52 protein-coding genes, 1 tRNA gene and 1 other RNA gene (1 of these 54 running past the window's edge) are annotated in these 57,671 nt (G+C 42.0%); 28 read left to right on the top strand and 26 right to left on the bottom strand.

The annotated features are described in order from the left end of the window. The 3 genes from RH40_RS18655 to RH40_RS18645 all read left to right on the top strand — a co-directional run. On the top strand, positions 1-417 hold the 3' portion of the coding sequence (locus RH40_RS18655; protein ID WP_009603254.1) for a helix-turn-helix domain-containing protein. It extends 72 nt beyond the left edge of the window; 417 of the gene's 489 nt are visible here — the last part of the coding sequence; its start codon lies beyond the left edge, outside the window; it ends in the stop codon at positions 415-417. Next, positions 407-1,504: a tyrosine-type recombinase/integrase gene (locus RH40_RS18650; RefSeq protein ID WP_009603253.1), complete on the top strand. Its 1,098-nt coding sequence runs from the start codon at positions 407-409 to the stop codon at positions 1,502-1,504. Before RH40_RS18655 ends, RH40_RS18650 begins: the two co-directional genes overlap by 11 nt. 99 nt (positions 1,505-1,603) lie before the next feature. Continuing rightward, the gene (locus tag RH40_RS18645; protein WP_009603252.1) at positions 1,604-1,927 is read left to right on the top strand and encodes a hypothetical protein; all 324 of its coding nucleotides are present in this window, start codon (positions 1,604-1,606) and stop codon (positions 1,925-1,927) included. Positions 1,928-2,006: 79 nt separating this feature from the next. Here RH40_RS18645 and RH40_RS18640 read toward each other — a convergent pair whose 3' ends face one another. Beyond that, positions 2,007-2,393 carry a hypothetical protein gene (locus RH40_RS18640; RefSeq protein WP_009603251.1) on the bottom strand — a complete coding sequence of 129 codons (387 nt, stop codon included), beginning with the start codon at positions 2,391-2,393 and terminating at the stop codon, positions 2,007-2,009. A 62-nt stretch (positions 2,394-2,455) separates the two neighbouring features. Between RH40_RS18640 and RH40_RS18635 the strand changes: the two genes are divergently transcribed. From RH40_RS18635 to RH40_RS18620, 4 genes are all read left to right on the top strand, one after another. Beyond that, positions 2,456-3,418 (top strand): hypothetical protein, encoded by a 963-nt coding sequence (locus tag RH40_RS18635; RefSeq protein WP_009603250.1) that lies wholly within the window; start codon positions 2,456-2,458, stop codon positions 3,416-3,418. A gap of 1 nt (position 3,419) precedes the next feature. Beyond that, the gene (locus RH40_RS18630; protein ID WP_039955003.1) at positions 3,420-3,833 is read left to right on the top strand and encodes a DUF1240 domain-containing protein; all 414 of its coding nucleotides are present in this window, start codon (positions 3,420-3,422) and stop codon (positions 3,831-3,833) included. 802 nt (positions 3,834-4,635) lie between these two features. Then, positions 4,636-5,622, top strand: coding sequence for a retron St85 family effector protein (locus RH40_RS18625; RefSeq protein ID WP_009603248.1), 987 nt, complete (start codon positions 4,636-4,638; stop codon positions 5,620-5,622). Further along, entirely contained in the window at positions 5,622-6,533 is a 912-nt protein-coding gene (locus tag RH40_RS18620; RefSeq protein ID WP_009603247.1) for a retron St85 family RNA-directed DNA polymerase, read from the top strand. Before RH40_RS18625 ends, RH40_RS18620 begins: the two co-directional genes overlap by 1 nt. Positions 6,534-6,942: 409 nt before the next feature. Here RH40_RS18620 and RH40_RS18615 read toward each other — a convergent pair whose 3' ends face one another. From RH40_RS18615 to smpB, 3 genes are all read right to left on the bottom strand, one after another. After that, on the bottom strand, positions 6,943-8,184 hold the full coding sequence (locus RH40_RS18615; RefSeq protein ID WP_009603246.1) for an integrase domain-containing protein: 1,242 nt from the start codon (positions 8,182-8,184) through the stop codon (positions 6,943-6,945). Between the two features lie 165 nt (positions 8,185-8,349). Beyond that, positions 8,350-8,716, bottom strand: a transfer-messenger RNA (tmRNA) gene (gene ssrA / locus RH40_RS20480). Positions 8,717-8,783: 67 nt separating this feature from the next. Continuing rightward, a complete protein-coding gene (smpB, locus tag RH40_RS18610) occupies positions 8,784-9,269 on the bottom strand; it encodes an SsrA-binding protein SmpB (protein ID WP_009603245.1) in 486 nt (161 codons plus the stop codon). A gap of 120 nt (positions 9,270-9,389) precedes the next feature. Between smpB and RH40_RS18605 the strand changes: the two genes are divergently transcribed. Together RH40_RS18605 and RH40_RS18600 are read left to right on the top strand one after the other, a co-directional pair. Beyond that, positions 9,390-9,833 (top strand): SRPBCC family protein, encoded by a 444-nt coding sequence (locus tag RH40_RS18605; RefSeq protein WP_009603244.1) that lies wholly within the window; start codon positions 9,390-9,392, stop codon positions 9,831-9,833. Beyond that, positions 9,823-10,173 carry an RnfH family protein gene (locus RH40_RS18600; protein WP_009603243.1) on the top strand — a complete coding sequence of 117 codons (351 nt, stop codon included), beginning with the start codon at positions 9,823-9,825 and terminating at the stop codon, positions 10,171-10,173. The genes RH40_RS18605 and RH40_RS18600 overlap by 11 nt, the downstream gene beginning before the upstream one ends. A gap of 84 nt (positions 10,174-10,257) precedes the next feature. On the opposite strand, the gene bamE is transcribed toward RH40_RS18600, so the two are convergent. Further along, a complete protein-coding gene (gene bamE, locus RH40_RS18595) occupies positions 10,258-10,617 on the bottom strand; it encodes an outer membrane protein assembly factor BamE (RefSeq protein ID WP_009603241.1) in 360 nt (119 codons plus the stop codon). A gap of 169 nt (positions 10,618-10,786) precedes the next feature. Further along, a complete protein-coding gene (gene recN, locus RH40_RS18585; RefSeq protein WP_009603240.1) occupies positions 10,787-12,451 on the bottom strand; it encodes a DNA repair protein RecN in 1,665 nt (554 codons plus the stop codon). A 293-nt stretch (positions 12,452-12,744) separates the two neighbouring features. On the opposite strand from recN, the gene sodC reads away from it, so the two are divergent. Beyond that, positions 12,745-13,257, top strand: coding sequence for a superoxide dismutase family protein (sodC, locus tag RH40_RS18580; protein ID WP_009603239.1), 513 nt, complete (start codon positions 12,745-12,747; stop codon positions 13,255-13,257). 493 nt (positions 13,258-13,750) lie between these two features. Beyond that, entirely contained in the window at positions 13,751-14,284 is a 534-nt protein-coding gene (locus tag RH40_RS18575; protein ID WP_009603238.1) for a superoxide dismutase family protein, read from the top strand. Positions 14,285-14,344: 60 nt separating this feature from the next. Here the strand turns inward: RH40_RS18575 and nadK are convergent, their stop codons facing one another. Next, complete coding sequence (gene nadK, locus RH40_RS18570) at positions 14,345-15,229, bottom strand: NAD(+) kinase (RefSeq protein WP_009603237.1); 885 nt, start codon at positions 15,227-15,229, stop codon at positions 14,345-14,347. Between the two features lie 142 nt (positions 15,230-15,371). Here nadK and grpE point away from each other — a divergent pair, with 142 nt between their 5' ends. The 4 genes from grpE (at position 15,372) to dnaJ (ending at position 21,063) form a co-directional block, all read left to right on the top strand. Beyond that, on the top strand, positions 15,372-15,968 hold the full coding sequence (grpE, locus tag RH40_RS18565; RefSeq protein WP_009603236.1) for a nucleotide exchange factor GrpE: 597 nt from the start codon (positions 15,372-15,374) through the stop codon (positions 15,966-15,968). A 256-nt stretch (positions 15,969-16,224) separates the two neighbouring features. After that, complete coding sequence (locus tag RH40_RS18560) at positions 16,225-17,496, top strand: dicarboxylate/amino acid:cation symporter (RefSeq protein WP_009603235.1); 1,272 nt, start codon at positions 16,225-16,227, stop codon at positions 17,494-17,496. Positions 17,497-17,821: 325 nt separating this feature from the next. Further along, entirely contained in the window at positions 17,822-19,732 is a 1,911-nt protein-coding gene (dnaK, locus tag RH40_RS18555; RefSeq protein ID WP_009603234.1) for a molecular chaperone DnaK, read from the top strand. 188 nt (positions 19,733-19,920) lie between these two features. Then, positions 19,921-21,063, top strand: coding sequence for a molecular chaperone DnaJ (gene dnaJ, locus RH40_RS18550; RefSeq protein ID WP_009603233.1), 1,143 nt, complete (start codon positions 19,921-19,923; stop codon positions 21,061-21,063). Between the two features lie 35 nt (positions 21,064-21,098). Here the strand turns inward: dnaJ and RH40_RS18545 are convergent, their stop codons facing one another. Beyond that, a complete protein-coding gene (locus RH40_RS18545) occupies positions 21,099-21,530 on the bottom strand; it encodes a type IV pilin protein (RefSeq protein ID WP_009603232.1) in 432 nt (143 codons plus the stop codon). Positions 21,531-21,633: 103 nt separating this feature from the next. On the opposite strand from RH40_RS18545, the gene RH40_RS18540 reads away from it, so the two are divergent. Genes RH40_RS18540 through tadA form a run of 5 tightly spaced genes read left to right on the top strand, consistent with a single transcriptional unit; the run spans position 21,634 to position 25,014 of the window. Beyond that, entirely contained in the window at positions 21,634-22,143 is a 510-nt protein-coding gene (locus tag RH40_RS18540; RefSeq protein ID WP_009603231.1) for a pilus assembly FimT family protein, read from the top strand. Then, on the top strand, positions 22,121-22,801 hold the full coding sequence (locus RH40_RS20160; protein WP_009603230.1) for a hypothetical protein: 681 nt from the start codon (positions 22,121-22,123) through the stop codon (positions 22,799-22,801). Before RH40_RS18540 ends, RH40_RS20160 begins: the two co-directional genes overlap by 23 nt. After that, complete coding sequence (locus tag RH40_RS18530; protein WP_009603229.1) at positions 22,798-24,048, top strand: hypothetical protein; 1,251 nt, start codon at positions 22,798-22,800, stop codon at positions 24,046-24,048. Before RH40_RS20160 ends, RH40_RS18530 begins: the two co-directional genes overlap by 4 nt. Next, complete coding sequence (locus RH40_RS18525; protein ID WP_009603228.1) at positions 24,038-24,460, top strand: type IV pilus modification PilV family protein; 423 nt, start codon at positions 24,038-24,040, stop codon at positions 24,458-24,460. The genes RH40_RS18530 and RH40_RS18525 overlap by 11 nt, the downstream gene beginning before the upstream one ends. A 44-nt stretch (positions 24,461-24,504) precedes the next feature. After that, the gene (tadA, locus tag RH40_RS18520; RefSeq protein WP_039954999.1) at positions 24,505-25,014 is read left to right on the top strand and encodes a tRNA adenosine(34) deaminase TadA; all 510 of its coding nucleotides are present in this window, start codon (positions 24,505-24,507) and stop codon (positions 25,012-25,014) included. A gap of 77 nt (positions 25,015-25,091) precedes the next feature. On the opposite strand, the gene RH40_RS21195 is transcribed toward tadA, so the two are convergent. Next, positions 25,092-25,223 carry a hypothetical protein gene (locus RH40_RS21195; RefSeq protein ID WP_009603226.1) on the bottom strand — a complete coding sequence of 44 codons (132 nt, stop codon included), beginning with the start codon at positions 25,221-25,223 and terminating at the stop codon, positions 25,092-25,094. Positions 25,224-25,400: 177 nt separating this feature from the next. Further along, a complete protein-coding gene (gene mltF / locus RH40_RS18515; RefSeq protein WP_009603225.1) occupies positions 25,401-26,939 on the bottom strand; it encodes a membrane-bound lytic murein transglycosylase MltF in 1,539 nt (512 codons plus the stop codon). A gap of 284 nt (positions 26,940-27,223) precedes the next feature. On the opposite strand from mltF, the gene purL reads away from it, so the two are divergent. Together purL and RH40_RS18505 are read left to right on the top strand one after the other, a co-directional pair. Continuing rightward, the gene (purL, locus tag RH40_RS18510; RefSeq protein ID WP_009603224.1) at positions 27,224-31,132 is read left to right on the top strand and encodes a phosphoribosylformylglycinamidine synthase; all 3,909 of its coding nucleotides are present in this window, start codon (positions 27,224-27,226) and stop codon (positions 31,130-31,132) included. A gap of 126 nt (positions 31,133-31,258) precedes the next feature. Continuing rightward, positions 31,259-31,447 carry a DUF4250 domain-containing protein gene (locus tag RH40_RS18505; RefSeq protein ID WP_009603223.1) on the top strand — a complete coding sequence of 63 codons (189 nt, stop codon included), beginning with the start codon at positions 31,259-31,261 and terminating at the stop codon, positions 31,445-31,447. 39 nt (positions 31,448-31,486) lie between these two features. Here RH40_RS18505 and RH40_RS18500 read toward each other — a convergent pair whose 3' ends face one another. The 5 genes from RH40_RS18500 to purM all read right to left on the bottom strand — a co-directional run bounded on the left by RH40_RS18500 (position 31,487) and on the right by purM (position 36,321). Beyond that, on the bottom strand, positions 31,487-32,128 hold the full coding sequence (locus RH40_RS18500) for a tellurite resistance TerB family protein (RefSeq protein WP_009603222.1): 642 nt from the start codon (positions 32,126-32,128) through the stop codon (positions 31,487-31,489). A 225-nt stretch (positions 32,129-32,353) separates the two neighbouring features. Next, positions 32,354-33,085, bottom strand: coding sequence for a substrate-binding periplasmic protein (locus RH40_RS18495; protein ID WP_009603221.1), 732 nt, complete (start codon positions 33,083-33,085; stop codon positions 32,354-32,356). A 185-nt stretch (positions 33,086-33,270) separates the two neighbouring features. Next, entirely contained in the window at positions 33,271-34,290 is a 1,020-nt protein-coding gene (locus tag RH40_RS18490) for a PTS sugar transporter subunit IIC (RefSeq protein WP_009603220.1), read from the bottom strand. 345 nt (positions 34,291-34,635) lie between these two features. Next, positions 34,636-35,277: a phosphoribosylglycinamide formyltransferase gene (gene purN / locus RH40_RS18485; RefSeq protein WP_009603219.1), complete on the bottom strand. Its 642-nt coding sequence runs from the start codon at positions 35,275-35,277 to the stop codon at positions 34,636-34,638. A gap of 3 nt (positions 35,278-35,280) precedes the next feature. After that, positions 35,281-36,321 (bottom strand): phosphoribosylformylglycinamidine cyclo-ligase, encoded by a 1,041-nt coding sequence (purM, locus tag RH40_RS18480; RefSeq protein ID WP_009603218.1) that lies wholly within the window; start codon positions 36,319-36,321, stop codon positions 35,281-35,283. 175 nt (positions 36,322-36,496) lie between these two features. On the opposite strand from purM, the gene upp reads away from it, so the two are divergent. Further along, on the top strand, positions 36,497-37,123 hold the full coding sequence (upp, locus tag RH40_RS18475; RefSeq protein WP_009603217.1) for a uracil phosphoribosyltransferase: 627 nt from the start codon (positions 36,497-36,499) through the stop codon (positions 37,121-37,123). Positions 37,124-37,144: 21 nt separating this feature from the next. On the opposite strand, the gene rluF is transcribed toward upp, so the two are convergent. The 3 genes from rluF to RH40_RS20475 all read right to left on the bottom strand — a co-directional run bounded on the left by rluF (position 37,145) and on the right by RH40_RS20475 (position 39,128). Then, on the bottom strand, positions 37,145-38,173 hold the full coding sequence (gene rluF / locus RH40_RS18470) for a 23S rRNA pseudouridine(2604) synthase RluF (protein WP_009603216.1): 1,029 nt from the start codon (positions 38,171-38,173) through the stop codon (positions 37,145-37,147). Positions 38,174-38,257: 84 nt separating this feature from the next. Next, positions 38,258-38,839 carry a DNA endonuclease SmrA gene (smrA, locus tag RH40_RS18465; RefSeq protein WP_009603215.1) on the bottom strand — a complete coding sequence of 194 codons (582 nt, stop codon included), beginning with the start codon at positions 38,837-38,839 and terminating at the stop codon, positions 38,258-38,260. 148 nt (positions 38,840-38,987) lie between these two features. Beyond that, a complete protein-coding gene (locus RH40_RS20475; RefSeq protein ID WP_039954996.1) occupies positions 38,988-39,128 on the bottom strand; it encodes a DUF3149 domain-containing protein in 141 nt (46 codons plus the stop codon). Positions 39,129-39,384: 256 nt separating this feature from the next. On the opposite strand from RH40_RS20475, the gene RH40_RS18455 reads away from it, so the two are divergent. Then, positions 39,385-39,461, top strand: a tRNA-Pro gene (locus tag RH40_RS18455). A gap of 296 nt (positions 39,462-39,757) precedes the next feature. Here the strand turns inward: RH40_RS18455 and RH40_RS18450 are convergent. The 4 genes from RH40_RS18450 to asnB all read right to left on the bottom strand — a co-directional run bounded on the left by RH40_RS18450 (position 39,758) and on the right by asnB (position 47,209). Further along, a complete protein-coding gene (locus RH40_RS18450) occupies positions 39,758-40,621 on the bottom strand; it encodes a TraB/GumN family protein (RefSeq protein ID WP_009603213.1) in 864 nt (287 codons plus the stop codon). 280 nt (positions 40,622-40,901) lie between these two features. Further along, positions 40,902-43,442 carry a dermonecrotic toxin domain-containing protein gene (locus tag RH40_RS18445; protein ID WP_009603212.1) on the bottom strand — a complete coding sequence of 847 codons (2,541 nt, stop codon included), beginning with the start codon at positions 43,440-43,442 and terminating at the stop codon, positions 40,902-40,904. Positions 43,443-43,777: 335 nt separating this feature from the next. After that, positions 43,778-45,262 (bottom strand): dipeptide/tripeptide permease DtpA, encoded by a 1,485-nt coding sequence (gene dtpA, locus RH40_RS18440; RefSeq protein ID WP_009603211.1) that lies wholly within the window; start codon positions 45,260-45,262, stop codon positions 43,778-43,780. 282 nt (positions 45,263-45,544) lie between these two features. Then, a complete protein-coding gene (asnB, locus tag RH40_RS18435) occupies positions 45,545-47,209 on the bottom strand; it encodes an asparagine synthase B (protein ID WP_009603210.1) in 1,665 nt (554 codons plus the stop codon). A gap of 264 nt (positions 47,210-47,473) precedes the next feature. Between asnB and RH40_RS20470 the strand changes: the two genes are divergently transcribed. Continuing rightward, positions 47,474-47,746: a hypothetical protein gene (locus RH40_RS20470; protein ID WP_081455035.1), complete on the top strand. Its 273-nt coding sequence runs from the start codon at positions 47,474-47,476 to the stop codon at positions 47,744-47,746. Between the two features lie 9 nt (positions 47,747-47,755). Here RH40_RS20470 and RH40_RS18430 read toward each other — a convergent pair whose 3' ends face one another. The 3 genes from RH40_RS18430 to nagA all read right to left on the bottom strand — a co-directional run bounded on the left by RH40_RS18430 (position 47,756) and on the right by nagA (position 51,774). Then, positions 47,756-49,339: a cation:proton antiporter domain-containing protein gene (locus RH40_RS18430; RefSeq protein WP_009603209.1), complete on the bottom strand. Its 1,584-nt coding sequence runs from the start codon at positions 49,337-49,339 to the stop codon at positions 47,756-47,758. Positions 49,340-49,420: 81 nt separating this feature from the next. After that, complete coding sequence (nagC, locus tag RH40_RS18425; RefSeq protein ID WP_009603208.1) at positions 49,421-50,635, bottom strand: DNA-binding transcriptional regulator NagC; 1,215 nt, start codon at positions 50,633-50,635, stop codon at positions 49,421-49,423. A gap of 2 nt (positions 50,636-50,637) precedes the next feature. Then, complete coding sequence (gene nagA / locus RH40_RS18420) at positions 50,638-51,774, bottom strand: N-acetylglucosamine-6-phosphate deacetylase (protein WP_009603207.1); 1,137 nt, start codon at positions 51,772-51,774, stop codon at positions 50,638-50,640. A 468-nt stretch (positions 51,775-52,242) separates the two neighbouring features. Here nagA and nagE point away from each other — a divergent pair, with 468 nt between their 5' ends. Further along, the gene (gene nagE, locus RH40_RS18415) at positions 52,243-53,817 is read left to right on the top strand and encodes an N-acetylglucosamine-specific PTS transporter subunit IIBC (RefSeq protein WP_009603206.1); all 1,575 of its coding nucleotides are present in this window, start codon (positions 52,243-52,245) and stop codon (positions 53,815-53,817) included. Positions 53,818-54,050: 233 nt separating this feature from the next. Continuing rightward, positions 54,051-55,715 carry a glutamine--tRNA ligase gene (gene glnS, locus RH40_RS18410; protein WP_009603205.1) on the top strand — a complete coding sequence of 555 codons (1,665 nt, stop codon included), beginning with the start codon at positions 54,051-54,053 and terminating at the stop codon, positions 55,713-55,715. A 17-nt stretch (positions 55,716-55,732) separates the two neighbouring features. Here glnS and RH40_RS18405 read toward each other — a convergent pair whose 3' ends face one another. Next, on the bottom strand, positions 55,733-56,380 hold the full coding sequence (locus RH40_RS18405; RefSeq protein WP_009603204.1) for a hypothetical protein: 648 nt from the start codon (positions 56,378-56,380) through the stop codon (positions 55,733-55,735). A gap of 131 nt (positions 56,381-56,511) precedes the next feature. Between RH40_RS18405 and RH40_RS18400 the strand changes: the two genes are divergently transcribed. Next, positions 56,512-57,671, top strand: a 1,160-nt coding sequence (locus tag RH40_RS18400) for a quinone-dependent dihydroorotate dehydrogenase (RefSeq protein ID WP_009603203.1), incomplete at its 3' end; no start/stop codon positions are given.

Here is a 57,671-nt window from a genome sequence, read left to right as displayed (position 1 = left end):
CTCGGCGTTCACCCTAAAACCGTGCGTAATTGGCTTCGTGTTGGTTTACCAGTCGTGGATGATAAACGGCCACTTCTGATAAATGGTGCAGACTTGAAGGTTTACCTCAAACAAAAACGCAAAGCAGTGATGTTTGAATGTAAAGAGCACGAGATGTGCTGTTTTCGGTGTAAACAAGCAGTGAAACCAAATGTTGAATCAGTGAATTTTATCGCTAAAGCCGCAGGGATGGCCCACATGACGGGCTTGTGTGATGAGTGTGGATGTCGAATGAATAAGTATGTTTCTTGGCGCAAAGTGAATGATATTTGGCTTGAACTCGAGGGTAAATTACCGATAGCGGAAAAACACTTAATCCTAAGAGGGCAAAACCTCTTAAATTGTCCTTTCAATGGAGTTTTTAGTGATGAAAAGTAACAGTACCAATAATGCACGAATTATCTATGAGTTTACCAAGTATCTAAAGGAGGCCAAGCGCTTAGATGACTTAACTATTGATGGTACTTTGAAGTCAGTTAATCGCTTTGAGGAATATACGGGTTATATAGATTTTAAGAAGTTTAGGGCGAAACATGCAATTGGGTTCAAAAAACACCTTCTCAGCAAAAAGTCTATTGTAACAGGTGAAGTATTAAGCAAGGCAACTGTGTTGACAGCCATTCGCCACTTAAAAATGTTCTTCCAATATTTGGTTACGCAAAAAGGATACAGAGCAAAAATTAACTACAGTGATATTGAATATTTTAACTTATCAGAAAAAGACACGCGTATCGCCAACGCAAAGCGCAGGAGAAACGTAGCCACGATAGAACAGATCAACCGAACCTTGGAACTCATGCCTTACTCGACGCCTATTGAAATGCGTGATAGAGCTTTAATGGCATTCGTTATCTTAACAGGAGCAAGAGACGGGGCGGTCGCCTCGGCAAAGATAAAGCACATTGACCTTGTTGAACAGAGCTTTTATCAGGACGCAAGAGATGTTAATACAAAGTTCAGTAAAACATTCACAACATACTTTTTTCCTGTCGGAGAATTGCCATTAAAGATTTTTAGCGAATGGATTGATTATTTGGTTCAAGAGCTTGGTTTTACGCAAAGCTCACCATTGTTTCCCAAGACTAAGTTGGCACACAACCGCAATCAGCAGTTTGAGGCTATTGGTTTACTTGAAGAGCACTGGAGCAATGCGAGCCCAATCCGCAAATCTTTTGCAAAGGCTTTTGAAGCTGCGGGTTTGCCTTACTTTAACCCTCATAGTTTCCGAAATACGTTGGTGCGATTAGGTGAAAGGCTTTGCCAAACGCCTGAAGAGTTCAAAGCATGGAGCCAAAATTTAGGGCATGAGAGTATGCAGACTAGTTTTTACAGCTATGGTTATGTGCCTGATTACAAGCAAGCTGAGATACTCAAAAAATTAGCAGAGCCAGCCCCAGCAATTAGTGAGGATGATGCAGCTCTTTTTCAAAGAATGTTAGCTGATGCTAGGAAAAAAGGCATTTAACTGACCGTTATTAAATGAGCTGGTGTAGGTTTCTTTCGCTTATGCCGGCTTTTCTTTGTAGAGGGTCGCACCTGTGGTTAATACTGATTGAGTTTCATAATGATTAGTGCAACATGGGTTGAAGGTAAGTACGGAAAAATTCCGTCGATAAAGTTGTTATGCTTTTTATTGGAGTGGGTTATGTATAAAGAAAAACTAGGTATACCTCAAGAGCACGAACTCGTGAGAACGAGTAGTAAAAGTGAACAGCGTAAAGGGCGCGATACTGATATTTATAGCTACGATGAAAAAAATTCATGTGGAGAATTGATTGCGAAATATGTTGTACGTGACAGTATGAGTATTTACCCTCCCCAGTCAACTACGGTTTCATATGTAAAGTATGACGTTAGTGGTAAAGAGATTGGTTCGGGAAATTTATAAAAGAGGTAAAGGTATAGATTTCTAAAAATAAGGATTAAACTCCACAAAGCTAGTTTCTAATCCTTACCTTACCGTGGTTTTACATTCTAGTGACACATTCTAATGCTTTTTGAACATTGGTTCTTAGCTCTGTCATATCAATAGGGGTGCTAACAGTTTTTACACCATCAGCGTGGTGATATGCACCCGTATATTCATTTAAATCTTCGATGTCCTCGAAAGTCTCATCGTCAATATAAAAGATATCATCTTGATTATCTTTTCTACTTCTCACTTTTCCGATAAGCGTTCCCAAATACTCATTAGGTGAGAATGTGTTCGGATCTGACATGTAGATTTTCGCTTCAAGTATGGTTCTGATTCTTCTTATAGCATCAGGCTTTATTTCTGAATCGTCTGATGTTACTTCGAGCGTTTGAGTAGTCAAATTAACTATTTGCCCATTTAAAGCTTCAAAGTACTTCATAATATATGATAACTAACTGAAAATGTTGGTATAATATCTTATTTTGTATTGAGCGGAATTTCATGCGTTACGAATCACTGCCCGTAGTCCCGGGTGCAAGGCAAGAAACCACAAAAGAGAGAGCGGCCCGCCACCAAAAAGAGCGCAGGGCAGAATTGACTTACAATGCGTCTGACGAAAAACGCTGGGCTGAAAATAGAAAGCGCGTTCTGGCTCAACGTAAAATCGAGCAAGCTCATGTCTCGGATAAAGGAAAATTAGCAATAGATCAAAGAGCTTATGATCTTACTTATGGCCTAACAGAGAAAGAGTCGAATGAAGAATTAAGTAGATTAGCTAAGCAATACCAATGGGATACGTCTCAACAAGAGAATATAAGTATCGCAATATTGACTATTGAAGAAGCAAATGAATATTTAGATCTGCTTATTAAAGATACACATGGAGAGCTGTCTTCAGGCAAAGATTACACCGGCATTGGTATGGGTCTAAAAGGCGCTTATGAAGTCGCCAAAGATCTTGGAGGATGGGGAGTGACTGCTAAGGCAGTGAATATCAATGGTGTAATGAATATCGAGATTAAGAACTACAAGCCTCGATATTTAGATTTAGGTATACGTTGGCAAGAAGCTACACCTCAAATGCTTAAAATTGGTCACGCCCTGAATACAGTTAAAGGCAATGTTAGCTTCTTGAAAGGGAACATTTATATAGAGATTGTGTTTAGTGGTGCGGTTAACGCGGTCGACTACATGCTGCATGATGAAAAAACGCTAGGTGAAGTGGTAGGGCAGCTTTCCTCTGATGTGACTAAAGGTGTTGTTGCGGGTGTTGCCGCTCAAGGATTGCTTCTGGCATCCCGAGCAGCAGTAGTGTTACTCTTTGGTTTCTCCTTGCCTGCCGCTGTTGGTTTGGGCTTGTTTGCTTATTCTGCATTTAAGATTGGTGGGTATATTTCCGACTTAGATAATAAATATGAGTTTACCGAACCAATGAAAAAAGTGGTGGAAGATTTAATTGATTAATATGAAAGATCTACTCAAGAAAATTTTGGCTTTGTTATTTTTTATTGCCATAACGCTCTGGTGTGCTTTTGGTGTTTATGATTTCAGCAACTTAGTAAAAAGCGTAGGTATTGAGCCCATAATTAAGGTATCGGGATATTTTAATAATACATCTTCATTTGTGTTGCTTGGTTTCTTTCTACCTTGCATACCTATGGCTCTGCTCAATATATTTTTAAATGTGCAACTACCAAAGCTAACACTCAGGTTAATGTTACTTGGAGCATTGATCTTTGCTGCAATAGGACACTACTTTGACTCTTCACTTAGAGAAGAAATAAGAGATAATGACTATATAGAATGCTCGGTAGACAGGGAAGTGGCTTTGAAATACTCAAGTAGGACCTATGTTCGCTCTCCCGAGACGTGTGATTAATTAACGGTTTAGGTTGTTACTTTTTTCGCTTCAAGCTAGCGTTAGTTTTTGAATGCGCTAGCTCGAAGAATTTGAGATTTGTGACACCTAAAGTTATTGATAAATTTTTAATTTATAGATGTGGCTATAACGCTTTTGGCCAGAGGTGTACTAAGGCGGTGTGTGATACCGAAATGCTCCATTATTGTTCAGCGCAAAAACTCTAATCCTATATTTATACCCTAATTGTTCTTTTGGTGTGTCCTGAATCATTTCTCATAAATGCGTTGGTATACAAGACTAGACAAGTTACAGAGCTAGAAGACTTAGCTAGTTCAACAACAAATATGAACTTATCAGATAATTTAAGATCTCTATTGAAGTAATTTTGAGGATACGGTTCTAAATTTTATATGTTGCTCTAAATGTGCAACTAAAGATGAACTGAATGATCAAATGCCTAGATCCTGTAACTAATGTAAGCTTTTTGTGATGAATGGCAAGAGGTTATTTGCTTTGCAGAATAGCAATGATGTTGACAAAGCTCATAAGGTTGATAATATGCATCCAAGCCCTTAGTTATGAAAGTAAACTCTTACTTTCAAGAAAGGCGTACTGCCTTTCTGTAGCACTCCTGAGGTATTTTGAACTTCGAAAAGTTCAAATTTTCTCAGTGATCTCCTCACTTCGAAAATTTGAATTTTTCGAAGTCAGTTCAAATTCTAAAATATGCTCAGTTGCTTCGCAACTTCACATATTTTAGCCTTCAAACTGGTTGAGTAAGGGCTAATTTCTTTTGCTTATTCAAATGTTGGCGTTAACTATGTCGCTAAAAATCCGTCAGTCTACTTGGTTTGACCATCCAAAATTCCATTCTGCAAAAAAAGTACTCATCGAGCGATTCAAATCACACCAAGGTAGATACCCAAGTGACTATAAACGCTCACTCTTCGGAGGAGCAAAGCTGCCAAGAATCCTATTCATTTGTGGTGGTGACCCAAAGTATTGTGATAATCGAGGAATCATAGAGTCCTATCTAGACAAACATGCACCAGATCTAATGACCTTTCGAGCTGAAAACGCATGGGAAATTATTTCATCCAACCAATCTCAAAACAAAGATGGTTCTATAAATGCTCTAAGACTCGAGGAATGGTTAGCTGACTTTTCTGACGCCGTTATCATACTGGTTGAGTCATATGGAACTGTAGCAGAGCTTGGAGCTTTCTCTATAAGTAGCCGATTACGTTCAAAACTTTTACCTATTCTCGATAAAAATTTTGAAGATGATCTGTCTTTTATAAATACTGGTCCCATTAGCTGGATAAACAATGACTCTCTCTATAAGCCCACAATATATGCTGACTTTGATACCATTTTAACCACTATGCCTTTAATGATGAGTAACCTAAGTAATGGGTTTAAGTCACTAAAGAAGGATAATGATGATAAATTTGGCGATAAAAACTTCTCTCGAAAAGAACTTCTATTTGTTGTAATAATAATCATTACAAGCATCGGTCCAATTGATGAAAAAAACATATATGACATATGCAGGCAATCATTCAAAATCAAAGGAAATGAATCTGAAGTAAAGTTCATTATATCTCTTTGTGTCGCACTAAAAATAATAGAGTCTTTTGATTTCAGAAAAACGAAATTATACACCTGTATTAATTATGAGCGACTGTACAGAAATGAAACAACTACAAACTTGTTAAGTGTCAGCCGACGTCTAAGACTTACCTGTTTATCTAAGCTTTTATATATTGATGAGTTTAAAGAAGCAATTAGTAAGGTAACTAGCTAATGTTATTAGAACTAATTAGTAAGAACACTCTTATTGAAAAAGATCAAGTTTTGGATATAGCTAACAAAGCTAGTACCTTATATGCTAGGTTCACCATACCCAAAAAAGATGGAAGCGAGAGGCTAATATACCAACCTTCGATGGCAATACGTGCTCTACAAAAGGTAGTATATGATGGAGTTTTAGATAAATTACCAGTTCATGATGCATGTTATGCATATCGAAAAGGTAGAGGATTAAAAGAACATGCTAATATTCACAGAAACAGTAAATATCTATTAAGAATTGATCTAAAAGACTTTTTCGAATCTATTACGCGTTCTGATATTGAAAAGTACTGTAATGAATATGTGTCTAAAGTATTCCCTATTTTTAATGAGGGCGACTTCAATCTAATGATTGATATTATTTGTCGAAAAAATACCATTACTATTGGATCTGTAACTTCACCTTCACTCTCTAATTCAATTTGTTATAATCTTGATGAGAAAATAAGCAGGTTATCAGATTCTTATGGTGTTAAGTATACAAGATATGCTGATGATATGTTTTTTTCAACTACTAATAAGAATATCCTTAAAATAATTCAGAAAGAAGTTTCCAGTATAATAAAAAAATTAGATTACCCTAAGTTAACGATTAATAATAAAAAAACCAGGCATTCATCTAAAAAAAATAGAATGAGCGTTACAGGTGTTGTAATAACTGTTGATAAAAAATTATCTATCGGTAGAGATAAAAAAAGATTCATTAGAGGTCAAGTTTACAACTGGAAGAATTTAAGTATAGAGGAAAAGTCATACTTATCTGGTTACTTATCATTCGTGAAGTCGGTAGAGCCATCTTACATAAATAGGTTGTGTGATAAATATAGTTCTCATGTTATTCAAGAAATATTAAGGTTTTCGTAGAATTTAAGAGGCTAAGATTCTACAAGAACTTCATCTAAGTAACTATTCTATCCGGTTAATAACCTTGTGACTAAGAGACTGACTAAAATTTCAGAGTCAAAAGATAAGCGAGTATTCGTCTTTTTATACTCTAAGCCACATGGTCAAGGGCCTAATTGTATTAACTTTGGCGTAGACAGCTTAGATTACCTTGAAATTAGATATTTAGACTTATTTGATGAGCTGAAAAAGTCAATTTAATGAACTCCCATATGACGATGGTTCTTTGAGCAAAGTAATCCGAAAATACCTAAATTAGTAGGCAAACTGATATGAAAATACTCCAAATCTCTTTGAGATTAGACACAGAAAAATGAGACACAAAAAAGAGTAAAGCACCGCCACCAACATCGCTGGTGGCTTATTTCTACTAAAGCACAGCCTTTAACCCTAGTGTACCTGAAATAGAGAGGTTTCCTTTACTTGCTTCTTCAATATGCTCACTCCACCAGCTCATCATGGAAATGCGTCTTTTTAAATAATCAGTACGGTTATAGGCGCTGCGAACCTGGTTATCATCAACGTGAGCAAGCGCAGCCTCAATTAAATCAGCTTCAAAACCTTGCTCATTGAGCGTTGTACTCGCTAGAGAGCGCATGCCATGACTAACAAGCCTTCCTGCAAACCCCATGCGCTTGAGTGCCATATTTGCAGTTTGGCTATTACACGGCTTTTTTGGATCGCGATCTGAAGGAAATATAAATTCGCGATGGCCGCTTATCGGCTCCATTACAGCTAACAGCTCCAGCGTTTGCTCTGTAAGCGGAATTCGGTGTTCTCTGCGTTTTTTCATTCGCTCTGCTGGGATGGTCCATATCTTTTCATCCCAATCAATTTCTTCCCACTTCGCACCAGAGGCCTCACTTGGACGTGTCATTGTGTGAAGCTGAAACTCTAGAAGGCACCTCGTTGTGCGCTTAATGTTTGCATTAGCAATGGCTCTCATAAGTTCGGGTAATTCAGCTGGCTTAAGCGCGGCCATATTTTCTTTCTTAGGCTTTTTGAACGCGGCTCGTATACCAGTCAGAGGGTTTGCCTGAATAAACCCGCAGTTGGTTGCAAAGTTCATGATCTCATTAAGCCTCTGAGATAATCGCTTAACTGTTTCTAGGCTGCCTTTCGCTTCGATAGGCCTCAGAAGTTCAATCACTTGTGGAGCGGTAATGTCTTTAACTGGTATTTTGGATAGGCTAGGGAAGATATGCCGTTCAAGCGAGCGCCAAATATCAACGGCATAATCGGGTGTAACGTCATCTTTTTTTATGTCGAACCACTCTTTAGCCACGTTGATAAAAGTATGCTGGTGGACAGCTTGATGTTCTTTCTGCTGGCGCTTACGTTCTTCTTGTGGGTCAATACCCTGTGCAAGTAACTCCTTGGCCTCTAATGCAGCTTTTCGTGCATTGGATAGAGATAAATCTGGGTATTTACCAAGACTCAGGTTGGCTCGTTTGCGAGAAACGGGGCGACAGTAATTCATTATCCATAGTTTAGAGCCGTTAGGCTTCACTCTGAGACGCAGCCCGTCACCATCGAAAAGGTTGTATTCTTTGTCGCTTGGCTTTGCAGATTTGATCTCTTTGTCGGATAAACGAGTGGTTGTTTTTGCCATAATAGGTACACCATATTGAGCTCTTTAGAGCAGTGTACCCATTAGTGTACCTTTAATGCAAAGATGCACTAGAATGCTATTAGACGTTAAAACACACTAAGTTATTGATTTTTCGTTGTTGATGGCATAAAAAAAGACGCCCTAGGACGTCTTAATTCATTGATTTGGTGGAGCTGGCGGGAGTTGAACCCGCGTCCAAAAATCATTCATCATTGGTACTACATGCTTAGTCGATCTTTAAATTCACCAAGTACCTGCGAACCGACACGCCAGTAAGTGACTATCCTGAATTAAACTTCGCCGTTCATCTCTCAGGCGGGAGAATCCGGGCTAGCGCGTTTGGGTTTGATCTCTCGTTATTCCCCGTCTTACGTGCGGAAGCTAGGGCGAGAGAGCTCTTAGCAGGTTATTAAGCTGCTAGTGCGTAAGTTTCGTCGTTTGCGACTATTTTTTTGCGGCTTTTTACGTGGCCAACCGCCCCACGGCATGCACCTCAGACTGCAAAATTCCTGTCGAATCCTAAATCAGCCCCAAAGTGTTCTTCGCATATTACCAGAAAAGTGAACCCTGTCTAGCGTTGTGCGTTTAAGTGGTTATTATTAACGCAGTGAGCTCTTCATCACACGCGCTTTTTCTCGTGCCCAATCTTTTTCTTTAAGATCAGTACGTTTGTCGTGCAGCTTCTTACCCTTAGCAACACCGATTTTCATTTTGACCCATGAACGTGACCAATACAGAGATAGAGCAGCGAGCGTCATCCCTTCACGATTAATGCGTCCGAGTAAGTTGTCTAACTCGCGGCGACTCAAAAGCAGTTTGCGCACGCGTGTTGGGTTAGCAACAACATGAGTAGATGCTTGATTTAAAGGAGTGATCGTCATTCCACTGACAAAAGCTTCACCGTCACGCATAAAGACATAACTTTCTGCGATATTCGCTTTCCCCTGACGAAGTGACTTTACTTCCCAGCCTTGTAGCTCCATTCCAGCTTCAATTTCATCATCGATAAAATATTCGTGGCGAGCCTTTTTGTTGAGAGCGATGGTATTGCTACCCGCTTTTTGTTTTGATTTTTTCTTAGCCATAATGGCGTATTATACGGTGACAAACTCGGTTAGCAACTCTCTTTATTTGCACTTATGAAAAATAAAAGTAAAATAGGGGGCATACCCGCTAAACATGGGTATTGGTAAAGAGGTATCAGTATGAAGCAAGTGAGTCGTTCTGCTCTCGTGTCATTCAGTGCAGAGCAGATGTTCAATCTGGTTAATGATGTGGCTAGCTACCCCGAGTTCTTGCCGGGCTGTTCCGGTTCGCGCGTGATTGAATCAAGCACTGGTGCAATGGTTGCATCGGTTGATGTTGCCAAGGCTGGTATCAGCAAAACCTTTACTACGTCCAACGAGTTAAAAGATGGTGAGTCCATCATCATGAATCTCGTCGACGGTCCCTTCAAATCGCTTAAAGGCGCGTGGTCTTTTACTCCCCTTGATGACAAAGCATGTAAAGTTGAACTTAAGCTGGAATTTGAATTCTCCAGTAAGATGATTGAGCTTGCCTTTGGTAAAGTGTTTAACGAGTTGACCAGTAATATGGTGAACGCGTTCAGTAGTCGTGCAAAGCAAGTCTATCCAGCTTATGAGTTCTGAGCCTGAAATGATTCACGTGGAAGTGGTTTATGCGCTTCCACAAGAACAAAGAGTGTTTAACTTGGTCGTCAGCAGTGAAATGACGGTGGAGGAGATCATTCAGCAATCCGGTATCTTAACCCTGTATCCAGAGATTGATTTAAGTCGCAACAAGGTCGGTGTGTTTAGCCGCAACGTAAAGTTAGACGCAACCGTTGAAAACCGCGACCGCATCGAAATCTATCGCCCACTTCTAGCGGATCCAAAAGACATCCGGCGCAAGCGTGCAGAGCAAGCCAAAGCAGAAGGCTCCGCTGATCCGGTTACGGGTGGAAAAATGAGTCCTGTGCGTAAGTCATGAGAGTGAATGGGTGAATCAAGAATTTTCAAATTGGGTTGGCTTAGGGTCAACCCAATTTTTTAATAAATTATCGATTTTTATGGACTAGTTGATGCTTTTGAAAAAGTCTTTACTCGGTGGGAAATCCCCTGTGATATCGACCAATTGTCCTTTGTCGTTAAAGTTGGCGATAAGATTTTTCTGTATTGGGTCATCATGCCCATCCGTGTGATGGTAGATGTAATACCAAACATCAGGATAGCCATTTTCAACCAGCATTGGCGAGCCCATAACATAACGGACTTGCTCTTTCGTCATACCAAATTTTAACTTATCGACTTCACCTTGTTCAATGTAGTTACCTTGATTGATATCAATACGATAAACCAATTTTTCTAATGTTGAGCAGCCTGTAAGCATGCCAAGAGCGAGTGGTACAGCGATAAGCCACTTTTTTAATTGCATAGTAAAGTTCTTGTAACAGATAACGTTAAACCTCGCGCGATAATAAACAAGCTTGGCACTAAAGTAAAAAACTCAGAGCATTTTGAGTTAATTCAGACCATGAATTTTGAGTTTAGTTGCAAACTTGTGGCAAAAGAGCAGCAAAAAGTGCTCATTGATGGTCTTTCGTTTAGGCTGCAACCAACAACTCTTTAGCGTTCGCCAAAGTGGATGCCGTGATTTCACTGCCACCAAGAAGCCTTGCCAGCTCTCCAACTCGCTGTTCATTATCTAAGCGGTGCATTTGGGTTTCTGTTTTCCCACCTTTGGTCTGTTTCGCCACAAAGAGTTGCTGGTGACCACAGCCTGCGACTTGAGGTAAATGAGTAACGCACATTACTTGAGTGGACTCGCCAAGTTTGCGCAGCATCTTACCTACAACGGCGGCAGTTGGGCCACTGATCCCAACATCCACTTCATCGAAGATCAGGCTTGGGGTATCGACTTTTTGCGCGGTAATCACTTGAATCGCGAGTGAGATACGAGAGAGCTCTCCTCCAGAGGCGACCTTAGCAATGGGCTGCATTGGTTGACCTGGGTTGGTTGAGACGACAAAACAAACCGTATCAATACCCAGCGGAGAAGGGTGAGAAGAGGCTTTATCGACCTCGATGCAGAACTGAGCTTTTTCCATGCTTAACTCATGCATACTCTCAGTGATTAGCTTGTTGAGTTCTTTGGCATAGCGACAGCGTGATTTATGCAGTTTTTCAGCAGAGGTCAGGAAACCTTGATAGTGCTCCTCAACCTGTTGCTTAAGTTCTTCGAGCTTTTCATCCGAACAATCTAAGGCAGTAATTTGCTCGAGTAACTCTTGATGATGCTGGTAGAGCTCACAGGGCAGTACATGATGTTTGCGAGCCATGGACATCACTTTCGAAAAACGTTCTTCAACAAACATCATACGCTCAGGGTCGACATCAATATTATCGAGATAGCCGCGCAATTCACTGTTGGCTTCTTCTAATTGGATCATTGCCTCAGCAAGCATATTCGGTAGCTCGACAAGTTTACTGTCCATTTCAGCCAGTTGTGTTAGGGACTGACTGGCCGATTGGAGAATACCAAGCGCATTAACTTCTTCACCTTCGTAAATAAGTTCGATGGCTTGTTGGCAAGAGGAGGCAAGTTCTCCGCTGTTGGACAATCGTTTGTGTTCTTGTTCGAGTTGCTCATATTCTTCCTCACCAAGAGAGAGTTCATTCAGCTCTTTTATCTGGTATTCAAGAAGTTGCTTTTGCGCAAGATTGGCAGCGCTGTTTTCTTGAAGTTGCTTTAAATGGTTGTCCGCCTGGCGCCAGTTTTGGTAAGTGTTTCTGGTGCGCTTAAGCAGATTATGGTGGCCTGCGTATTGATCGAGCATGGCCATTTGGTGATCGCTCCTCATTAACTGGTGGTGAGCGTGTTGGCCATGAATGTTGATCAATAGTTGACCAAGTGCTTTCAGTTGTGAAAGAGGAACAGGACTACCATTGATAAAGGCACGGGAGCGGCCCTCTTTACTGATAATTCGGCGCAAAATACAGTCAGTACCTTCAAGCAAGTCATTGTCTTCAAGCCAGCGTGTTGCATTGATATTGTTATCCAGAGAAAAAGCGGCACTGACTTCGGTTTTCTCTTCGCCTTGCCGAACCATACTTGCTTCAGCTCGGCCACCTAAACACAACCCGAGCGCATCGATAGCAATAGACTTACCAGCACCAGTTTCTCCGGTAATGGTGGTCATTCCTTTGGAAAGGTCGAGTTGCAAGGACTTTACAATCGCAAAATTATTAACGCTTAGATGAGCCAGCATTTTAACACCTGTTTAAATTAACAATACTGTATATGAAGACAGTATATACTGTTTCTTTATACAGTAAAGTGGTGCTTAACAAAAAAATGATTTTTTTTGTTAACTCAGTGAACGACTTTTATTAACAGTATTCTCTTTGATAGGGAACATCTTTCTGATTAATTGAAAATTATGATAAGGGTTGTGGTTGGATTTAGGGTATAGTCTTCTAGACTAAGGAATAGCATTGTCAATAATTGGCAGTGGGGTAGGGACACAGTTACATATCGTTAACTATAAGTGGATACCATCCTATGATAAAAACACAGATTCTCACACTGGCCGCTCTTTTTTCTGTCGGCGCATTTGCAAAACCAGTGACCGTTGAAATGGTTGATTTGGGCTCAAACCAAGTGGTTGGTGATGTTACCATTACGCAAAGCGAATATGGCACGGTCTTCACGCCGAATCTAAAAGGTTTACCTGCAGGGGTTCATGGCTTTCACATTCATGAAAATGCATCTTGTGACAGCGCGGTAAAAAACGGTAAGACCGTTCTCGGCGGTGCAGCTGGTGGCCACTACGACCCACAAGGTACAGGTCAACACGGAACGCCATGGTCTGATGATAACCACCTAGGTGATTTACCTGCGTTGTATGTTGATGCCAGTGGTGTTGCGCAGCAGCCAGTTTTAGCGCCTAGAGTTAAACTTTCTGACGTAGCGAACCGAGCACTAATGATTCACGCTGGTGGTGATAACCACTCTGATCACCCAGCGAAACTCGGTGGTGGCGGCGCAAGAATTGTTTGTGGCGTGATCAAATAATCATCTCAAACTTTTGAGTTTTGGATAGTAAGGTCTGATGGGTAACCATCAGGCCTTTTTTTAAACACACGGTGATTTGGTGTTTGATTTAGACTTCCAGACCAAAATTATGTTGTTTTGCATACAGGCAAGCCATTTTCTTTGAATCTTACACCTCAGGGTGATTCGGGTAACGAACAGCAGGACTTACCACCCAAAACGCGACGTTATCGGTTTAAAATGTCGATGGGTTGGCTAAAAAATAAGCACTTGGTTTTCTTTACATGGTGACGTTATTTGTAGCGAAAAGCAGTTTTTCAGACGTGACAACAACGAGTTATAAAAAACAGTGTTCTTCTTGAAAAAAAGATAACAAACAAAAATGAAAAATAGTGTTAGGGGTTTTTCATAGATTTGAGTTACAGTGCCAGCCAATACAGGATGATAACGTCAATAATTGGCAAAGAGGTAGGGACACAGTTACCTATAGATAACGAAAGGTGAATATCATCCTATGATAAAAAAACAGATTCTCACACTAGCGATTCTTTTTTCTGTTGGAGCGTTTGCAAAACCAGTAACCGTTGAAATGGTGGATTTGGGATCTAACCAAGTTGTTGGTACTGTTACCATTACGAAAAGTGAGTACGGAGCAGTCTTCACACCTGATTTAAAAGGTCTACCCGCAGGGGTTCATGGCTTTCATCTTCACGAGAATGCATCTTGTGACAGTGTTGTAAAAAATGCTAAGACCATCCTTGGTGGTGCGGCCGGCGGTCACTATGATCCAAAAGGCACAGATCAACATGGAACGCCATGGTCTGACGACAATCACCTAGGAGACTTGCCTGCATTGTATGTTGATGCCAGTGGTACTGCGACTCAGCCAGTCTTAGCACCAAGGGTTGAGCTTTCTAAGCCAAGGACAAAAAGTTCAGATGTGACCAACCGAGCGCTGATGATTCACGCTGGTGGTGATAACCACTCTGATCACCCGGCGAGACTCGGTGGTGGCGGCGCAAGAATTGTTTGTGGCGTGATAAAATAATCATCTCAAACTTTTGAGTTTTGGATAGTAAGGTCTGATGGGTAACCATCAGGCCTTTTTTTAAAACAGACGACTAGACCAGCCAAGTTTATTACGCAGAACGTGGTAGTAGTTGTAATCTTTAGGGTGGATAAGGTGGAGCGTATTTGGGCTTTGATAAATATGAACCTCATCTCCCGGAGAGACAGGTAAAGAGACTTGACCATCGCAGCTGACCTCTTGAGTTCCACGATTGTCTGGAGAAACGACTAGCTTAATGCGTCTTTTGCTGTCGACAACCAGAGGTCGGCTCGACAATGTATGTGGAAACATGGGGACTAACGAAATCGCATTCAGGCTTGGTGATAAGATTGGACCGCCTCCCGAGAGTGAATAAGCCGTGGAGCCTGTTGGTGTCGAAACAATTAAACCATCAGCTCGTAACGAAAAGGCAAAGCTCTCATCAATATAGACCTCAAATTCGATCATATGAGCAACTTGTCCAGGGTGGAGCACCGTCTCGTTTAGGGCGGCATTTTGGCTTTTAACTTGTCCATGTCGATGAACTTCGGCTTCAAGTAGAAAACGTTCTTCTTCGATGTATTCACCTTTAAGCACAGACATTAGCGGTTGTTTAAAGTTTTCCGGATCCAAGTCGGTTAAAAAGCCTAAATTTCCTCGATTCACCCCGATAACGGATATTTTAAAACGTGATAATACCCGAGCAGCACCGAGCATATTCCCATCTCCTCCAACCACAATGGCTAGATCGGCAATTTTGCCAAGCTCAATGAGGCTAGCAAAGGCGTCTTGCGGAATATCGTCGCAAATGTCTGCCAAACGGTCGTCAAGATAAACATCATAACCTTCACTTTTTAGCCAATGATATAGCTCTTTATGGGTTGTTATGGCTTTCTGATCTCGTGGTTTTCCAACGATGGCGATCACTTCAAAAGGTTTTTTCATAGTTTTTCCATACCCGTTAGGCTTGAATCGACAATCTTCATCCCCATAATAATGGCAAGTTAACTAATTTTGCGAATTTTTGTGTATCCTAATGCCATAAACGTGAGGTATTGAGGAAGGATGGAGAGACTCTGGAGATATCATGAGCACTGAAGAAAACAAAATCAAAGAAGAAGAACTACAGCAGCAGGCTGAACAAGAGGCAGAAGTTGTAGGTACTGATGCTGATATCGAATGGAACGAAGAAACCGAACTCGATGAGCAAGAGGGTAAAGTTGCCCAGTTAGAAGCGGCGTTATTGACTAGTGAAGCAAAGGTACAAGAGCAACAGGACTCAGTACTGCGTGCTAAGGCAGAAGTTGAAAATATGCGTCGTCGTACAGAAGGCGAGATCGATAAGGCGCGTAAATACGCGTTGAATAAGTTTGCAGAAGAGCTGCTACCTGTTATTGATAACCTAGAACGCGCGATTCAAGCTGCAGATACTGATAATGAAGCCACTAAACCTTTGTTGGAAGGTGTGGAATTAACGCATAAAACTTTTGTCGATACCGTATCTAAGTTTGGCCTTAAAGAAATCAACCCTGAGGGTGAAACATTTAACCCTGAGATGCACCAAGCAATGTCGATTCAGGAAAGTCCTGATCACGAACCCAACACGGTAATGTTTGTGATGCAAAAAGGATACGAGCTCAATGGCCGTGTTATCCGCCCTGCAATGGTTATGGTTGCAAAATAACCCACCGATTAAGTTAGCAAAGAGAGGCTTCGGCCTCTCTTTTTTTATCAACAGAAATCCATTATTGCTTCAGTGAATTATTTTTTGTTTGTTTTATGAGCTAAAAGATATCTCTATTGATACCCTATTAACAATATCGTAAACAAACTCTTTATTTCGCAACCTTTGTGTGTATTATGTGCGACCTGCGCCGAAAAAATGAGCGCAATTGACTATATAAACATAAATTAAAAACACAACATTCTGGAGATGAATGATGGATAAATCGCTTTCAAGCAAGATATTTGTAGGCTTGTTTGCTGGTCTACTGATTGGGACCGCGATCCAGTACTTATTTAGTGACATAGCCCTATTTGATACTTACCTTCTCGGTGCCGCCGAGGGTGCCGGAGGCATGTTTGTATCTTTAATCAAACTTCTCGTTGTACCTTTGGTATACGTGTCTATCGTCTGTGGTATCGTCGACTTAAAGGACATAGGTTCCTTTGGACGCCTTGGTGGTAAAACTTTTGCTCTTTACATCTTTAATACCATTATTGCTATTTCTGCCGCTCTGACCGTTGGTGTTATTTTCCAACCTGGCTCAGATGCGCATCTAGCAGGCACGGTATCTGAAACCATTAAACTGACGACAACTGAAACGCCTGACATATTCTCTTTGGTAGTGAATATCGTTCCAAGTAACCCAGTACAAGCTTTTGCAAGTGGTGATATGCTACAGATCATCTTCATGGCAATTCTGACGGGGTTAGCAATCCAAGCATTGGATTCGCGCGGTGGTCCAGCGATTCGCACCTTCAAGATGGCCAATGAAATCATGATGAAGCTTGTTGGCTTGGTTATGAGTTTGGCACCTTATGGTGTATTTGCTCTTATGATTCAATTGGGTGCAACTCTTGATGCCAACACGCTTATGTCGGTTGCTGGTTATGTTGCTTTGGTTGTCTCAATGTTGGTCTTCTGGATATTTGTTTTCTATCCAACGGCAGTCGGTATTGCAACGGGCACATCACCAAAAGTGTTCTTGAGAGCAATCCGTGAGCAAATTCTCTTCTCACTGTCGACAGCAAGCTCTAATGCGACAATTCCAGTGACGATGCGTACTCTGACAGAGAAACTTCACGTTTCTAAGTCAGTTGCCGGTTTCGGTGTTCCATTAGGTGCGACGATGAACATGTCTGGAGTATCGATATACATCGCGCTTGCCACTATTTTCGTTGCTAATGCTTTCGGCCAGCCAATTAATACAGCAGATATCTTTACGCTTGGTTTGACTATCTTGCTTCTTTCTATCGGTGCTGGTGGTGTTCCAGGTGGCGGTGTGGTTATGGTTGGTGTTCTTCTTCACCAATTGGGCTTGCCACCAGAAGGCTTGGCGATTATCGCTGCTGTAGACCGTATCAATGATATGTTCTGTACGTCTTCTAACGTTGTTGGCGATACGGCTGTGAATACTATCGTTGCAAAAAGTGAAGGTGAAATCGGCAAAGAAGCGGATTCGCCGAATGCTGAGACAGCGAAAGCTTAATGCATCATTAATTCAATAAAACGAGGCGATTTGCCTCGTTTTTTATTTTAACGAGAGAAATATTTTATTGTAGTAATCTGATATTAGGAGACTTTCTTAATTTCCCTTGCAACGACCGCCATAAATTCCTACCGATAAAAATACTGAAAAAATTATCATTTTTTTTATGTTAGCCCTTGAAAACCTATTTCCAGCCCTTATCTATGGTGCATAGACAAACAAACATCATTATTTTTGTTTGTGAGCTAGGGTTGAAACCCTATTCTCCACCCCCATATAGGGGTTATAGCAAAACGAAAATAGAAATTTATTCGGAGATAGCCTGATGGGTAAAATCATTGGTATTGACTTAGGTACTACTAACTCATGTGTTGCTGTATTAGACGGCGATAAGCCACGCGTTATTGAAAACGCCGAGGGCGAGCGTACTACAGCATCAGTAATTGCATATACAGATGGTGAGACATTAGTTGGTCAACCAGCGAAACGTCAAGCGGTTACAAACCCAACCAACACCCTATTTGCAATCAAACGTCTGATTGGCCGTCGTTTTGAAGACGAAGAAGTACAGCGTGATATTGAAATCATGCCTTACAAAATTGTAAAAGCAGACAATGGCGATGCTTGGGTTGAAGCGCAAGGCCAGCAAATGGCAGCTCCTCAGGTTTCTGCTGAAATCTTGAAAAAGATGAAGAAAACGGCAGAAGACTTCCTAGGTGAGGAAGTAACTGGCGCAGTAATCACGGTTCCTGCTTACTTCAACGATGCTCAGCGTCAAGCAACAAAAGATGCGGGTCGTATCGCAGGTCTTGAAGTAAAACGTATCATCAACGAACCAACAGCAGCAGCTCTGGCTTATGGTTTAGATAAGAAAGGCGGCGACCGCACTATCGCAGTTTACGACCTTGGTGGTGGTACATTCGATATCTCAATCATTGAGATTGATGAAGTCGAAGGCGAGAAGACCTTTGAAGTTCTAGCGACTAACGGTGATACTCACCTTGGTGGTGAAGACTTTGATACTCGTTTGATCAACTACTTGGTTGATGAATTTAAGAAAGAGCAAGGCATCGATCTTAAGAACGATCCTCTAGCAATGCAACGTGTTAAAGAAGCTGCAGAAAAAGCGAAGATTGAGCTTTCTTCTACTTCTCAAACAGACGTTAACCTACCTTATGTGACAGCGGATGCAACAGGTCCTAAGCACATGAATGTTAAGGTTACTCGTGCGAAACTAGAATCTTTGGTTGAAGATCTTGTTCAACGCTCTCTAGAGCCGTTAAAAGTTGCTCTTGCGGATGCTGACTTGTCAGTTGGTGACATCACTGATGTTATTCTTGTTGGTGGTCAGACTCGTATGCCAATGGTTCAGTCTAAAGTTGCTGAGTTCTTCGGTAAAGAAGCTCGTAAAGATGTGAACCCAGATGAAGCTGTTGCAATGGGTGCTGCTGTTCAAGGTGGTGTTCTTGCTGGTGACGTGAAGGATGTTCTTCTTCTTGACGTAACCCCTCTATCTCTCGGTATCGAGACAATGGGCGGCGTTATGACTAAGTTGGTTGAGAAAAATACGACGATTCCAACTAAAGCGAATCAAGTATTCTCTACTGCTGAAGACAACCAGAATGCGGTAACTATCCATGTGTTGCAAGGTGAGCGTAAGCAAGCGATGCATAACAAATCTCTTGGTCAATTCAACCTTGAGGGCATTCAAGCTGCACCTCGTGGTATGCCTCAAATCGAAGTCACGTTTGACCTTGACGCGGATGGTATCTTGCACGTATCTGCAAAAGATAAGCAGACTGGTAAAGAGCAGAAGATTACAATCCAAGCTTCAGGCGGTCTAAGCGACGATGAAATCGAGAAAATGGTTCAAGAAGCTGAAGCAAACAAAGAAGCGGACAAAAAGTTCGAAGAGCTTGCAGCAGCACGTAACCAAGCTGACCAAATGATTCACGGTACTCGTAAGCAAGTTGAAGAAGCAGGTGATGCACTTCCAGCAGACGAAAAAGAGAAAATCGAAGCAGCGATTACTGAACTAGAAGAAGCGCGTAAGGGCGAAGATAAAGAAGCCATTGATGCGAAAGTTCAAGCTCTAATGGCAGCGTCTCAAAAGCTAATGGAAATCGCTCAGCAACAAGCTCAAGCTCAGCAGGGCGCTGAAGGTGGCGAGCAAGCTAAACAGCAAGATGATGTTGTTGATGCAGAGTTTGAAGAAGTTCAAGACGAGAAAAAATAAGTCTCGATACTGATTAAACAACCGATTATGCGGGCGTTTGAGGAGACTCACACGCCCGTATGTTTGTCATTTAGACTGTCAGTCTAGATAAATATTCTCAAGACTTGAGTGTTTATCTAGGATGATATAAACCATAAATGACGCCCAAGTTGGCGGTCATTTGCAGTACTACATTGGTGACGAAAAACATGTCTAAACGTGATTTTTATGAAGTACTTGGCGTAAGCCGAGATGCATCAGAGCGCGATATTAAAAAGGCGTATAAACGCCTAGCAATGAAATACCACCCAGATAGAAATCAGGGTGATGACAGCGCTGCAGAGCAATTTAAAGAAGTAAAAGAAGCGTACGAAATTCTACTCGACCCTCAAAAGAAGGCAGCTTATGACCAATATGGCCACGCAGCATTTGAGCAAGGTGGCATGGGCGGCGGCGGCTTTGGTGGCGGCGGTGCTGATTTCGGTGACATTTTTGGTGATGTATTCGGTGATATTTTTGGTGGTGGCCGACGTGGTGGTGGCGGCCAACGTGTTCAACGAGGTGCCGACCTTCGTTACAACATGGAACTGACGCTAGAAGAAGCCGTTCGCGGCGTATCGAAAGAAATCGAAGTTCCAACTTTGGTTCATTGTGATACATGTGATGGGAGCGGTGCGAAAAAAGGCACCAGTGCGGAGACGTGTGGAACGTGTCATGGTCACGGCCAAGTTCAAATGCGCCAAGGTTTCTTTGCGGTTCAGCAAACCTGTCCAACCTGTCACGGTCAAGGCAAGATAATCAAAGATCCATGTAATGTATGTCATGGACAAGGACGCAAGCAGAAGACTAAAACCTTGAGCGTAAAAATCCCAGCAGGAGTTGATACGGGTGACCGTATTCGCCTATCTGGTGAGGGTGAAGCTGGAGAAATGGGCGCGCCAGCAGGTGACCTATATGTTCAGGTACATGTGAAAGAGCATCATATCTTCGAGCGTGATGGTAATAACCTATACTGTGAGGTTCCTGTTAGCTTTGCGATGGCAGCATTGGGTGGCGAAGTAGAAGTTCCAACACTTGATGGACGTGTCAATTTGAAAGTGCCTACAGAAACCCAAACTGGTCGTATGTTCCGCATGCGTGGCAAAGGGGTTAAAGGCGTACGCGGTGGTGGCGTTGGTGATCTTATTGTCAAACTTGTTGTGGAAACCCCAGTTAAGCTAAGTGCTCGTCAAAAAGAGTTACTAAAAGAGTTTGAGGAATCTTGCGGTGGTGATGCGGCAACAAAGCATAAACCGAAGTCTGAAGGCTTTTTTAATGGTGTCAAAAAATTCTTTGATGATCTGACTAGCTAATTCATTTCTAAAGCCTGCAATTTGCAGGCTTTTTTCTACCAGCAATGCTCTGGAAAAGTCTCTCCCCGATGATTAAGGCTTAAATACTGATAAGACTCTCCCGAGCAGTGGTCGTTGAGTTGTTCGCCTTTTGCCTGAGCAACAATGGAATAGCCGTATTCCTTTACCAAAATCGATAGCGCAAATCTCTCCGGTTCAGTTTTACATAGATGGCAAATGCCATCAGCTCCGATAAGAGTGTTTGATATCGCTAGATAGCTATTTTGATGATGCTGCTCTAGCTCCAATTGCAGTTGAGTCAAATCACTCATCACCGACATTCGATGTGCTTTAAGAATATAACTTTGATAATTTGGGTACATAAGAGCGGCGAGAATGATGAGGATTAAAACAGTGCAGACTACTTCGATCAGGGTCACTTTATTAATTTGTTTTAATGTTGCTCGATAGTATTTTTCCATAAACATATCTAACCCCTCCTAGATTTCCAGTTCACTATTTTCATTAGCTGATATCTTGTATGCAAGCTATTAAAAACATTGCATTTAAGTTTTCAAAAGGAAGTGGGAAATGGCTCGCGGTCTGTCTCTATTAGAGTTGGTTATCATTATCGCTATTGTTAGTCTAATTATTTCCTTGTCTTTACCCAACTTACAGTTTTTGTATACCAGTACTAAGATGAGGGCGTTAGCGAGCGAATTAACAAGTTTTCTGTTATTTGCGCGTTCGGAAGCCATTTGGCGCAATCGAATTTTATGGATTCATCTTACTCATATTTCCCCACCTTCGTTAAAAAGTAAGTCTGCTCTTGTATTGACCGAATCTGAGAAGCGGGGACAAGGCGAGACTTTACGTGAGTTTGATATGGAGCGATTTACTGGGCTGACTTTTGAGTGGAATTATACTGCGGACAAACTCTATTTTACTGGCTACCGTGGCCGAGTAAAATCCGGCAGCTTTTATTTCTATCCTGTTCAGCATCCCAATAATAAGCTGCGTCTAACCACCTCTTTTGGCGGCAATAGAGTCATGATATGTGGTTTGGGAGCGTCGTTTTATGGCTATCCAAAGTGTCGTTAATCCCTCTCAAAAAGGTGCCGTGTTATTAGAGTTACTGATCAGTTCTTTGCTTTCTGTGGGGGTGATTGGAAGCTTGACATTATTATTGGTTTCGAGCCTAAAAGTGGGAACCAATCGTGCACATAACCTAGTGTTAGTGGAGAGCGTTTCTAGTGTGGTGCAACAGATTAAACAGGATGTGCAAAGGGCGGGTTATGGATCTGGCAGAGAAGGGAGAGCGACGCTTGCCGGGATAGCAGATACGGTTTATGTCGACAAGCACCTTTTGGCCTACCGTTATTGGGTTAAAGAAGAGCAAGCGTATCGCCATGTTGTTTTTAAATGGCAACAAACTGAAGGTCGACAACGAATTAATAATGAGCAAAGCATTAACAGTGGGGAAAGAACAAATAATGGACAGTTACTGATTTGTGAAAAAATGTCCCAGTCTGCTCTAACACTTGACCAAGCGAAACGCTCAGGAAGAATGGGAAATTGTTTTAACCTCTTTGATCCGAACCAAGTTGGAATTTATGAGTTTGAGCTTGCCGCTATTCCTTATACCGAGAGTTCGGTGTCTCAACAGCTTGTTTCAATGTCAATTTCCAGCTATCTCGTGTCCAATCCTAAGATTAAATATGACGTCAACACGCTTGTTTTTATCAGGAATAGCGAATGATGAGGCGGTACTTTCATGTCCAAGGTATGGCGACTTTAATGATGACCATGATGGTTACTTTTGTCATGGTAATGGTGAGTTTTGCTACTTTTAAAGCATCGCTTTACCAGATGAAACGCGCTCAGAATTTCATTAAATTGCGTCAGTCACATTGGCGCGCGGAGGGTGCGATAGAATGTCTGTACGCTTATTTACAGCAGCATACTTTTTCTGCATTTGAACAACATACAAGGTTTGACAAGATCATCTCAGATAGCCAATGCCTAACCAGCCTAGTGTCGACTCAACTTGACGTGAGTCAGGAGCCGGATGGCAGAGGGTTGATTCATGCGAAAGATAATGCTTACAACATCAGCAGACGTTTTCATTATGGGCCTAAAGTCGGAGAGGGAGTCATAGTGTTGAATGCCAAGGCGCACTTTATTGGGCAGGTAGAATTTATGCCAGACACCTTGAGGTACCCCCGACAATCGGGTTTATTTCCGTGTGTAAGTGTTCGTTTTCTGGACGAGGTGAAGTATTCACAAGGAGGAAGGCCCTCTGCTCAGTTGTTAACTCAGCAACCTGCTGTTAATGGTCCATATCCGCAGTTTGAAGGGGAATGTACGTCCAGCCACAGGACGACATTGCGCCAACATGATTCTACTCAAAACCCTCAGCACGGATTTGCAAAAGATTTTGTCCAAGATCTCACCATAAGTCCTTTTTCGTCGTATTTTTTACAAGCAAAAAGTCCCTCAAGTATTCGTCAATTGAAGCGTCAGTTTCGGCTGGTAAATATTACCAACCTTGAGCAGGCGCACCAGTGTGCGTCGATAATCAATCGCCTGATATCATTGGGTTACTCTCGTGTATGGGTGAATGGACATTGCCTTATTGATAGCCCGATATCTTCCTATAAGCCGATTTCACTGGTTGTGGAAGGAGGCATATTCGCCGCGATAGGTGAACATGAATTTATTGGTTCTATGTTTTATTTAATCGACACCACGATAGCCCAAAATAGAACGCTTAATGAAGTCTGGAAAAGCGTGCGTTTTTACCCACAAATCAAGGCCGACCTCTCAGACAAGACCGTTTATTTTTCAGAGGGGCATTTCGCTCCAAAAGGTGGCATATATATCGATGCGTTAGGAGTTGAGGCGGTATTTAAGGACATTGGGGTGTTTGAGTATCGGGCGAGTGCCCATCCTTTTGAGCGGTCAAAAGTGCTCGAGTGGCAACCAGGGGGCTGGTTTGCGTTTTAGGTATGAGGGCTTTACTCTCATTGAAGTACAAGTGTCTATTGTTGTAATGAGTATTGCTATTTTTGCTCTGATAAACATGCAGACCTTTATTGAACAAAGAGGAGAACTTGCCATACAAGAAGTTGAGGCTTTTCACTTGATTGAGGATAAGCTTGAAATATGGCGAGCTAGTCGGATAGCTTCCTCAACACATTTTGATGCGTTGGGGATAACAACGGGTGAGGATACTTCTTTTCCTCCTTTTCATTTGGTTTGGCAGATCAATGAGCCGTTCTTATCAGTAAAAGAGATCATCATATCAGCGCAATGGCTTGATCGAAAAGGTCAAACTCACACTGTCAGCGCACGCACAATGCTATCAGTGTATGCTGATCACGAAGCGGATTTAACTAGCGACTTTGGCTATCACTAGGTACACTTCGCTATTATATCGATACAACATATTTTGGTGTTTTTTTGTCTGATTCTAAATTTACCCCACAAGATGAACATTTTATGCGCCGGGCAATTGAACTTGCGCACAAAGCAGAACAGGAAGGTGAGGTTCCAGTGGGGGCATTATTGGTCAAAGATGGGGAGATCATTGCTGAGGGATGGAATCGTTCTATCAGCACTCATGATGCAACGGCCCACGCTGAGATCGAGGTGCTACGCAAAGCGGGGAAGATCTTGGAAAACTATCGTCTCAACGATACGACGCTTTATGTCACGCTAGAGCCTTGTCCAATGTGTGCTGGTGCTTTACTTCATAGTCGCGTAAAACGGATTGTGTTTGGTGCATTTGATAAAAAAACCGGAGCGGCGGGCAGTGTACTGAATTTGTTTGAACACCAAGCTGCGTACCATTATGCTGACATTGAAAAAGGAGTTCTTGAACATCAATGTCGGACTCAACTACAGAGTTTTTTTAAGCGCCGCCGAGAAGAGCAGCGAGAGAAAAAGAGTCAATCAAAAAACAAAGCATGATGCTTTAGTTGGTTTAGAGGTAGTGCAAACACCTTCTTATACGGATTATATAGAGAAAGTGTTTGCGAAGTAATGCTTTATTGAGAGATAAGTTGCATAAAGGCACGGTGGCGTGCGATGACTTTCTTTTTATTATTACTCAACATGCGCTTACGTCGATTGGCTGCGACTGTCTTGTTGAGTCGTTTTGAGCGCATTTTACGTTTCATTATTACCTAACTCATTAATTTATTTATTTTATTCAATACCTTATCAAAGGCTTTGATAAGTTTCAAAGCCTAAAATGTTTTGGAACACTAAAAGTAGTGAAATGACTTCAACGAGGATATGAGGTCATTTCGGGGAATTTCAAGTCAGAGACCTAGGTTCCTCGAAGTCATTGAGTGTTAGGGGTTTTGAGTTCGATGGCTCTGCACATCAGGAATCGGCACACTGTCATCGTTTGACTCTTGCATTGTTTCTATAACCGGAGGAGATATCACCTCTATATCGTCCATGCTGGTGTCATCATTTTTTGCTACACGACTTTCAATGTGGCCGATAATACTGTGATAGTAACGGCGAATACTTTCTACGTAATTTCGTGCTTCGTCTCCGCGTGCGTATCCATACCGAGTATTAATGTGGTATTTCGCTTGCCGAAGAAGGGGAAGTCTATCTTTCACATCAGCCCAAGAGTCAGGATTGCCTCCTTGTTGTTTGGTTAGTCTTCTTGCGTCCATAACGTGTCCATAGCCGACATTATAAGACGCAAGAGCAAACCAAATCTTTTCATGCTGATTAATAGAGTCTGGTATGCGTTTTACCATTCTGCGCAGATACTCAACCCCACCTCTGACAGACTGTTCCGGATCAAGGCGACTTTTTACTCCGACACTTTTTGCAGTAGGGAGTGTCAACATCATCATACCTCGGACACCTGTCGGAGATTTGGCTTTGGGATTCCAATGGGATTCTTGATAAGCCAATGCGGCTACCAGTCTCCAATCAAATTCATTTGAGTATTTTTTAAATAATGGTTCCCACATAGGAAGTGTCGTACCTAAAGCACGTATGAACGCTCGAGTATCAACATAATCAAAGCTACCAATGTGACCTATGTACTTCTCCTCCAAAGAGGCGAGTTGGCCTGATTGTTTTATTCCGCCAAAGAATTCGATCAAGAGCCCATAAAGACTTTCGTCTTGAGAGCGGCGCAAGAACCAAGAGATGGGTTGGTCTTCTGTAAGCTCAAATGCAATCGCGATATCAGGATAAATACGTTGAGATAAAGAGACTTCAACGGAGTCGGCAACAGTAAATCTTAATTCACCTTGGGAGACAGATTTTAAAAGATCGTTCACGTCTGCATCTTGAGTGATATGATAGGAAAACTCAGGATACTTGTTTTGAATATCACTTAAGGTACTGTCAAACTGCGGATCACTGACGACACTTAATATTGCTTGTCCTTGGTTTTTTTCAATAAGACCAGCTTGATTCTTCAGGTAATGTAAAATACTGCGTGGCCGCCAGTTCCCTTTCTTGTACACCATTTGTTGGCTCACATAGTAATACGCGGGCCCAGGCCTAAATGCAGATACTCGCTCCGGTGACTGAGTAAGCCCAGCCGCAATAATATCGATATCTCCCTTTCTCAGAGCAGGATACAGGCTAGATACTCGATAAGCAGGTTTCATTTCTAGTTGAACACCCAACTGATTAGCAAACTCACGTGCCAGTTCATAATCAAGACCCGCAGGGCCATTGGGACCAATGTAGTAGGAAAGCTGATTATTTAACGTGCCCACACGAAGAATGCCGCGTTCTTTAATCCTATCAAGCTCACTCTTAGGTTGTGATTCAATTTGACAGCCTGATAGAAAGATAGCACCGAACAGTGCTAGACAGAGCCATTTACCATACATTAGTGGGTGTTTATTCATTCGCGTTTTTTCTCACATATCTAACGGAGCAGTTATATCAGAGTGTTGCCAGAAGGCAAAGCCTCTCAGCATCAATGATAGAGAAACTTAATAAGTTTAGTATTTCTGCGCGATTTCAAACTTGGAGAAAAAAATGACGCAAACGGTTGCTTTTGGTGTTACATCACAAATTTATTTGCTTTATAATGCGCTCGCAGATGAAGAGGTGAGATTGGCATAAGTTCAGAATAAGCTGCGTGCTTATGCCAATATCACTTAATCAATTGTATGAGAGACCTAAGCATATGAGAATTTTTCGTGGCTCCCCCGCGTTGTCTGAGTTTCGTGTCAACAAGCTACTTAAGCTTTGTCGTGAGCTAAATCTGCCCGTCACAGGGATTTATGCAGAATTTACTCATTTTGCTGAGTTATCTGCTGAGCTCAATGAGTCTGAAGTCAACAAACTGGAGCAACTGCTCACTTATGGTCCATCGATTGAAGAACATGAGCCAATCGGCTTGCAGCTTTTAGTGACTCCTCGTCCAGGAACGATCTCTCCTTGGTCATCGAAATCAACCGATATTGCGAAAAATTGTGCGTTAGATAAGGTGGTTCGCCTTGAACGTGGCACATTATATTTCATTGAGACTTGGTCTGATTTATCGGATGTTCAACTACTTGAATTAAAGGCCCTCATTCACGACCGCATGATGGAAGTGGTTTTCACTGATTTAGATTCTGCAAACGCACTATTTCAAGTAGCAGAACCAGCCCCTGTATCAGAAATTGACTTGATCTCTGGCGGCCGTCTTGCGCTAGAAGAAGCCAACGTTTCACTCGGCTTAGCGCTGGCAGAAGATGAAATCGATTATCTTGTAGAAAGTTTTGTCAGCAAACTTGAACGTAACCCAACCGATATCGAATTGATGATGTTTGCTCAAGCAAACTCTGAGCACTGCCGCCATAAAATTTTTAATGCTGATTGGACAATTGATGGTATCAAGCAGGAAAAGTCATTATTTAAAATGATTAAAAATACGTTTGAGGTTACTCCTGATAACGTGCTATCTGCTTATAAAGATAACGCAGCAGTCATGGTTGGCTCAGAAGTTGGACGTTTTTTCCCAGACCCACAATCCCGTCAATATGATTATCACCAAGAGAAAGCACATATCTTGATGAAGGTTGAAACACACAATCACCCAACCGCAATCTCTCCATGGCCGGGGGCATCGACAGGATCGGGGGGTGAGATCCGTGATGAGGGTGCCACGGGTATTGGTGGTAAGCCGAAGGCAGGTCTTGTTGGCTTTACGACCTCTAATTTGCGTATTCCGGGTTTTGAACAGCCTTGGGAAACCGATTTTGGTAAGCCAGACCGTATCGTCAATGCGTTAGATATTATGCTTGATGGTCCATTGGGCGGTGCGGCATTTAATAATGAATTTGGTCGTCCAAACTTATTGGGCTACTTCCGTACGTATGAGGAAAAAGTGCACTCTCACGCTGGTGAAGAGGTGCGTGGTTATCATAAACCGATCATGATAGCCGGTGGTATGGGCAATATTCGTGACGAGCATGTACAGAAAAAATCCATCCCAGTAGATGCGAGCTTAATCGTATTGGGTGGCCCTGCGATGAATATTGGTCTAGGGGGAGGAGCCGCTTCCTCTATGGCTTCCGGACAGTCGGCTGAAGACTTAGACTTTGCCTCTGTTCAGCGTGAAAACCCAGAAATGGAGCGTCGTTGTCAGGAAGTGATTGACCGCTGTTGGCAATTAGGTGACGACAACCCTATCGCATTTATCCATGATGTTGGTGCGGGAGGGATATCTAACGCGCTCCCTGAATTGGTTGACGACGGTGAGCGTGGCGGGATTTTCCAATTACGAGATGTCCCTAACGATGAACCGGGCATGAGTCCACTAGAAATCTGGTGTAATGAATCACAAGAGCGTTATGTTTTGGCCGTGGCATCAGATGACATGGCAAGATTCGACGCGATCTGTAAGAGAGAGCGTGCACCATATGCTGTTGTTGGTATAGCCACAGAGGAACGGGAACTTAAACTCGAAGACTCGCACTTTGAGAATACTCCTATTGATATGCCAATGGATATTTTGCTGGGTAAAACGCCTAAGATGCATCGTGATGCTAAGACGTTGAAAGCTGATAGCCCAGCATTGGATACAAAGGCCATCAGCCTAGATGAAGCGGTAGATCGTGTATTAAGGCTTCCGAGTGTCGCAGAAAAAACATTCCTAATTACCATTGGAGACAGAAGCGTAACTGGCTTAGTTGCTCGTGACCAAATGGTGGGACCTTGGCAAGTTCCCGTTGCTAACTGTGCGGTAACGGCAGCGAGCTACGACTCTTATTATGGTGAGGCGATGTCAATGGGAGAGCGCACTCCAGCAGCTCTATTGAACTTTGCTGCCTCGGCAAGGTTGGCTGTCGGAGAGGCAATAACCAATATTGCTGCAACTTATATCGGTGATATTAAACATATCAAACTATCGGCGAACTGGATGTCTCCTGCTGGCCACCCTGGTGAAGATGCGGGTCTGTACGAGGCAGTAAAGGCAGTCGGCGAAGAGTTGTGTCCGGCGCTTGGCCTTACTATTCCGGTTGGCAAAGACTCGATGTCGATGAAAACACGTTGGAATGACAATGGTGAAGATAAAGAGGTCACCTCACCGTTATCTTTGATCATTACCGCTTTTGCCCGTGTAGAAGATATTCGTAAAACCGTTACACCACAACTGCGTTGTGATAAAGGTGATACTTCGCTGATCCTCGTCGACCTTGGCAATGGTCAGAACCGACTTGGTGCCACGGCTCTTGCTCAAGTGTATAAACAATTGGGTGACAAATGTGCTGATGTGGATGATGCCGCTCAACTCAAAGGCTTCTATCAGGCCACGCAAGCTTTGTTAGAGAAAGATCTCATGCTTGCTTATCATGACAAAGGTGATGGGGGCTTGTTTGTCACTCTAGCTGAAATGGCATTTGCTGGTCACTGTGGTGTGAAAGCGGATATTAGTGATTTGGGTAAAGACACTCTGGCAGCACTCTTCAACGAGGAGTTAGGTGCTGTGATTCAGGTCAGTAACGAACATTTGGATACGGTTCTATCGTTACTATCGAAAAACGGTCTAAATCATTGCTCGCACGTCATTGGTCATGTTGTGGCAGAAGGTGACAACAGTAATAAAATTCAGATTGCCTGTGGCGATAGCGTCATCTTTGAGCGTAGTCGCACACAGCTGCGTACGATTTGGGCGGAGATGACACATCAGATGCAATCTCTTCGTGATAACCCAGAATGCGCGGATCAGGAGCATCAAGCTAAGCAAGATAATACGGATCCGGGCCTTAACGTTGATCTGAACTTTGATATTAAAGAAGACATTGCAGCGCCTTATATTGCTACGGGTGTGAGACCTAAAATGGCGATTTTACGTGAGCAGGGCGTTAACTCTCATGTTGAGATGGCGGCGGCTTTTGATAGAGCAGGCTTCGATGCAACGGATATTCACATGAGTGATATCCTCTCTGGTCAAGGAGAGCTTAGGGACTATCATGGTTTAGTAGCTTGTGGTGGTTTCTCTTATGGGGATGTGTTGGGAGCTGGCGAAGGTTGGGCAAAATCAATCCTATTTAATACACGTGCTCGCGATCAGTTTGAGTCCTTCTTTAATCGTCAAGAAACGTTTTCTCTTGGGGTTTGTAATGGATGTCAAATGCTGTCCAACTTAAAGGAACTCATTCCTGGTGCTCAACTATGGCCACGCTTTGTTCGAAATGAATCAGAACGATTTGAAGCGCGCTTCAGTTTGGTCGAAGTGCAAAAAACAGACTCTATTTTCTTGAATGATATGGCAGGTTCAAGAATGCCTATTGCTGTTTCACATGGTGAAGGACGTGTAGAGGTTAGGGATGATCAGCACTTGGCGAGTATTGAAGCGTCGGGCACTGTGGCACTTAGATATGTTGACAACTTTGGTCGACATACCCAGCAGTACCCAAATAACCCGAATGGCTCTCCAAATGCAATAACTGGATTAACCACTGATGATGGAAGAGTCACGATTATGATGCCTCACCCAGAACGTGTTTTCCGTACGGTAGCCAATTCATGGGCCCCTGAAGAATGGGGAGAGAATGGTGCTTGGATGCGTATGTTCCAAAACGCTCGAAAAAATATAGGCTGATAAATCAAAAGCGCTGACCCAATGGTCAGCGTTTTTTTACTGTCGATGTTCACACAGTTAGGATTATGGTAGGGTCTGTTGACCTTTCGAGATGATTTGCAGCCATTTGTATATTGAGAGAATAAAATGAATTTGGAACAGTTTGAGTCTATGGATCCAGTGATCTTGCTGAGTATGGTGAATATGAAAATTCGCGATGAGTTTGGCGATCTGGATAACTTGGTGAAATTCTATGACATTGATAAAGCGAAACTAGTAAAAAAGCTCTCAGATGCAGGCTTTGATTACCTAGTTGAAGCAAAACAGTTTCGTTGAAGTTGAATGAAAGGTTCAAATATGAACCTTTCACAGCCACTACCTGATTTGTTGTTCAAGTTGGTAGACTATTTCACTATCAAGTTTTAGCTGTTTTGCAAGCTCGCCAAGATAGGCTTTTTCCATAAAGTTCTCCTCATCGACAATGATCAATGAGGCCAGATAAATTTCAGACGCTTGCTGAGGGGTTTGTGCAAGTGATGCGATTTCACATGGATCCAGAGGTTTGCTCAACTCACTGTGAATCAAAGATTGGAGTTGTACTTCAGCCCCTGCTTGCTCAAGAGTCGATTGGATTTTGTTCATCTCTTCACTATCCACATGACCGTCCGCTTTAGCGGCAGCAATCATAGCTTTAAGAATAAGTTCATTGTGGATAGGATCGTTTTCATTAAACTGGTGTTGTTCAGATTTTTCACTGCTTTGATAGTTGTTGTAGACTTTGTAAGCAAGTACCCCCAGTGCGGCTGCTCCGCCTATTTTGAGCGCATTCTTACCCACTTTTTTGCCAAGCTTACGGCTCTTTTTTGAGCCCATTAGCATGCCTACCAGCCCGCCACCTAGCGCGCCTGTACCTAGAGACTTTATAGAGTTTGAAGTACTTGGTTTTTTTAATTGTTGTTGACCCTGTTGTATAAGATCGGAATTAAGTGCTTGATTGAGTAAATTCTTTAGATCCATTGGGTTTCTCCTATGCTTTTTCCCAACATACCGTAAATAAAATGAACAGGGCATTAACACACATCTTCAAGAACACACTTCTTCAAAATGTGGACCTAATTGACGTCAAGAGGCAGGATTGCATCGTAAAACCACTCACTATTCCGTTGGGTTATTTTTTTAAACTCAACGTCTTGGCATTGCTCCGAATCCTGCATGTTGAGGTCACTGGGGTATAGCGAAAAATCACTTTGAGAAATAACGTTTCATAATCGCTTCACTATCGATTTTTTTCAGTCCTTGGTTAATAATCGTTCTCCATTTTTTGCCATTTTCATCATTAGCAAACGCGACGAATAGGTCTTTTTCTTCGAGTAGCTTACTGTTCATTTTTACTTTATCTTTTGCTGAGGCGATATCTGGGTCACTTTTTAGAAGGTAATCGAGGACATTACTGTCTATGACAGCCAGTGGAATACGTTTACCGGCGACTTTTAAAATATTGCGGCTATCACTGGTCACTGCAACGGCTTTGATTTCTTGATTGGCGATCATATTGTCAAGCTCAGTTGTATTAACATAGCCTCGTACGACACCAATATTGATTGATTTCAGGTCGTTCAAAGAGCTCCAAGTAACAGGGTTGCTTTTGTTTTCGACAAAGCCTAGTGGCCCTGTGCCTATGGATTGCGAGAATAATAAATCATCCGCTTCAAAGTAGTATTCGGGAAAGTAACCTGCGTAATCAGGCTTGTTCTTAGCGAGGTGAACAGCTCGCTCCCAAGGGTAAAATTCAACATTAAGCTCGTGTCCCATAGCTTCGACGGCCGCTTTGACTACAGCAACGGATGCTCCCTGTTGTTCAACTACTTCACTTGCGTAGGGGGGCCATTCTAGTGATGTTAAATTAAGAATATCGGCTTTTAGGGGTAAAGAAAGAGTGAGAAGACCTAGACATAGTGCATTTACTTTGAGCATTGATATCATCCTTATATTCAATTAGTTGATTAATGATACTGCCTCAGTTAGCACGATAAAGTGATCCAGTTGGTGTAGTTTGAAATGACTCAAAAAAGTCATTTTGTTGGGCTGAGTCCCTTCTTATCTCACGGTTTATACCCAAGTGATTTGAAGAAACTTGGGTATAAACTTATTTGTAGAGTTTATTCAGGGCAAGCTTGAATTGGTACACGTTTAGAAAAGAAGTGTAGATAAATTCTATGACCTATAATGCCACCGACTAAACCAGCGATCGCCGTAGCTAAAGCGGCAATTAGTAGCTTCTCGGGCGAGTTAAACGCAATAGAAGATAATAATCCAGGTACTGGGGATGCTGTGCCTGGCGCATTATTCACTATTCCCAGATAAGCAGCAGTCATACCCGCAAGTGAACCGCCAAGAAAATTGGACATAAATATAGGCAAAGGATTTCTTGTCACTATATGTGCTTGGGTTAGTGGTTCAATCATGACACTGATTGTATTGCTCAGTTTACCTAGCTTGAGCTTGTGGAAGATAACGCCATTAGTAAACGATCCTCCAAAACAAGCCATTGCAGCGATACCCATGGGCAGGCCTGTCAGTCCCAGCATAGCTGTCAATGCCATAGAACTTAGGGGTGAAGTACAGACCATTTTAATTAAGCCACCCAGAATAAAGCCCATTGCTAGTGGAGATAGAAGTGTAGCTTCTGTGATCATATCTGCTAGAGTTCCCATTAGCATATCAAGAGCAGGGCTGATTGACGTACCAAAAAGGTTTGCCAGAGGAGCAAGCGTTAGAGCTCCCACTATGATATCGACACCTTCAGGTAAATACTTCTTAAAGATGGGGACAATAAAGGTAAATAGGTAGCCAACAATAAAGCCTTCTAATATCCCAAGATTTGCCATAGATAATCCGGTCACAACAGCATAAAGTGGAGGAGTGCCCATACGAAGCATCACTAAGGCAGCCGCTGCAATACCTCCCATACCACCGATTGTATTACCTAGCTCACCAAGATAGTCAATGCCAAGTAAATTACCCAAAACAAATTTATGAATGGCTTCAAGTAGAAAAGTCGCAATAGCAGCATCTGCTAAACCGCTCATTGCAGCATTGCCTTTGGGTGCTTTAAAGCTAAATAATGAGAAAAGACATAATGCTACTAATAAAGCAAAGATACCAGTGAAAATCTCCATATTATTTCATCCGTTATTTTATTTGTTTATATTTTAAAGTTAAATTTAATTATTAAATTAATAAATATTTAAATTAGTATTAATTAATGAGAAATACATTATTGTATTTGTTTTGCTATTTAGATGGATAATATATTCTTTGATTGAATAGTCTACATTGAATGTCACAAGTTTGTTATTTTATTATTATGAAATGTAAGGCGGTATTTTGAAGTTGTGTTATTTGTTGTTAGTCAAAATTAATAATTAATTTTATTAATAAACTTAATTATATCTAAGAGCTATAGAGGTGCTTATATAGATACCCAAGCACCATAGGGTTACTTGGGTATAATTAGACAAGTATTACTCGCTAGCATAACCTTGAGGCCCAAGTAACTTTCCATCTAGGCAAGCTTCCTTGTCACTTTTCATTTCAAGCCTTCCTTCAACCAGCCAGCGAACAACTAAAGGATAAATACGGTGCTCTTGAGATTGTACACGTGCAGTTAGACTCTCGACCGTATCATCTTCAAAAATGGGGACTCTTGCCTGTAATACGACAGGCCCACCATCGAGTTGCTCCGTTACAAAGTGAACGCTGGTTCCATGTTCTTCGTCCCCTGCATGAATTGCACGTTGATAAGTGTTGAGCCCGGGATATTTGGGCAAAAGGGAAGGGTGAAGATTAATCATTTTACCCATGTAATGGCGTACAAAATCAGCGCTTAAAATACGCATATACCCAGCCAGTACTATGATGTCAGGAGAGTACTCATCAATCTGTTTCATTAATTCAGAGTCAAAAGCGTCGCGAGTTTCAAAGCTTTTTGGGTCTAAAAAATGTGCGGCAGCATTTGCTTTTTTCGCTCGTTCCAATGCATAAACATTAGCTTTGTTGGAAAATACTGCTGTAACTTTACCATTTGAGATGTCTGTTTGGCATGCATCTATAATGGCTTGTAGGTTAGATCCGCTGCCTGAAACTAGAACGACTATGCTCTTCATAATTTATTTTATCTCCACCTGATTTTCGCTGTCGCTAGAAGTCGCTATTTCTCCGATGACCCAAGCATACTCTCCTTCAGCTTTAAGTAATTCGACTGCTGATTGAGCTTGTGAGTGAGGTAGAGCAATGATTAGGCCTACGCCACAGTTAAAAGTACGGTACATCTCATGAGTGGTTACATTCCCTTTCTTTTGTAACCAATTAAAGATAGCGGGCCATTGCCAACTCTCACCGTTAATTACAGCTTTGGTTCCTTCAGGGAGCACTCGTGGAATATTCTCCCAAAAACCACCCCCAGTAATATGTGAGATTGCGTGAATGTCGTGTTCGGCTATCATTTTCAATGCAGATTTAATGTAGATCTTTGTCGGCTCTAGAAGATGCTCTCCAATGGTTTTGCCTTCTAATTCTTCGTTTTTATCGGCACCAGAGACTTCTAAAATCTTGCGGATCAGTGAGTAACCATTTGAGTGGGGACCGCTCGAACCGACAGCAATTAATGCATCTCCTGCCCCAACTTTAGAACCATCAATAATATCTTCTTTTTCTGCCACGCCAACGCAAAAGCCCGCCACATCGTAGTCTTCACCCTCGTACATTCCGGGCATTTCTGCGGTTTCACCACCGATTAATGCACAGCCAGCTTGTACACATCCATCGGCAATACCAGATACTACGTCGGCAGCCGTATCGACATCGAGTTTCCCTGTCGCATAGTAATCGAGGAAAAATAGAGGCTCTGCACCTTGAACAATCAAGTCATTGACGCACATAGCAACGAGGTCAACACCTATGGTGTCGTGCTTTTTCATGTCTAGAGCGAGGCGCAACTTAGTTCCAACACCATCCGTGCCTGAAACTAACACTGGCTGCTTGTATTTAGTTGGTAACTCACATAAAGCACCAAAACCACCAATGCCACCCATAACTTCAGGACGGCGTGTGCGTTTAACCGCCCCTTTTATACGATCAACAAGCGCATTGCCTGCATCTATATCAACGCCAGCGTCTTTGTAGCTTAAGGATGTGTTATCAGCACTCACAGGTAGGTCCTCGATTAAATTTAGAGATGAAAAACGCCGCTATTCTAACAGTGGTACACAACAAAGAGCAAACGTTTGCGCGCGTTTTTTTATCAATATTTGGGCGGAAATTGGAAAACAAATCATTTATAATCCGGAAGTTTATTTAAATTTTACCTAATATCTGGAGACGGAAATGAAAGTTGTTGAAGTAAAACATCCTCTTGTTAAACATAAAATTGGCTTAATGAGAGAAGGTGAAATCAGTACTAAGCGCTTTCGTGAGCTTGCAACAGAAGTCGGTAGCTTACTAACTTATGAAGCAACAGCAGATTTTGAGACAGAGAGAGTCACGATTGAAGGCTGGAATGGTCCAGTAGAAGTCGACCAAATTAAAGGTAAAAAAGTGACGGTAGTTCCTATTCTTCGTGCTGGTTTGGGTATGATGGATGGTGTACTTGAGCATATGCCGAGTGCAAGAATCAGTGTCGTCGGCATCTACCGAGATGAAGAAACGTTAGAACCAGTTCCATATTTCAATAAACTGGCATCCAACATTGATGAGCGTATTGCCTTAGTCGTTGACCCTATGCTGGCAACAGGTGGTTCTATGATTGCAACCATAGATTTACTCAAAGAAAAAGGTTGTCAGCATATTAAGGTGCTGGTTTTAGTTTCTGCTCCCGAGGGTATCGAGGCGCTGGAAAAAGCACATCCAGACGTTGAGCTTTATACCGCTGCAATTGATGAGAGACTGAATGAAAAAGGGTATATCGTTCCGGGACTAGGAGACGCTGGTGATAAGATCTTCGGAACACAATAGATAGTGCTAGGGGCGTAGTCTCTACGCCTCTGTATTTTTTTTGCTTTTCAGACTGAGTCTTTGCCCTGCTAAGGCTGTCGGTTTACTCTTAGAAAACGACTTATCGTTTTTTGGTCGTGCCGTATTGTTTTTATCTAATTTATTACCGTGATGGCGCTTTTTCGAGTTCGGCGCGTGCCTAAACTCGTCTGCATTTCTGCCTTTAAATGTGCGCTGTTTCTGATTTCTTCTTGCGGTGGAAGCTTTGTTCTCTTCACGACTGTCAAAAAGTTTTGCATCAGTAGCACTTTTTATTTGGGTACCTTTGGCATCTCGCTGAGAAGCTTCTTCCGTATTAGAGGAACTTTCGCACATAGAAAGAATTTCTGTAACTTCATGATCGCTCAAGTAGCGCCATTGACCATTCGGAATACCATCGAGTGAGATGTTCATAATTCGAACTCGACGTAATTTAAACACCTCGTAGCCAAGCGCCTCACACATGCGGCGAATTTGACGATTCAGCCCCTGAGTCAAGGTTATCCTAAAAGAGAACTTGGTTTCTTGGATAACTTTACAAGGTAACGTCTTAGTATCTAATATCTCGACACCAGAGCTCATTTGATCGACAAACTTTTTGGTGATCGGTTTGTCTACTCGGACGACATATTCTTTTTCGTGATTATTGCCTGCTCTGAGTATCTTGTTAACAATATCACCGTCATTGGTCAGGAGGATCAGCCCGTCGGACGGTTTGTCTAAACGACCAATAGGGAAAATACGCTTTTTATGACCGATGAAGTCAACAATGTTTCCGGGAACATCACGCTCTGTAGTACAAGTAATACCCGTGGGTTTATTGAGCGCAATATAGATGGTTTTTTCTTTCTGGCTTAATGGCTTACCATCAATACACACTTTATCATCAGGCATCACTTTTGTGCCCATTTCTGGAACACTATCATTAATTGACACTCGCCCCTGTTCAATTAATTTATCCGCTTCTCTGCGGGAACAGAAGCCAGTTTCACTGATGTATTTGTTGAGGCGCTTAGCAAGATTTTGTGTCATAGGATTACCTGAGTTACGTTTCACAACGGCATGTTTAAGTCAGTGATGGTTATTTGGTTGGCGATACTATCACTATATGTCAATTTACCCCAAGCGCTTTTGATGCCGCTCTTTAGTTTCAAGTTTTTTTTCTGCACTTTTTCTCAACAGTACATAAACCGCGCCGGTACCGCCGTGATGAGGCTGTGTTGAGTGGGCACATTGTACTTCATTGATCTGGCTCAGCCATTGGGCGATAAAGCTCTTGTGTAAACAGGGTTTATCGAGATCTCTTCCCTTACCGTGTACTATGATGACAGTACGTATATCAAGCTCCAGACATTGTTTAAAAAAATGGACCATCTCTTGTCTTGCGATTCGTAGTGGCTTCTGGTTGATATTTAGTTTGGCTTGTATCGGATATTTTCCTAAGCGGAGCTTTTTGTACACACCGTCCTGTACGCCGTCTTTTTTGAACTCGATAATATCATTGGGTTTTAGTTCCGGTGCATGATCAAGAGAAAGTGCGTCTATAGAGTCCTCATGAAGACACACCGCAGCCTCCCTTCTCGCAAGTTGCGCGCTCGTGGTTTGATGTTTTTTTGTGTGTTGTGCTGTATCGTTTTGTAAGGGTTTCACATCACCCATCATTGCTTTGAATAAAGCAAGATCTTCATCTTGAGACATATTGATTATCTCACTTGTAAAATAGCGGTTGTACTTGAGTTCTATCTTACTTGATCAAATTTTTATTGAGAATAAAAAAACCGAAGCAGAGAACAAGTCTGCTTCGGTGCATAGCGAAAATCTATTTTTAAATAGGGCTAAGCGATTTCTAGTGAGGAGATTTGTCAGTCATCACTTTGTAAACGAAGAAACCCCCGTAAAAGAATAAGAGACCAAGGGCGCTGAAGATTACTATCATCGAAGATAAACCTATTGCATTACCAAACAGGAGCTCAAGCCAAAAGTCCATAATTTCTCCGAAACACAAAACGTGGCGACGAGCTTAGAATATATATTGGCGACGAGTTCAATACTGATCTGGATCAATTGGACAGACTAAAATATGCACCTGATAGACTATCATGTGCATTGGTTCACATTTTCCATTTTTATGGCTTTGCAACCATAGGGTTATAAAGTGGCTAAAATTAATAAAAAACGCTTGCTTAAAGTCTAATAATAAGTAACATACGCTCTCGTTGTGAAGCATGACAACTTCCAATACTCGGTGAATAGCGCAGCTTGGTAGCGCATCTGGTTTGGGACCAGAGGGTCGGGGGTTCGAATCCCTCTTCACCGACCATATTTTAGCCTCAGCGTTTGCTGGGGCTTTTTCGTTTTTGGGGTGAGGAAAACGGGTCGGGGTCTGGCAGCCCAGCCGCGTCGAATCCCTCTTCACCGACCATATTTTAGCCTCAGCGTTTGCTGGGGCTTTTTCGTTTTAGGGATATAGGGTTCGTGTTTGGGGTGAGACACGGGCCGGGGTCAGGAAGCCCAGCCGCGTCGAATCTCTCTTCACCGACCATATTTTTAGCCTCAGCATTTGCTGAGGCTTTTTCGTTTTTGGTGTGAGGAAAAGGGTCGGGGACTAGAGATACATTAATATTTAAAGGAGCAATTCGACGGTGAGCTTTTAGAGATTTGAGTAATACGAAAGCCATCACTCTCGAGGAGTTTGAGAAGACTCTGTTCTCCCAACAGATGAAGCATCCCAACGACCACGAAATAATGGCCATTTCTTTTAGGTAACCATGTCGACTCTGAGAGCTTATTCGCCCACTTTAAATTGCGTTCAGAAAGGAATGCTCGGTGTAAATCTGGGGGCATTTTAGTGATATTGGCAAATCGCTCTAGTTTATCAAGGTCTCCGGTCTTCCAGCTGTTTATTAAACAGTGAATGGTACTTTCTGAATGGTCAAACTCGTCAATGGTGCTTAACAATAATTCTTTGCCTGATTGCGCTTGTTCGGTAAAAAGATCAATTTGGAATTGTAATGATTCTAAACCCATCACTGGAATATCCCAAAGTGTTGCTTTATCTACGATACGAATATCTACCCCATCAACAGCGGTATAGCCCAAATATTCGTATTGCTTCATTTGTAACTGTAGTGCTGCAGACCAAGGTGGGCTGTGAAGTAAATTTTTAATATCGAGTCGTAATAGGTTAGCGATTCCGACCAACTCGTTATAATAGTGAGTGTCGACAACGTCTTTAGTCGTCGTGGTTATGGGAGGATATTTAATCCCACTGGTTTTGCGAATATCGGCTTCAATGATCAGGCCGTGACTGTTTTTTAGTCGGGAAAATACGGCTTTTGGCAGTGGATACATACTTTTATCACCCACGTGGATAGAGCCAAGAATCGTATATTTAAGCCCTCCTTTACTTGCAGTCCAGTAAAGCGGCTCAGCACTGCTTGCTGATGAGAGAAGAATAAATAAGAGAAGTAGTCTGAACATTATATTCCTCTGGACTATGGAAGCATCCCTTATGGTAAGCGGGAGCAGTCTAGTAGCGCACTATGTGTGTTGTGTTATTTTCCATGAACACAATATTGTGGCATCGCTCTGAGTCCTGCACTTTGAAGCCACTTGGGTATAATTATAACAGAGCTCAATTTTTATTATTAATAAAAACATAAAAATACCTCCCTCTGTTAAGGGGGAGGTATGTCTCTTTTATCTCTACTTCATAGTTTGATGTAGATTACTCAATATATTTTTAATCACTTATTATGTCTTAATGCATCACGGCAGGCTCGGCAAGCTCCACCTCATCCTCATGCCAAAATAAGTCCGTTCTATTGGCGTATCTTTCCGAAAATGACATTTCTGGGCTGAGTGGATACTTCAAGGTCGCTTTCATTTTTTCGAACGCTTTTTCTGCAACTTCAGCAGAGGCTGTTGAATGAGGGTTAATTAAAAGCTCGGCGGTTCTTAGCTCCTGTTCATCGATAAGGTCTCGATAGTAGGTTTCTGTTCCTGTAAATGGACCTACTGCAAACATAATGTCTTCTGGTGGCACATTTAGTGTGGCGATTTCATGGAGTGTTTCGCCTCGGAGGAGGGTATCAACCGATTTGCCTCCGTGGTTTAATTGTATCGCGTATACGTAGCCCCTTTGATTATGTAAAGCATAATCGACTGCAACACCTTGGTCGGTTGATGTCGAAACTACCCCTCGTATTCCCCGAGAGTGATGATCATAGCGAACAAATTTAACGGGTTCGACTTTACGGTTGAAGCCTGAGTGAAAGATTTCGTCTGGGAGGCGTGTGTCCCCACGGTATACTAGGCTGCCCGTAAGTTCTTGATCATAACTTTCTAGAAAAGGAACGGCTTTAATTTCTTCCTGTGCCGCAATACTGACCTGATGAAGTTTCTTTACGTCAGTCAAATACGCATAAGGGTCAACCTTTCCTTCGAGTTCTAAGAAATCCCTTAAGGCATCATCGACTCTGCCGGTCATATCGGCATAACCGGAACCTCCCATTCCAGGTCGCTGGGGTAAATCTTCAGGTAAAAGCAGCTCAGGTAAATCGCTTGTTTGACTTATCGATCCTGAATTTACTTCACTGTCTATATCATTCCCGCCTTTTAAGCCACCATTATCTAACCATTGCGGTGTGCCGGTATCAAAGTCGACAGTTCGTACGATTCGTGTTCCTTCGATTAAACGACCACTGGCTGGGTCTATTTCACGATAATGACCAAACCCATCAGCACGAAGGAGAACGGCTTTATCTTTGTTGGTCAGCCTTACGCCCAATAGTTCTTCACCGGTTTGGGGGTGAGTGACTATTTTGGGAATAGATGAGAATTCGTCGAGCTCACTGGTTGGGAAACCATGATTTAATACAATACTATTGGGTAGCGCTTCTGTTGCCGTTGTAGTGACTTCGGCAAGTGTTCTTCCATACTGAGCAAGAGCGGGTAATATTGTTGAAGCACCAATGATTGCGGCATTAATTGACGTCATCTTGGTGCCCTTTAAGCGCTCTTGTTGAGTATCACCATTAATGGCTTTATCGATGCCAAGGCCGAACTGACTGGCTCCGAGCGCTATATTTAGCGGAAGGCCTATCTCAGGTGCAATAAAATCAACAATAGGCAAGACAGTCATGGCGCTATAGGCAACAGAAAGGACGTAGTCTCGTTGGGCCTCTTGGTTTGATTTTATCATGGTATCGCCATCACTGACCAAGCGAGCTTTCATTTGCTCTGTTAGACGCGCAAAGATGTTACCTGTGATGCTATGACGTTTCATCATTAGGTAGTCTTCACTCCACTTTTTAGTTGCAAACCCTTTAAGAGCCGAATCGACACCAGAATATGAGGTGCCGTCTTGTCTTAGATAGAGACTGAAGTGTTTTTGCAGGTCTTGACGGTTGTTGGGATCTTTGAGGGTCATAAATAGGTGCTTTTTAAGCTGACGTTCACTGCTGAAAGCATAAAAAGGTTGGGGAGCACCGGGAATGTAAATTAGGCCACCTTTACCATGTTTTGATTCTATCAGGAGTATATCGGTGGAGTCATAGCCATAAACATCAAACCGAAACACATTAGTTTCGTTAGCCTGATTTGGCGAAAGCAAAGACATTGCCAATTGATATTGAGCTTGATTCAGTAAACCGTGATGGTATTGGCGGTATGCTGAAAAAACGTAAGCGTCGCGCATCAGTTGGGTATAACGAGTGGTGTTTTTGCTCCAGAATGCCTGAAGAGCTTCTGAGTAAGACTTTTGAATATCTAACTCATAGTACGCAATGTCCCATAACTTAGATGAGAGCAACCTGACTTCATTGTGCTCATCAAAATATCGTCCAGTCGCATCTTGCGTGTAAATCCCAGTGAAGAGATCGATATCTCCGGGAAAGCTGTCTCTATAGCGGTTGAATGCGTTTAACATCACAGCTTGAGTTAGCGTATATGATTGAAGCGGTGATTCATTTTGATGTTGCCAGCCATTATAGGTTCGAGGGCTACTTTCTGCTCCGTCAAACCTGTGGTAATAGACCTTATCTGGATCAATATTACGGTATCCGTGTTTTTTTAATGCCTCTTTGACCTTTTCAGAAGTGACGGTAAGTGGAGCAGGGATGGACTGAATTAATGTTGCGTAATCTTTAGCAAAGCTCAGTTGCCAAGCTTTATCAAATTGCTGATTGAAAGTTGATTGTTTAGCTGAGCTATCAGTCTCACTTTGATCAGCTAAAATCGTTGATGTCGAAAAGAGACAAGCGAGAGAGAGAATCAGAACTTTGATGTTTTTGTTTTGCATATATTGCCTTTATCATTGTGTTTTTATCCTTCCGAGAATCCCGACATAATCAAATCATGTTTCGTTTTATGCTCACAAAATAAAGGTGTATATTGGAGCTGATCGAAATTAAAATCATTGATTTTTATGGGGAAAATAGAGCAAATCCAAAGCTCGGGGAAGTCTTATATATGCATCTGTATTTTTATGGCAAGTAAAATCGCTAGAAGTTAGGTTAAGATGATGAGCTCCTCCCAGTTTTACGAGGGTTGTATCTTAGAACTCCTGAGATGTGAGGGAATAGACCAATAAAAAAAGCGGCTAAACTGGCCGCTTTTTTAGTTCCTAGATGAGCATTAAGCTTGTGCTTCTTCGAGCTTAATCTCATTTTCACCATTACAAATTTTTGTTAACTTCGGAGCGATAAAGAAAGTAACAAGAGTAATGATGGCGGTGGCATAGCCAATCTTACTAAATACCTCCCCATAGAGGGTCAGCGTTTGTATCGGATCTTCAACACCTTTTGGCACTGAGGTTAAGCTTGCTACCCATCCTGCAATGACAGCAGCAGTAGCAGAGGTGAGGAACCACATCCCCATGGCAAATCCCATCAGCCTTTGTGGAACCAGTTGTGCAACCATTGCCAATCCAAGTCCAGAGACAAGAAGCTCGCCAAGTGATTGGAACAAGTAACTAATGATCAACCAGTTAGAGCTAACGATACCATTTGCGTTGGCAAAGTTGACACTCCAACCTAGCACCAAGAAGGAAAGTGAACACAATGCCATTCCAATAGCAAACTTAAATGGCATTGAAAGCTTATCTCCAAGTCGACCGTAAATGATGGCCATTATCGGACTCGCAACCATGATCCAGAAAGAGTTAAGTGCTTGAAACTGTTCAGGCTCAACTCCGAAACCCAATATGTCATGAGTGACATTATGGATAGCGAAGAAGTTAAGCGAAGTGGGCATTTGGAAGTACAGTACGAAGAAAACAATTCCTTGAAGCATCAAAACAAATGCAACCAACATTTTTTTTCTTTCGAGACCTGAGATTTTTAGTGCTTCTCTAAAATATAGCGCGACAATACAAACCCCTGCGACAACCAGAATGATATGTGCGAGTGTTAATTGTTGTAGCAAATAACTGCACACAAAACTTGCCAGTATTGACCCGATGATAACGGTCATCATCTTCAGTATTCCGACAGGTTTTAAATCCGCAGAAGAGCCCACATTGGCAACCATTCCTTTACATAGAACGAAGTTAACCGCAGTGATAGCTAAACCGGCTGCACTCATACCGAATGCTAAACCATAGCCCGCTTTCTCAGCAATGATCGGGGTTAACACCATAGAGATAAGTGCACCTAAGTTAATCGCCATGTAATAGAGAGTGAAAGCCCCGTCTAATCTCGGATCATTCTCTGGGTAGACTTTGGCAAGTAAGCTGGATGGGTTTGCTTTGAAAAGTCCGTTACCAACAGTGATAAAGCCCATTGCGATGTAAATAAGCGAACTGCTTCCTGTTTGGGCACTGGCTGTGGATAGCCCAAGTAAGATATAGCCGACCATCATGACCAACGCGCCCAAGGTTATGGCTCGTTTCGTACCAATGACTTTATCGCCAATCCATCCCCCAATCGCCATAAAGCCGTAGAGCAGTGCCGAAAATGCACCAAACAAAACGAATGACTCTGACTCTGCTAACCCCATAATCTTTACAAGATACACAGTTAGAATCGCCTGCATGCCGTAAAAGCCAAAGCGTTCCCAGAACTCTACCGAGAAGATCAGATAGAAGGGTTTTGGTTGCTTGAAAATATTCAAGTCGGACATAATTTTATCTTCCTGTATCAGCACCGCCGATTTCAAATCTGATGTTTTAAAAAATGGGTGCAATCGTTTTTTTTATTAACTCATATGTATACCTCTTAGTTAAATCATCTGCAATTAGGCCTAGTATTGATATTTTATATACTAGACATTAAGTTAATGAAATGATTGGGAAAGGTTAATTTTTTTGAAGTGATTTTGCTTTGGTAAACTAAGTTTGCAAAATGGTGTGTTGTATTTTTTGCAAATAGGAGGGGCTTGGCAGCCCCTTAAGATTTCGTTGTATTAGTAAGCTTCGTTGTGCACCGCTTTTACTGCACGTCCAGATGGGTCGACACAATTTTGGAAAGACTCATCCCATTCTATTGCTTTGGCTGAAGAACAAGCCACTGAGGGGCCTCCCGGGACACATTCCGCTGCAGATGGCAAAGGGAATAGCTCTTCAAAAATCTCTCGATAAACATAACCCTCTTTTGTTGTTGGAGTGTTATATGGGAAGCGATAACTTGCAGTAGCCATTTGTTGGTCGGTTACTTTTTCCTCTGCGACTTCTTTAAGAGTATCAATCCAGCTGTAGCCGACGCCGTCAGAGAATTGCTCTTTTTGTCGCCAAGCAATTGAATCAGGGAGATAATGCTCAAAGCACTCGCGTAGGATATGCTTTTCCATTTTTCCGTTACCACACATCTTATCCTCTGGATTTAGGCGCATAGCGACATCAATAAATTCTTTGTCGAGGAAAGGTACTCGGCCTTCAACTCCCCAAGCTGCGAGAGACTTGTTCGCACGAGCACAATCAAACATATTTAAAGCGAGTAGCTTACGCACTGTTTCTTCGTGAAACTCTTTAGCATTTGGCGCCTTATGGAAGTATAGGTACCCTCCGAAGATTTCATCAGCACCCTCACCAGATAACACCATTTTAATGCCCATAGCCTTAATTTTTCTTCCCATTAAAAACATAGGTGTTGATGCTCTTATTGTCGTGACATCATAAGTTTCAATGTGGTAAATAACATCTCTAATCGCATCGAGTCCTTCTTGAATGGTGTAGGTCATCTCGTGATGAACGGTACCAATTTTATCGGCAACTTCACGTGCTGCTTTCAGATCTGGAGCGCCCTCTAGACCGACTGCAAATGAATGAAGTTGAGGCCACCAAGCTTCGGATCTTTCATCATCTTCAATACGCATAGCTGCAAAGCGCTTCGCGACAGCTGATGTAATTGATGAATCTAAACCACCAGAGAGTAGCACTCCATACGGAACATCTGTCATTAGCTGGCGTTTTACTGCAGCTTCTAGGGCTTCTGTTAGTTCTTCTTTACTGGTGGTATTTCCTTGAACAGCGGCATATTCATTCCAATCCCGAACGTAATAGCGTTTTAGTTGTCCATCTTCTGAGCTTAAGTAACTACCGGGGGCAAATTCACTGACGGTTTTACATACAGGAACAAGCGCTTTCATTTCAGAGGCTACGTAATAGTTACCATGCTCGTCATGACCTTGATATAAAGGAATAATACCAATATGGTCACGACCTATAAGGTACTGATCTTTTTCTTCATCATAGAGGACAAAAGCAAAGATACCATTGAGCTCTTCGAGTAGTGCTGCGCCTATATCTTGATACAAGGCAAGGATAACTTCACAATCTGATTCTGTTTGAAAATCATATTTGTCTTGATATTTTGCCCGAATCTCTTTGTGGTTATAAATTTCGCCATTGACTGCCAGAATCAGTTTTTTATCTGGGCTGTATAGTGGTTGAGCTCCACTGTTGAGGCCAACGATTGCTAGGCGTTCATGCGCTAAAATTGCTTTTTCAGAGGAGTAGATTCCCGACCAGTCAGGGCCTCTATGGCGAAGCTTTTTAGACATTTCAAGCGCAATTGGGCGTAATGAATCTGCATCACTTTTAATGTCTAAAATACCGAAAATTGAACACATACTACTTCCTTTAAAGATTATTTAACGATTTACAATCAATTTGCCATCTTGGTTAAAAAAAGCAACACATCGATACTATATTTCTTGATAAAAAACCTTTGTGGTGGATTTTTTTTAAAAAAATGGCTTATGTTGTGAATATTTTCTATGATCAGTTGTTTTTTAGGCGCTAAAAATATACCCAAGTAACCTCAAGATGCTAGGTTCAGCGAGAGTGGTTTGCTTTACAGGTAAGGCAACGATTTGAAAATCTAGTCATCTAAATTGAAAATCGGTAACGACGCATGTAAAGCAAGGCAACTCGCCCTTCGGGAGCGTGCCACAGCGCCGATTTCATCGTCAAACAACTTGGTAAGAGTCGACTATTCCACTGCGTTATTTTCCTTGAACTCAACACTGTGGCATCGCTCTGAATCCTGCATTTTGAAGTCACTTGGGTATAGAAGAGAGGCTATGGGCCTCTCTTCTATTAAGTTGATTGGGGAATGGCTGCTCGTCCTGCTTTCTTACCAATCTAATCAAGTGGTTATTAGGTAATATTCAGCGTTACTTTGACAATGGTACATCAAGTTGTTCGCACACACTCCGCGCAAATCCACTTCCTGCTTCGCTATATATATTAAAAGCTGCGTCGACACCTTGTTCCTTTAATGAGCGCAATTGATCAGGATATTCGGCAATAGCGGCAATCTGACCGTTAAAACTGCGGCTTTTGAGTTGTTCTAATGCAATCTGGTTTCCTTGGTGATGAGGCATAGCCAGCAGCACCAGTTTTACGTTTTCTGTATCCAGTATCCTTTCCCAGAAGTCAGGGTCAGTCGCGTCACCCCGAATCACATTTCGACCCGCACTGATATGCTCATTAACCGCTTCATCGCGCAGCTCTACCCCCAAGCACACATCTCCGTGTTCGTTATTGAGCTCCTCATAAGCGCCACTACCAATTCTCCCCATACCCAATATCAATATTTGTGCAGAGCCCGGATTGATAAGTTGATCTCTTGGGTTAAGACTTTCCGCTGCATGTTCTTTTAACCACTTACCTGAGTATTGGTACAGAAAGTGTCCATGACGATTTAGCGGCGCTGCGATAACAAAAGAAATGGAGACGGCTATTGCGAGAGCGACAAGAATATCGCCACTCATCCAACCAAGTTGAAAAGCAATACCTGCCACAATTAAACCAAATTCACTGTAGTTTAGAAGGCTGAGTGACGAGAGAAGAGAAGTTCGTATACGAAACTTAAATTTATTGAGTACACCAAAGTAAAGTATCCCCTTTAGTGGGAGCATCAATATGAACAAAATAGCTAATGCAAACCCGGTTAAAGAAGGTTCTGCCGACAGCCCTATATTGAGGAAAAAGCAAACTAGAAATAGCTCTTTTAGGTTGAATAATGATTTGGAAAGTTCAGAAGATTTGGGATGATTCGCTAACATTATGCCTAAAATTAAGGCACCTAAATCGGGTTTCATTCCGACAATTTTAAAGAGTCCTGCTCCCGTGACTAATGCGAAAAAAATGCCAAGTAAAACCAGCATTTCACCGTGGCCAACGCTATCCAGTAGCTTGTAAAAAATAGGTCGAATTAAGGGGAGTATGAATAGGAAAATAGCATACCATTCAGGGAGTTTTCCTGTCGACGCTGTTAGGAATATGACCGCAAAAATATCCTGCATAACTAGAATACCGATAGCGATATTACCGTAAGTAGCGTTCATTTCTCCTTTTTCTTGTAGTGCTTTAACTGCGAAGACAGTACTTGAAAATGAGAGAGCAAAGCCGAGCAAAGCGATTTGTTCTATCGGCATTGCAGCCAATGAGCTAATACCGAGATACTTTAGTAGCAGGAGAACAAGAGTAAAAGTTCCGGTGGTGAGTAAGTTATGAATACTTGCTCCAGCCCATATTTCTTTGGACAGTAGCGTCTTTAAATCAAGCTTTAATCCGATGGTGAATAGCATCAAGGTGACGCCTAGATCTGCTAAGGTGATGATCGTGGAATTGGACTCGATACCAAAAGCATGAAGTGTGAAGCCTGCAAACAAAAAGCCCACTAGAGGTGGAAGGCCGAGCTTTAGGGCGAAGAATCCCGCTAAAAAAGCACTAGAGATTAAGATGAGTTCCATATTGTTGCCGAGTTACTATAAGGGTCTACCAATTGTAGTCCCTTATAGTAGCGTAATTTGGAAATCAAAAAAGACGATAAATCAATCTTCAAGCAATTTTTGCAGTAAAACGCCGTTCAGCATAGCACGCTTAATCATAGAGAACGCGCCAAGGGTCGGATAAGCTTCAATCTGAGAAGATACGATAGGTAAATCAGAATGAAAGGTCTGCAATGATTGGTTTTGGACGTTACGCAGAATAGCGGGGAACAAGATCTCTTTACACTGCGTAATATCACCAGCAATGATAATTTTTTGTGGATTGAATAGGTTAACCGTGATTGCAATCGCTTTACCCAATTGATCTCCAACTCGAACTAGGCTTTGTTTGGCCAATTCATCACCGAGATTTGCATGTTCACATACGTCACTGATATTGATTGTTTCAAGTTCGCTCAAACTCGACTTGTAGCCTTGATTAAGCAGTTTATTGACTCTGTCAACTATGGCTGGATTTGATGCAACCGTCTCGAGGCAACCAAAATTTCCGCATTGGCACTGTTCGCCGAGAGGATCGATTTGTATGTGACCAATTTCTCCAACATTTCTGTTATAGCCGAGAAACACTTGGCCATTAACGATAATACCAGCTCCCGTGCCACGATGAACACTGACGAGTATAGAGTCTTGGCAGTCCTGACTTGCGCCGAAGTAATGTTCAGCCAAAGCCATTCCTCTCACATCATTACCAACAAAACATTCAACGTGAAAGTTATTGTGTACTAGCTCTGAAAGATGAAGGTTGTCTATTTTAACATTGGGCATGTACTCCACCACACCCGTTTCCGGATTGACAAGACCCGGAAGGATAATACCAATTGCAATTAGCTGGTTTATGAGCAGGTGATTTTTGGTTATAAATGTTCGAAGTTGAGTCATTAACCCATCGACGAGTTCTTCTTGTGTTGTATAAAAAAACTCACTGTATTCCGAGGTCAGCTCTCTTCCACCCAAGTGATACAGACTAAATTTGAGGTAATCTCGTCCAACACGAATCGCTATAGAATGAAAAGGCTCTACTTCTGTCGTCAAAGAGATTGCGCGTCTTCCGCCCGTAGATGCTTGTTGTGCGACTTCTTTAATAAAGCCACGTTCAAGAAGTTGTCGTGTTATCTTTGTGACACTTGCAGGTGCCAATTGACTGACATCGGCAATTTGGATCCTTGATATGGGCCCTTGTTGGTCAATTAGTCTGTAAACAGCAGCGCTATTTAGTTGTTTTACTAAATCTACGTTGCCTATTTGTCCACCAGTCATTTTTAGTTTTGCTCGTATTTACCGTTAACTACCGTCGCTTGAACTGTAAAGTCTTGGTCAAATATAGTCAGGTTAGCGATCATGCCTTGCTTAATTTGTCCCAGCTTAGTTTCAATACCCAGTGCTTTTGCTGGATAAAGGGTGGCCATTCTCAGTGCCTCGTCCAATGCAATGCCTGTGTGCTCAACCGTATTTTTTACCGCTTCAATCATGGTTAAGGCTGAGCCGCCAAGTGTGCCGTTTGCATCCACACACATTCCATCTCGGTAATATACTTTTTTACCAACAAAAAGGAAGTGATCTATATCGGCACCTGCTGGAGCTGTGGCATCGGTCACTAATACTAACTTATCTCCCTTTATTTTGTGTGCGATTCTGACATTAGCATAATCTACATGAAGACCATCGACGATGATTCCTGCGTATACGTCAGAGGTATCATAAATTGCACCTACAACACCAGGTTCTCGTCCCTGAATACTGGTCATTGCGTTAAAAAGGTGAGTTGCAAAAGAAATACCATTGTTGAAACTTTCACGTGCTTGTTTGTATGTAGCATCGGTATGACCGATGGAGACTACGATCCCAGCATCGACCAATCGTCTCACATGTTCAGGATCATTGTTTTCTGGCGCTAAGGTCACTTTGGCAATGAGATGTGCGTTTTCACACATAAAATCGATCATTTGGTCTGAAGATGGCCGAATATACTCTACGCTGTGAATTCCCTTTTTCGCTACATTCAAATAAGGCCCCTCTAAATGAAGGCCAAGTGAATGATTTTGATATTTAGCGTGATAATCTTCAGCAGCTTTAACAGCTTGGCGTATATTCTCATCTGAAGAGGTAATGAGGGTAGGCAAAAAACTCGTACAACCTGATTTTAGGTTAGCTTGGTGCATAACATGGATGGTATCAGCGGTAATGCTGTCATTGAACATCACACCACCACACCCATTTAATTGTAAATCGATAAAACCTGGGCTGAGTTTTGCTCCTTTTAAATCGATTTTTTCGATATTCGAGTCCAAAGTAGAGACTGGAACAACAGCCTCTATCTTACCATCGTGAACAACGACTGCGTGATCAAAAAGGATATCATTACCAGTGTAGACGGTGCAGTTTGTTAAAGCGTACATGTTTGACTATCCTCATGAGTTAATTTTTTTATCTTTTTGTTACTTTTTTAAGTGCTAGTAGAAAATATTTGTACTTTATTTGCAAAGCTCAATTAGTTTTTATGGTGTATCTAGATAACAAACCGTATTACTGATTACATTTTTATGATGTTTTTAGTGATTTAAATACAGTGGCTTAATTAGATTTCTAAATATTCTCACTTTGAATCTCTGAGATTGAACATGCTTTTTTCATCTACTTGGCTCTTATCGTTCATCGATACAGTTAGATATTTTTTATTGTAAAATAAGTTTTATGATCGTGCTAGCAAAAAACTATGTTTCTGTAATGTTCTAGTGATAATGATCACAATTAGTAAGGTTTTAATTTGTGGGGCAAAATTATTCACATAAACTGACAAGGACTAAATTGGGTGAAAAAAATAAGTATCTCAAAAAAGAACAGAAATTTTACAGGGGGAATGTAACGTGAATATTCTTGGATATCTGCAGAGGCTTGGTAAAGCGCTTATGCTACCAATTGCTACTCTGCCGATTGCGGGCTTGCTGCTCCGTCTTGGCCAACCAGACGTTTTTGATATTGCTTTTATGGCACAGGCTGGTAACTCTATCTTCTCTAATCTACCACTTTTATTTGGCCTAGGTATTGCGCTTGGTATATCAAAAGATGGCCAGGGTGCTGCAGGGGTTGCTGGTGCCGTAGCATACTTTATCCTGACTGCGACAGCGTCAACGATAGATGCATCGATAAACATGTCATTCTTTGGCGGTATCATAGCTGGTATAATTGCAGGCCATTCATACAATGCTTTCAGTGAATTTCGTCTGCCAGATTGGCTGGCGTTTTTCTCCGGCAAACGTTTTGTCCCTATTGTAGCTGGACTAATCGCGCTTGTTGCTGGTGCTGTATCAGGTCTTGTTTGGCCAACTATACAACACGGTTTAGATGCGCTTGCCCACGGCATTTCTACCTCGGGGTCTATCGGTCAATTCATTTACGGTGTACTTAACCGTGCACTTATCCCCGTAGGATTACATCACGTTCTAAACTCATTTTTCTGGTTCGGCATGGGATCGTGTCAGGAAATTTACGTGTATGGTGCAAATGCAGCGGGACAGGCACTTCCTAATATTCAACAGCTCTGTGTGGACCCCGCTGTTGCTAAGACCCTCATCGTTGGTGAGTCTCACACGTTCATATTTGATAATGTGGTAACACCAGAGATCACAGCGACAGTCAAAGAGGTGACTGAGACTATAAAGACGGGTGATCTGCATCGTTTCTTCGGTGGTGATAAGAGTGCAGGCACCTTCATGAATGGCTTTTATCCAATCATGATGTTTGGTTTACCTGGTGCTGCTTTAGCTATGTACCTTGCTGCACCTGTTGAAAAGCGTAGCCAAGTTGGGGGAGCATTATTCTCCGTTGCCTTTACTGCCTTTTTGACAGGTATCACCGAGCCACTAGAGTTTATGTTTGTATTTCTAGCTCCAGCTCTTTATGCCATTCATGCTGTATTCACTGGCCTGTCGCTTGTTATTGCAAATATGCTCGGTACTCTACATGGCTTTACGTTCTCGGCAGGCTTAATTGATTTCTTGCTAAATTATGGCCTAGCGACCAAACCACTGGTGCTTCTTCTTGTTGGTCTGGGCTTTGGGTTCCTGTACTTCTTTACCTTTAGTTTTGCGATTCGTGCTTTTGACCTCAAGTCCCCCGGTCGCGAGGACGATGACGAAACTGACAAAAAAGTAGAGCCAGCAGAGACCAGCAGTACAGAGGTTGCTCGTCAATATCTTAAAGCTCTCGGCGGTCATGAGAACTTGAACTCTATTGATGCCTGTATCACACGTCTACGTCTATCATTAAAGGATCGCTCTATTGCCGATGAGGTGACGTTGAAAAAGCTAGGTGCTAAAGGTGTAGTAAAGCTTGGTGAGAACAATCTTCAGGTTATTCTCGGGCCTTTGGCAGAGATAGTCGCTGGAGAAATGAAAAATATCAGCAGTAGTGATGATCTCTCTGATGTAAAACTCCCCTGATTAAGTGATAATAAATAAAGCCTCCCTAGTGGAGGCTTTTTTTTATGTCCCAAGCTTACTGTATGATTTCCGTTCATAAGAACAATTGGAGCAGAATATTTTTTAATAAGAGTGCTGTTGTAGTTGTGTCTTGGCTAATAATCATGGATCATGACGTTATATTTGCGTTGAGCTTTTATTACGAGCTCAGCAGTAATTTTCTCTGATAATACTAAAAAATTGAGGTGCTATAGATGAGTGAAGCTGAAGCTCGTCCGTCGAATTTTATTCGTCAAATTATTGATAAAGACCTTGAGAATGGGACACATGCCAGTGTTCACACTCGATTCCCTCCGGAGCCGAATGGGTATCTTCACATTGGTCACGCTAAGTCAATTTGCTTGAACTTCGGTATTGCTCAGGACTATCAGGGACAATGTAATCTACGTTTTGATGATACGAACCCTGAAAAAGAAGATGTGGAATATGTTGAGTCGATTAAAAATGACGTGAGCTGGCTTGGTTTTGAGTGGCAGGGTGAGGTGTGTTACTCATCAAACTATTTCGATAAGCTCTATGACTACGCTGTCGAGCTTATTGAAAAAGGCCTCGCTTATGTAGAAGAGTTGAGCCCAGAACAGATTCGAGAATACCGTGGTACTCTGACACAACCCGGAAAACCAAGTCCTTATCGTGATCGTACAGCTGAAGAAAACCTCGAATTATTTAAAAAAATGCGTGATGGAGGTTTCAAGGAAGGTGAAGCTTGCCTGAGAGCAAAGATTGACCTTGCTTCTTCATTTATCGTTTTGAGAGACCCTGTTCTTTATAGAGTTAGATTTGCAGAGCACCATCAGACGGGTGATAAGTGGTGCATTTACCCAATGTATGACTTTACTCACTGTATCTCTGATGCGTTAGAGGGAATCACGCATTCCTTATGCACACTTGAATTCCAAGATAACAGACGCTTGTATGATTGGGTTTTGGATAATATCACCATAGATTGTCAACCTCGCCAGTACGAGTTCAGTCGTTTAAACCTTGAATATACAGTGATGTCGAAAAGAAAACTCAACCAACTCGTGGTTGATAACCTAGTCGACGGGTGGGATGATCCTCGTATGCCAACTATCTCAGGTCTTCGCAGAAGAGGCTTTACACCTGCGGCAATCAGAGAGTTTTGTAAACGAATTGGTGTTACCAAACAAGAAAATATGATCGAGATGGGTGTGCTAGAATCTTGCATTCGCGATGATCTTAACGAAAATGCAGCCCGTGCAATGGCTGTACTCGACCCTGTAAAAGTGATCATTGAAAATTATGACAGTGACAAGGTTGAGAGTTTGAGTCTGGTTAATCACCCTAACAAACCTGAAATGGGAAGTCGGGAGGTACCATTTACTCGAGAGTTGTGGATAGAGCGTGATGATTTTCGTGAGGAAGCAAATAAAAAATATAAGCGACTTGTTTTAGGAAAAGAAGTTCGCTTGCGTGGTGCTTACGTGATCAAAGCCGAACGTATTGAAAAAGATGCAGATGGAAATATTACGACAATCATTTGTTCCTATGATGCTGATACCTTGGGTAAAAACCCTGAGGATGGGCGTAAGGTCAAAGGTGTGATCCACTGGGTTTCTGCCACGAAAGGTGTGCCTGCGGAATTAAGGCTTTACGATCGCCTCTTTACGGTAGCTAATCCAGCAGCGGAATCAGATTTTACTCATATGCTTAACCCTGAATCATTGGTTGTGGTCAATGGCTTTGTTGAACCAAGTCTTGCTACCGCTGAACCAGAAGTTGGATACCAATTTGAGCGCATCGGTTACTTTTGCCTAGACAGTAAATTGACGGGCGGAATGTTAACGTTTAACCGTACGGTTGGTTTGCGCGATACTTGGGCAAAAATCGATAATTAAGACAGCGTCATTGCCCGTCATTGTACGGGCAATTTATTATTAAAGAGGCGTTTCACTGCACTGATACAGGAGATATCCTCACTATCAGTGAAATGTGAACTAAAGTTATCAGCATTGACTTGTATCGACTGACTGTGAGTTGAGGGAACGTTGTTATTAAGTTCTCTTAGTGTTGCGATAAATTTCTCGAAAGAAAGGTTATGAATTTTTTTAATCGAGAGCCCCGTTCTTCTATCTAATCGAGTGTTTGGTGAAGTTATTGAGCCGACACACTTTAACTGTGTTTCGGATGAGCTGGCTTTTATATTCTCACAACGAAACACTGCGGCTTCCGGAATCGCGCGCACTCTCTTCCCATATTGGCTTTCTTCCCAGCTGACCCCACACAATGAAATAGAGCACAATGAGGGAATACCAGCAGTGTACTTTGGCGTGAGGCAAAGAGAAGACGTCATTGCTTCAAGTATTTTTTCCACATTTTGCGTCGAGACTCTCTCTGCCGTTATTAGCCCGTTTTCACTTTCATATTGCAGTTTCAAAGTATCAAATAAATAGTACACGTGTTGGCATGGGAACCAATCAGTCTTGGAGCTCTCATTTCTTTGAAGAGATTCTACGATTTCAGCCTCTTTTCGTTTTATCAGTCTACTTATCATCTGTTTCATATCTCAACCTCAAATCACACAATAATCAAATACTAGATGAAAATGAGAATGATTACCATTAAGATTGGTGGGTTGGGTATAGAAAATATCCGAACAATCATTGTGAATAATTTGACAGTAAGGAGAGAGTGATGAGTTTCCTCATTGGTATCAGGAATTTATTACTGAGAGTGTTGTATCGTGCTGTGCGTCCGTTAATCTTTTTAATGGATCCAGAAGATGCGCATTACATGTTTAAAAGAGTTGGAGTCTTACTAGGCTCTACTGCGCTAACCCAAAAGTTGGTGGCTTTATTCTTTGATTACAACCATAGTGCACTCAAGATAGAAGTCGACGGTGTGCAGTATCGAAACCCAGTAGGACTTTCCGCAGGTTTTGACAAAGATGGTGAGTTAACAAAAATTTATCCTTCGATAGGTTTTGGTTTAGCTGAATTAGGCTCTTTTACTGGTGAAGTTTGTCCCGGAAATCCAGGGAAAAGGCTGTTTAGAATGGTTAAATCAAAATCTATTTTGGTTTGGTATGGTCTAAATAATCAGGGGGCTGAAAAAATATCTAGTCGACTGCAAGGGGTAAATTTTGGCCGCTTAAAAGTTGGTATCAATGCAGCTAAATCAAATATTACGCCCGAATTTGATTTGCAAGAGTCTATAGAAGACTACACAAAAACTATGTCTTTATTTAAAGATATTGGTGATTACTATACGATCAATATCAGTTGTCCGAATACGCAAGATGGTGAACCCTTCGTTGACCCTAAAAATTTAGATGCCCTTTTGACTGCGGTGAATGAATTTAGAGTAGAAGGAAGACCTATCTACGTTAAGCTTGCCGCTGACTTAGAGTTAAGCGAGATAGACATTATTGTTGATAAGTGTATCGAACATAAGATGGATGGGGTTGTTCTAACCAATTTAGCTAAGCCCGCATTTAACCAAGAATATGTAAAAGAAGAGCTTCCTTATCATAAAGGCGCAATGAGTGGTTTACCGTTGCAGAGGATTTCCACTAACCTCATTCGCCATGTTTATCGCCGTACTCGAGGTGAATTGACCATTATTGGTGTTGGTGGCGTATTCTCTGCAAAAGACGCTTACGAGAAGATTACTTCTGGTGCCAGTTTGCTTCACATGATAAGTACGATGATATTTGATGGTCCACAAAATATTAACGAAATAAATCGTGGCTTAGTTAGGTTACTAGAAGCAGATGGTTTTAGTTCCATTGAGGAAGCGGTAGGCTCTCGAAATCCACTTCCAAAGCTAGAGTCGGCAAAAAGCATTAAAGACGC

It is taken from the genome of Vibrio caribbeanicus ATCC BAA-2122, assembly GCF_000165125.1.
GTDB lineage: Bacteria > Pseudomonadota > Gammaproteobacteria > Enterobacterales > Vibrionaceae > Vibrio > Vibrio caribbeanicus.
This window is presented reverse-complemented; position numbering and strand designations above follow the sequence as displayed.

Bases quoted from the DNA above. Each gene is read 5' to 3' on its own strand.
- RH40_RS18650 (WP_009603253.1), top strand. From the start codon at position 407: ATGAAAAGTAACAGTACCAATAATGCACGAATTATCTATGAGTTTACC.
- RH40_RS18645 (WP_009603252.1), top strand. From the start codon at position 1,604: ATGATTAGTGCAACATGGGTTGAAGGTAAGTACGGAAAAATTCCGTCG.
- RH40_RS18640 (WP_009603251.1), bottom strand. From the start codon at position 2,393: ATGAAGTACTTTGAAGCTTTAAATGGGCAAATAGTTAATTTGACTACT.
- RH40_RS18635 (WP_009603250.1), top strand. From the start codon at position 2,456: ATGCGTTACGAATCACTGCCCGTAGTCCCGGGTGCAAGGCAAGAAACC.
- RH40_RS18630 (WP_039955003.1), top strand. From the start codon at position 3,420: ATGAAAGATCTACTCAAGAAAATTTTGGCTTTGTTATTTTTTATTGCC.
- RH40_RS18625 (WP_009603248.1), top strand. From the start codon at position 4,636: ATGTCGCTAAAAATCCGTCAGTCTACTTGGTTTGACCATCCAAAATTC.
- RH40_RS18620 (WP_009603247.1), top strand. From the start codon at position 5,622: ATGTTATTAGAACTAATTAGTAAGAACACTCTTATTGAAAAAGATCAA.
- RH40_RS18615 (WP_009603246.1), bottom strand. From the start codon at position 8,184: ATGGCAAAAACAACCACTCGTTTATCCGACAAAGAGATCAAATCTGCA.
- smpB (WP_009603245.1), bottom strand. From the start codon at position 9,269: ATGGCTAAGAAAAAATCAAAACAAAAAGCGGGTAGCAATACCATCGCT.
- RH40_RS18605 (WP_009603244.1), top strand. From the start codon at position 9,390: ATGAAGCAAGTGAGTCGTTCTGCTCTCGTGTCATTCAGTGCAGAGCAG.
- RH40_RS18600 (WP_009603243.1), top strand. From the start codon at position 9,823: ATGAGTTCTGAGCCTGAAATGATTCACGTGGAAGTGGTTTATGCGCTT.
- bamE (WP_009603241.1), bottom strand. From the start codon at position 10,617: ATGCAATTAAAAAAGTGGCTTATCGCTGTACCACTCGCTCTTGGCATG.
- recN (WP_009603240.1), bottom strand. From the start codon at position 12,451: ATGCTGGCTCATCTAAGCGTTAATAATTTTGCGATTGTAAAGTCCTTG.
- sodC (WP_009603239.1), top strand. From the start codon at position 12,745: ATGATAAAAACACAGATTCTCACACTGGCCGCTCTTTTTTCTGTCGGC.
- RH40_RS18575 (WP_009603238.1), top strand. From the start codon at position 13,751: ATGATAAAAAAACAGATTCTCACACTAGCGATTCTTTTTTCTGTTGGA.
- nadK (WP_009603237.1), bottom strand. From the start codon at position 15,229: ATGAAAAAACCTTTTGAAGTGATCGCCATCGTTGGAAAACCACGAGAT.
- grpE (WP_009603236.1), top strand. From the start codon at position 15,372: ATGAGCACTGAAGAAAACAAAATCAAAGAAGAAGAACTACAGCAGCAG.
- RH40_RS18560 (WP_009603235.1), top strand. From the start codon at position 16,225: ATGGATAAATCGCTTTCAAGCAAGATATTTGTAGGCTTGTTTGCTGGT.
- dnaK (WP_009603234.1), top strand. From the start codon at position 17,822: ATGGGTAAAATCATTGGTATTGACTTAGGTACTACTAACTCATGTGTT.
- dnaJ (WP_009603233.1), top strand. From the start codon at position 19,921: ATGTCTAAACGTGATTTTTATGAAGTACTTGGCGTAAGCCGAGATGCA.
- RH40_RS18545 (WP_009603232.1), bottom strand. From the start codon at position 21,530: ATGTTTATGGAAAAATACTATCGAGCAACATTAAAACAAATTAATAAA.
- RH40_RS18540 (WP_009603231.1), top strand. From the start codon at position 21,634: ATGGCTCGCGGTCTGTCTCTATTAGAGTTGGTTATCATTATCGCTATT.
- RH40_RS20160 (WP_009603230.1), top strand. From the start codon at position 22,121: ATGGCTATCCAAAGTGTCGTTAATCCCTCTCAAAAAGGTGCCGTGTTA.
- RH40_RS18530 (WP_009603229.1), top strand. From the start codon at position 22,798: ATGATGAGGCGGTACTTTCATGTCCAAGGTATGGCGACTTTAATGATG.
- RH40_RS21195 (WP_009603226.1), bottom strand. From the start codon at position 25,223: ATGAAACGTAAAATGCGCTCAAAACGACTCAACAAGACAGTCGCAGCC.
- mltF (WP_009603225.1), bottom strand. From the start codon at position 26,939: ATGAATAAACACCCACTAATGTATGGTAAATGGCTCTGTCTAGCACTG.
- purL (WP_009603224.1), top strand. From the start codon at position 27,224: ATGAGAATTTTTCGTGGCTCCCCCGCGTTGTCTGAGTTTCGTGTCAAC.
- RH40_RS18505 (WP_009603223.1), top strand. From the start codon at position 31,259: ATGAATTTGGAACAGTTTGAGTCTATGGATCCAGTGATCTTGCTGAGT.
- RH40_RS18500 (WP_009603222.1), bottom strand. From the start codon at position 32,128: ATGGATCTAAAGAATTTACTCAATCAAGCACTTAATTCCGATCTTATA.
- RH40_RS18495 (WP_009603221.1), bottom strand. From the start codon at position 33,085: ATGCTCAAAGTAAATGCACTATGTCTAGGTCTTCTCACTCTTTCTTTA.
- RH40_RS18490 (WP_009603220.1), bottom strand. From the start codon at position 34,290: ATGGAGATTTTCACTGGTATCTTTGCTTTATTAGTAGCATTATGTCTT.
- purN (WP_009603219.1), bottom strand. From the start codon at position 35,277: ATGAAGAGCATAGTCGTTCTAGTTTCAGGCAGCGGATCTAACCTACAA.
- upp (WP_009603217.1), top strand. From the start codon at position 36,497: ATGAAAGTTGTTGAAGTAAAACATCCTCTTGTTAAACATAAAATTGGC.
- rluF (WP_009603216.1), bottom strand. From the start codon at position 38,173: ATGACACAAAATCTTGCTAAGCGCCTCAACAAATACATCAGTGAAACT.
- smrA (WP_009603215.1), bottom strand. From the start codon at position 38,839: ATGTCTCAAGATGAAGATCTTGCTTTATTCAAAGCAATGATGGGTGAT.
- RH40_RS20475 (WP_039954996.1), bottom strand. From the start codon at position 39,128: ATGGACTTTTGGCTTGAGCTCCTGTTTGGTAATGCAATAGGTTTATCT.
- RH40_RS18450 (WP_009603213.1), bottom strand. From the start codon at position 40,621: ATGTTCAGACTACTTCTCTTATTTATTCTTCTCTCATCAGCAAGCAGT.
- RH40_RS18445 (WP_009603212.1), bottom strand. From the start codon at position 43,442: ATGCAAAACAAAAACATCAAAGTTCTGATTCTCTCTCTCGCTTGTCTC.
- dtpA (WP_009603211.1), bottom strand. From the start codon at position 45,262: ATGTCCGACTTGAATATTTTCAAGCAACCAAAACCCTTCTATCTGATC.
- asnB (WP_009603210.1), bottom strand. From the start codon at position 47,209: ATGTGTTCAATTTTCGGTATTTTAGACATTAAAAGTGATGCAGATTCA.
- RH40_RS18430 (WP_009603209.1), bottom strand. From the start codon at position 49,339: ATGGAACTCATCTTAATCTCTAGTGCTTTTTTAGCGGGATTCTTCGCC.
- nagC (WP_009603208.1), bottom strand. From the start codon at position 50,635: ATGACTGGTGGACAAATAGGCAACGTAGATTTAGTAAAACAACTAAAT.
- nagA (WP_009603207.1), bottom strand. From the start codon at position 51,774: ATGTACGCTTTAACAAACTGCACCGTCTACACTGGTAATGATATCCTT.
- glnS (WP_009603205.1), top strand. From the start codon at position 54,051: ATGAGTGAAGCTGAAGCTCGTCCGTCGAATTTTATTCGTCAAATTATT.
- RH40_RS18405 (WP_009603204.1), bottom strand. From the start codon at position 56,380: ATGAAACAGATGATAAGTAGACTGATAAAACGAAAAGAGGCTGAAATC.